This window comes from Brevibacterium sp. 239c, assembly GCF_900169365.1.
GTDB lineage: Bacteria > Actinomycetota > Actinomycetes > Actinomycetales > Brevibacteriaceae > Brevibacterium.
The window spans coordinates 57,672-114,655 of the sequence record NZ_FXZH01000016.1 but is presented as its reverse complement, the minus strand read 5'-3'; the positions used below and the strand labels follow the sequence as shown (position 1 = coordinate 114,655).

Genomic DNA, 56,984 nt, shown 5'->3' with positions numbered 1-56,984 from the left:
CCGAAGTCGAAGTCACCTGGGCGCTCTACCAAGACATCGTGGCTGCTTACCGGGCCGAGGACCGCAGTGAAGGCAAGAGGCTCTTGCAGGCTGTCATCGATGTCTTGTCGGCAGGACTGCCTGCTGGATTGACGGAGTTGAGGCGGTTGGGGAGAACGCTGAAGCGACGCGCAGCGGATGTATTGGCGTTCTTCACGAGGCCCGGAACGTCGAATGGGCCCACCGAATCGATCAATGGTCGGCTCGAGCACCTTCGAGGATCGGCACTCGGGTTTCGCAACCTGACTCATTACATCGCGAGGTGCTTACTTGAATCCGGTGGTTTCAGACCGGTTCTACACTCTCGATTACGATGAGCCATATATCCAGCATGGAGTCGATGCTAGGAAGTATGCTTTGGTTACCCAATCGATCCCTTAGTGAAAGTCGCCCGAAGAAATCGATGCCCTGATCGCTGCTATGTGCAGTCAGCCTAGGGGAGGCGCAACCAAGATGTTCGAGAACGCCCCGGCAGCATGCTTCAAATTCGCGCCATTGGAGATTCTTTAAAAATAGATGATAAGCGTCATAGTTTAGGCGTCTCGTTTTCGCTCTGCGGGTGGCGTCATTGTCACTCTTTTGAATAAAAGAACTACCTTGTATATGATCATTCGAATTTTCGTTGAACGAAAATCTGCAAGGTATTGCTTCATTTTCAGTATGTACCAGTATGCTATTTAATTCTTCTAGCGCACCGTTGCGATCCTCCTCGGAAAATTCTGCAGCTGCGGTTTCGGGCGTGTTGAAATTCTGAGTCGCCAGTTCGTAGAGTACATCCTCTAGCGCTCGAGGTGCGGCATCAAGAGGCCATGATGTTGCAATAAACTCGATAATATTCTTCCGTAGTCGTTTGTTCATTGCGTTTTTGAAGTTGTACCGTCATGAGTTTCAATTATGGAATCTACTAATTGCCTAAGTTCGGTGAGAAGTTTTTTGTCGACAGTAGAGAGGTTTTTTATCTGAATGATTCCGACGTGGCCGAGAGACTTATTTGTCGACTTAACTTTCGCGACCCATTCGCGAGAGGCTTGATCGGCTTTCACTAGTGCGACTGCGTCGCTGAAGGATTTATTTAAGTCTACTAGAGATTCGTAGGCATCTTCGTCGTCAAGAAGAGTTTTCATTTCTCGAACCTGCGAATATTTATCGATTTTAGCCGACCGCATTGTTTGTTGCTCATCTTCATGTGGAGAGATTAGAGAATAGAAGACATCTCGGTGATTTTCATTCTCGGCTCGTCCCTCCTCGTCATTCCACTGCAGCCAGTTTTTGACTTTGGTTGTAGATAGGGCTTCGTGGAAAAGCGGATACAATTCCGTAGTTACATGGTCGCCGTACTCTTCGTTGTTTCGCATTTCTTCTATACCTCGGAATGCTCGGTATCGGCGATTTACCTCGATTGCACTGAGCCCAAGCTTAGAAGCGACATCTGGGGTTGATAGTTTATGTTCAGTTCGTAGTTCGAATACTAGCTTTGCGCTTTGGTACCCACCCCATTCTTTGATTCCGCCGACGTGTCGTACTCCCATGATCGTTAGATAGGCGCTTGGATCTTCAGAATTCAGCAGTATGACGGGGAGGTTGCTTAGAGATTGAAGTAGCTTTTCTGGAACTGGAATTCCCGAATCGGCTTGATTTTTGATTTCGCGTAACGTCGCTACCCTGCGGTTGCCTTCCAAGACTACATATAGGTCTTCGCTATCATTATGTTCGAAGGGTTTGACGACGATTCTCTCTACCGGCAGGAATCCGTTTGTTATGATGGATTTTCGTAGTTCTGAAATTCCGTCGTTCACTAGTCGCTGGTTAATCTTTTTCTGGACCGTTGTATCCTGGAACTTTTTCTCCGGCACCTGCGGCAGGTTCGTTTCACCGGTGAATCTATAGTTGTTGGGGTCGAGGAGCAATTTTTCAAGAGGTACAGTTCTTGCTTCGTAATTTTCCACTGGGCGACTCCGTTGTTGGTCGGTGCGATCTTCTCAATGATATGACTATCGGTTTAGTGTTTGCTAGGCCCACCTTAGGGCGGTGTTTCGTTATTTGCAGGCACTGCCGTATTGGCGCAGGTCGACGCTTGTGCTTTGGCGGGTGAGTTCGCGCGCCGCAAAGTCTATTTCACAGGTGGTCGGGGAGATGCAGAGCGGCTTTGACGTCGCATTGGGTGTGGTTGGGTATGTGCTGGTTTGTGTCTATTGCACAGTTACGTGTCTAGTCCTGTGATACGCCATTCCACTACTGGAGGATAGGGCAGGCGGTACTTAGCGACGTCGTTTAAGGGAGCAAGGGGAATTTCTGTGGTGTCTCATCGGTCAATGATAAGTTGCTATTTCATCATTGTTCATTCTTCGAGGCCGAGGATCCTGGCACCGTTGTGCCACAGCACCGAACGCATCCAATCATCGCCGAGGCCCAGCCCGGCCAGCCCTGAGACCTGATCCGCATAGGGGTAGGGAATGTTCGGGAAGTCCGAGCCGAGGATGATCTTGTCCTGCAGATCAGCCAAGCGTTCACGGTAGCTCGGGTCCACCTCGGCGGGGGAAGAGAAGAACCCGGAGGCATACATCGTCGTATCCAGATGGACTCCGCTGTAGTCCTCGGCGAGCGTGGCGAAGGCGTCGTATTCGGGCATGCCCATGTGGGCGATGACGAACTGCAGGGACGGATAGCGTTCGAGCACATTCGCCACGGCCCGCGGCCCGGTGTAGGTCCCGGGCAACGGCTCGGAGCCGGCGTGGATGACGACGGGCACCTGCGCCTCGGCGAGTGCCGCCCATGCGCGGTCGAGTACGCGGTCATCGGGGGAGAAGCCGCCCACCTGGATGTGGACCTTGAACAGTCGGGCACCGGCCGCCAATGCCTCTGGGACGTAGTCGGCAGACTCCGGCTCGGCGTAGAGGGTTGCGCAGTGGATGACATCATCATGGGCGGCAGCGAAGTCACGGTTCCAGTCGTTGAGCCAAGCGGCCATGCCGGGTTTGTGCGGGTAAGTCAGGGCCGGGATTGCGCGAACGCCCAAGTCACGCACGATCTGCAGACGGGTCTCGGTGTCATAGCGGTAGTGGATGGGCCATGGGTAGCCGTAGCTGGATTCGGCGGCATCGAAGTACGCCCATACCTTGTCGAGGACATTCTGCGGCAGAAAGTGGATGTGGATGTCGGCAAGGCCGGGAATGCCGAGGGCCTCGAGGTAGGCCGGGATGTCGGCATCAGCGCATGGTGGTTCGATCGCGTCGCTGTGATCGACGGCATCATTGCGGTCGTGAGGTGTGAAGTCGTCCATACGCCCCACCCTAGACGGTGGGAGCTGAGCAGAATCAGGGGCATCCAGCGCCCACCCATGCCGCACGTTTAGACTGCCCCCATGAAGTTCACCGATCCCTACGAGATCGACGTCCCACCTGGCACTCGGCACGTGGGCGAAGGCCCATTCTGGAGGCCCGGTGAGACTGTGACCTGGTCATTTCGACGCTTCGACTTCGACCGGGACCACGCCGAGGTGCGCCGTCCGATGCGTGTCATCGAGGACTCCGACGCCGGTGCTGTGCTGTGGATGGCTGGGGGCACGGAGACCGTTGATACGAGGATCGTCGGCTGGGAGGATTCCAATCCTCATGATGTGCCCCTGAAGGCTCGTTTCCGTCCCCTCGCCGAGGCGCCCCGACGCATCAATGCTCCCGGCAGCTGGCGCGGACTCGGAGTGCTCAAAATCGTTCCGCCCCGTGTTCCCTTCTCCGTGTGGGTCCTCCTCAAACCGGTCGTCGATGGCACAGTTCGTGGGGACACGATCTCGGCGCACTGGTACATCAATCTCGAAGCCACCCACCGGCGCACGGATGACGCACTGTATACGAGTGATCACATCCTCGACATCACGTTCCCCGTCGACAGCATGCCGTTGCACAGTCCGGCCGGCCTCAACCCGAACGGGGCGGTGTTCAAAGACGTCGACGAGCTCGCCGCAGCGGCTGACTACGGTGCCTGGCCACGGGAGTGGTCGGACATCATTCGGAGCAATGGTGCGGAGCTGCTTGACCACCTAGGCGAGTTCACCTGGGCATTCGATCCGAAGTGGGAGACGATGGCACGGAAGCTTGTGTCCACGACGAGCTCGGATTCTTCGCGAAATCAGGAACATCAGCGGGTCCGAGGTGGTTGCTACAGCAAGGACTGGATCTAGGCGCGGCCTTGTCGGTCCGCAGACCAGAAGCGACCGTGCGCAGACAGTGCACGGCGTCGATGAAAGGAATCATGTCCATGACGACTAACCACCGGATTCTCCTGAACTCCCGCCCAGTAGGTTCGCCCACAGCCGAGAACTACCAGCTCGACGAAGTGGAGCTGGCGACGCCGCAGGATGGTGAAGTTCTGCTTCGGACCCTGTACCTCTCGCTCGACCCTTATATGCGCGGTCGGATGTCGGATGCGAAGTCCTATGCGAAGCCGGTCGAGGTCGGCGATGTCATGGTCGGCGCCACGGTCTCCGAGGTCGTCGAGTCGAATTCCTCTGACTTCTCCACTGGTGACACCGTCCTCGGCTACGGCGGATGGCAGGAGTACTCCGTCGAGAAGGCCGCACACTTGCGCCGTCTCGACCCTGAGGTCGCTCCGGTCAGCACCGCTCTCGGTGTGTTGGGCATGCCTGGCTTCACCGCATACGCAGGTCTCCTGGAGATCGGCCGCCCGCAGCCCGGTGAGACCGTGGCCGTCGCTGCCGCCACCGGTCCCGTCGGCTCGGTGGTAGGTCAGATCGCGAAGATCAAGGGTGCGAAGGCCGTCGGCATCGCTGGTGGACCCGACAAGGTCGCCCACCTGAACGAGCTCGGTTTCGATGTGGCGCTTGACCACCGGACGGGCAACCTCAAGAACGAACTCAAAGAATCGGTGCCACAGGGCATCGACGTCTACTTCGAGAACGTCGGCGGAGACGTGTTCAAGGCAGTCCTGCCACGTCTGAACACCTACGCACGAGTGCCCGTCTGCGGGCTCGTCGCCAACTACAACCTGACAGAGCTGCCCGAAGGACCGGACCGTTCGGGTGCGCTCATGGGCAACATCCTCACGAAGTCACTCAACGTCCGCGGCTTCATCCAGACAGAGTTCGTCGAGAAGCACCACGAGGCCTTCCTCTCCGACATGAGCGGATGGGTCAAGGAAGGAAAGGTCCGTTACCGCGAGGACATTCGTCCGGGACTCGAGAAGGCTCCCGAGTACTTCAACGATCTGCTCACCGGCGGAAACTTCGGCAAGATGGTCGTAGCCGTCGGCGCCGAGAGCTGAGACAGCCCGCGGCGGTTAGCCTTCGGCGCTGATACAGGCGCAGGTTGAAGCTGCAGATTTCCCTAGCAGCCTGCGTAACACTCCAACGGCCTGCAGATTTCACAAACAGTCGGTAAGCTATGGTCGAATTTCTCAAGTTTTTCGACCGGAACTTGCCGACTGTTTGGTGCCACGGTGATGAGGGGCGCCGTCGGTCGACGAAGGCGGTCTGAAGTTGCTGCTCCCTGTGAACTCCGGGAGGCAGCACTTACGCGAACGCCGCGAACACCTCGGCGGTGTCCAGATCCAGGCTCAGAGTCAAGGTCAGAACGATGCGGGCCTTGCGGGCGTCGAGAATCCCCGCGGGAATGAGGCCGGAGGCGAGCAGCCCGATCTCACCGCCGGGGTAGCCGTAGGTGTTCGCCAGGCTCGCGCCCGAGCCTGGCCGCGACGCAAGGACGACGGGCATGGCTTCGCCGAGGCGGGCCACCGCTGGCAGCAGATGCTCAGGGACGTGTCCGCCGCCGACCCCGGAGATGACGGCGCCGGCGAATCCGGAGTCGATGAGCTGGGTCAGAGTCTCCTCGGGTTCGCCCATCCCCACCTCGGTGAGGGCGACCTCGGCCAGCGTCTCTGGACGGGGACGGCCCGCGAACGGCGAGACGCTTGCGGCAGCAGGCGCGTGGGGGAGCCGGACGATGTCTTCGCTGATCCACCCGATCGCACCGAGGACGGGGCCGGAGGAGAACGCTGCGGTCGAGGTCACATGGGACTTGCGGACGAAGCGCGGGTCGTGGATCTCATCGTTGAAGACCAGGCTTGCGGGCAGATTCTTCGCCAGGGGCGACAGCGCGGTCAGCGCGGCGGAGCGCACGTTTGCCGGTCCGTCGGCGCCGGGCAGGGTCGGATTGCGCATTGCTCCGGTGGCGGCGATGTGGGTGGCCGAATCATTGAGCAGCCAGAGCGCGAAGGCGCTCTCCTCAAGTGTGTCGGTGCCCTGCGTGAGGACTATGCCGTCGACCTCGCTGGTGCGGGCCAACTTCCGGACCTCGAAGAGCATGTCGAGGGTGACATTGGCGCTCGAGACCTGCGACACCTGGGTGAAGTCAGCCTGCAGGTCCGGCCAGATCTGGTCGAGGCCGGCAGCCGCGGCAATCTCCGCGCCGCTCAGTGCGGGGGCCACGCCACCAGACTGGTTCGAAGTCGATGCGATGGTTCCGCCGAGGGCGGCGACAAGGAGTCGCGGAGCGTTTTCTGACATGGGTACGAGTCTATCGGGCGCTGCTCTGGTGGGTCGACGGTGATCAGCGGACCCCGTGTCATGGCCGTTTGCTAGCATCCGAGCATGGATCCAGACACCGTCCTCACCCTCGCTCATGATCAGGCGATTCAGTATCCGTCTGTGGAGATCGAGCAACCGTTCGGACCGGAGTACAACGTGTTCAAGGTGCGCGGGAAGATGTTCATGATGCACTTCGACCTGCGCGGTGTGCCCAGTATCAACCTGAAGATAGACCCGCTCGACGGCGAGGTGCTTTGCGATGCCTATGAGGAGATCACTCCCGGATATCACATGAATAAGAAGCACTGGGTCACCGTGGCTGGTGCTGGCACCGACGATGACGAAAGTGTCGGCATCGGCACTGGGGATAGAGGCGGCGGTTCTGGGAACCTACTCGACTCTGAACTTCTACACGATCTGGTCCTCGAGTCCTACTGCCTCGTCGTCGCGAAACTGCCGAAGAAGGACCGGCCAGTCGACCCGAAGATCTTCGGCGGGAGGGATGGAGGCTGATCGGGCCCTGGCCCCGGCCCCGGCGCCGGTCCTCGGCGCTCAGGCGGTTTCGGCGTGAGCCCGTTCCCCAGCAGGATCAGCAGCCCGGAGTCCATCACGCGGCGTCGCCGATTGGCGTCTGTTTCCGGTGACCCATGCGCCCAGGGACACTGCGGCCCAGCCGATGCCCATGCCCGCGATGTCATCGATGACGTAGTGCCACCCGAAGTAGAGGGTAGCCAGCACTGTGAGTCCGAAGAACACCCATGTCAGAACCTGCGTCAGTCGACGCTGCCGGGTGCGCATCATGAAGAGAGCAGCGGCGAAGGTCACGGAGACATGCAGAGAGGCGAAGGCGGCCACGCCTTGGATCACCCCGCTGCCGGACGGGTCGGAGAGGAAGTCGAGGCGAGTGGTGATCAGTGACTGCTGAAGGTCGCTGACCTCTGTCTGGGCAAGTCCGCTGTAGAGATCAGGACGGGTGAACGCCGGTCCAAGAGCAGGCATGAGGTAGTAGCTGATTGTGCCCAGAACCCAGTTGAGACAGAGCATCGTCGCATACCAGGCGCCGATGGCGAGATTGCGGTTGAGGATGAGTACGATGCCGAGGCTGATGGGGATGAGCGGAAGGTAGGCGAGGTAGACGAGGGAGAGCACCTGGGCCATGACCCCGGTGCCGAACACATCGTGCAGGACGACCGCGGGGTCAATCCCTCCTCCGAACCAGAGGTCGAATCGCAGAAGCTGCTGGTCGTAGAGGACCCCGTGGCGGAAGATCGGAAGGTTGCTTTTGAGGTTCCGATAGCTGAGGTAGCAGATGTAGAAGCTCATCATGCCGGTGGTGATGCACAGCACTCGGCGGAGGTTCCACTCGTTCTGCACGACTTTGATCATCGCCCTCGGCAGCTGTCTCCATCCGTTGGTTCGCAGCGCGTCGACGAAGATTCCTATGCCGAAGATCAGCAGCGCCAGCAACGGCATCCGAACATAGGCGGGGCCGAGGAAGCCGTCTGGATCTTTGAGTGGCTGCCCGAGGTAGATCGAGGAGGAGAGGGCGACCACTGCGACAGCGAGGGAGAGCAGTATGGCGAACGTGTAGGGCCATCGTCGTATCCGAACCATCGGGACACTCTATAACGATTCGGCAACGAGGTGGCGAATTCTGTGTGACCTGTCACTGGCTGAAAAATACTGTGCCGTTGCCTGCGAAAACCATGAATCCCGACGTCCTTGAAATTGGCAACAGGCCTCATCGGCGCAGACAATAGAGGACATGTCTGCCCTCAGCTCAGCACTCGCCTACCGGCGTCTGCTCGACTCCAATGCCACACTGCGCATGCTGCGGGCCGACCATCTCCCCGTCATGGCCGCGACGTTGGGTACTCACCTGGGCAAGCCCGGCACCCGAATCTCCACCGAAGACCTCCACGAGTCCATCGACTCGGACTTCGAAGAACTCCGCGATCACTTCGACTTGTCCACACGGACGGCCAAGGCCTACTGCGACGACTGGCGAAGGGCAGAGATCCTCGTCCGGCGGCCGGCCACAGCGGCGAGAGGTGAGACCTACGAACTCTCGGCGGCGGGATTCGATGCCATCCGCATGCTCGAACAGCTGCGCACCCCGCCCCAGACCGCGACCGAATCACGGCTGGTCAGCCTCGCCCAATCGGTCCGACAGCTGGCCATCGACACCGACCCGGACAGCTCCCGCCGACTGGCATCCCTGCACGCAGAACGCGACCGCATCGACGCTGAGATCGCCCGGGTCCGCCGCGGTGACCCACGCTCGATCGTCCTCGACCGGCGCCGCGCGAATGAACGCGTCGGTGACATCCTCCAACAAGCTGAGGGTCTGCCCGCCGACTTCGCCCGCGTCCGCGCCCGCTTCGAAGAGCTCAACCAGGAGCTGCGGATCTCGATCCTCGCCGCCGAGGACTCTCAATCCAAGGTCCTCGACGAGGTCTTTCGCGGCGTCGACCTCATCGAATCCTCCGATGAGGGCAGAACGTTCTCCGCCTTCTCCGCGCTAGTCCGCGATCCCGAACAAGCCTCGGCCTTCGACGAGGACATCGCTTCCATCCTCGATCGTGACTTCTCGGCCACGCTCTCGGCTGAGACTCGCCGATCACTGCGCACCCTCATGCGGCAGATGAAGGACGGCTCCCGCGAAGTCTCCGACATTCTCTCCGAATTCGCCCGCGGGCTGCGGCGCTATGTCCATTCCCACGAATTCCAACGCGACCGCGTCATGCGCAACCTGATCCAGGACGCCCTGGCAGCGGCGGCACCGGTCTCACAGGTGCGCAAACCTTACGACAACCTCGGCGTGGATCTCGAGCTCTCGAGCGTGGCATTGGGCAGCCTCGGGGAGGTCATCCTCCATGACCCCACCGAATTCGATGCCGGTGCCGAACTGGGTGAGGCGACCGAGACAGAAGTCGACTTCGCTGAACTCATCGCCGTCGCCCGGGAATCCGAGATCGACTTCTCCGAGCTGTCTGACAACGTCAACCGGGCCATCGATGGAGTCGAGCAGGTCTCCGTCGCCGAGGTGCTCGACCATTTCCCAGCCTCACAGGGCCTGGCGAGCGTCGTCGGTCTCCTTTCCCTGGCCAGCACCTATGGACATGTCGACCCCGAGTTGCGGGACCGACTTGAATGGGCCGGGGTCGACGGAATTGTCCGCAGCGCCACGATCCGCCGTCACTACTTCACCGAAGGCGTCACACTATGAGCAACTCCGCAGGCATCCCCACCGACGGCGCGGCACACGAATCTGCGGCGCACGACTCCGGAACTGAAGCATTCGCGCGCAATCCGAGTGCACTCTGGTTCGACGACACGGGCACCCTGGGTGAGCGCACGCGTCGAGTTCTCCTCGAACTGCTCAAGGGCCCCTACGTCTCCGGTGCGCAGAGCCCGCAGCTGTGGTCGGCACTGGTCGCCGATGAGGGAATCGTGCGATCACGGCTGCACGACCTGTTCCTTGAACTCGTCATCGACAAGATCGACGAATTCGCCTTCACCCGCAAGGTCGTCACCGAGGAGGTCGACGTGCCTGCGGCCGTGCGCAGCGAACGGCTGACCTTCCTCGACACCGCCATGCTCCTCGTCCTGCGCCAACTGCTTCTGGCAGCACCAGGCGAGCGGCGGGTGATCGTCGATCGCGAAGAGGTCTACGAACGCCTGGCGATCTATCGCACCGGCGACGAGTCCACGTTCCAACGCAACCTCAACGGTGCGTGGAACCGGATGAGCAACCGTCTGCGTGTCCTCCACAAGGCAGGTGAGGACCGCTTCGAAGTCTCGCCGATGGTGAAGTTCCTCATCGACGAGGACCAGGTGCGCGAGCTCATCGAGGTCTACGAACGCATCGCCGCAGGAGAGGCCAAAGGCTCCGTCGCCGAGGCAGCGTTCAGTTCACACGACACCGACGACACCGACGACAACGACGATTCCGAGACTGACGAACCCGAGACTGAGGAGGAAGAAGCATGACCGAGGCTCTCTTCCCGCTCGATGCCGCACTCATCGCGGATCAGGCCCGCGCCCGCAGCGTCGATCGTCCCGATGTCGGCAGCCAGTGGCGGCTGTCCGAGATTCAGATCGCGAACTGGGGCACCTTCGACGCCGACATCCACCGCATCCCCGTCTCCCACAAGGGCCACCTCATCACCGGACCTTCAGGCTCCGGCAAGTCCTCACTGCTCGACGGCATCGCCGCGGTGCTCACCCCGGACAAGTGGCTGCGCTTCAATGTCGCCGCCCAAACCGCCGGCAGCCGGGTCGACCAGCGCAGCCTTGTCAGCTATGTTCGCGGTGCATGGACCCGCACAGCGGATTCCGATGAGGACCGTGTCGTCAGCAAGTACCTGCGCCCACGCGCCACCTGGAGCGGCATCATTCTCCGCTACGACAATGGCACCGACCGTCCGCTGTCGCTGGCCAGGCTCTTCTTCATCAAGGGTTCGGGCACGAAGATGACCGATCTCTCCGACGTCTGCATTCTCGAACGGGCAGGCCTCGACCTCGCAGACCTGCAACAGTATGCACGAACCGGCCTCGAGACCAGGAAACTGAAAACCGAGCACCCCGAAGCGCTCATCACGTCCAACGGCTCCCATGCCAGGTTCTACGCCCGGATGCGCAAGGTCTTCGGCATGGCCAGCGAATCGGCGCTGCAGCTGCTGCATAAGACTCAGTCAGCCAAGAGCCTCGACAGTCTGGACCGGCTCTTCCGCGACCACATGCTCGAACCGCCGGTCACCTTCGACCTGGCCGAGACCGCGGTCAACCAGTTCGGAGACCTCAAAGACGCTCACGATCATGTCGTCGAACTGCGCCGCCAACGCGACCACCTCCTGGAATTGCGTGAGGCCTCGAACCGCTACGATTCCGCCCATGAGTCCGCGGCGAAGTCGATTGCGCTCAACGATGCCCTGCTGCCGTTCCAGAAACGCCGCGAGCTCGACCTCATGCGCTCGGACCTCTCGGCGCTGCGCCGCGAGCTCGTCGAAATCGAAGTCGCGGCCGACAAGGCCAAGAAGGACTATGACGCCGCGGTCGACGAATACGACCTCGCCCGCCGTGCCACCCTCGACCTCGGCGGTTCGGAGGCCGAACACCTGCAGCAGCGCATCGACACGGCCGAGACCGAACGTCGCGCCATCGCCGATCGGTGGGCCAGTCTTGAGCGACAGCTGAAGCAAGCAGACATCGAACAGGTGCCCACCTCGGCGGCGGAATTCGCCGAACTCCAGACTCAGATCGCGTCCACCCTCGACGAGGAGACTCAGGCCTCAGGGCCCAGCCACGCCGATCACGACCGTTTCTCCAAGGCCCGCGCACAGGTCAGAGAGCTCGAAGCTGAGATCGACTCCCTGCGCCGTTCGGGTTCGACCGTGCCGGGCAATCTGCTCCAGATCCGAGAGGAGCTGGCCGAGGGCACGGGACTCAGTGCGAAGGCACTGCCCTTCGCCGCAGAACTCATCGACGTCGATCCCGACCACGCTGCCTGGACTGGGGCGATCGAACGCGTGCTGCGCCCACTGGCACTCACCGTCCTCGTGCGCAGCGAGAATCTCGGCGCGGTCCGCTCGTGGGTCGACTCCCACCGCGTCAAGGGCCGACTCGTGTTCGAAGAGATTCCCGCCCAAGTGACGAAACCACGACCCGCCAATAGCGCGAAGTCCCTGGTCAACAAGGTCACTATCGCCGAAACTGGGTTCGGGGAGTGGGTGCAGTCCACTCTGTCCGAACGCTTCGACTTCGCCTGCGTCGACAGCCCTGACGAACTCGACGACCACCCCCGTGCCGTCACCATCAAGGGACAGATCAAGACCTCGAGGACTCGCTATGAGAAGGATGACCGGCGGCGCATCGATGACCGCAGCCAATGGGTCCTCGGCGACCGAGAGAACAAGCTCGAAGCCCTCATCTCCGCATTGAAGGAAGCTCAGGCGGAGCTGGCCGAGGCGCAGGCCATCGTCGAAGCCGCGAACGCACAGACCGCACAAGCCCACCGCAGGAAGGGCATCCTCGCCGGTATCCGCGAGCAGTCCTGGCGCGATGTTGACCTGGCCGGGGCGAAGGAGAAGATCGCGGCCCTCGAGAAGGCCCTGCGCGAACTCGAAGACGCCGACGGTGACCTGCAGCAGGCGATCGGAGCCGAACGCGAAGCCCGTGCGGCGAAGGAAACCGCCGAAGTCGCCACCCGTGACAGCGACTACGCCCTGCGTCGGGCGAATGAAGACATCACCAGCCTGCGGACCAGTCTCAACGGTCTCGAAGATGACGTCACTGCCGGGCGCATCCCCGAGGTGGATCCGACGATCGCCGAGCAGCTCGAGGTCCGGTTTAAGCGAATCCAGCGCAGCATTCGACGCGAATCTCTGTCGGAGATCGGACAGCAGGTCTCCCAGACTCTGCAGTCGGAGAAGGACAAGGCCCAAGCCTCGGCGAGCGAAGCCGGTCAGTCCGTGACCAGGTTGGCCGCCGAATTCAAAGCCGCCTGGTCTTCGGTCGCCTCCGATCTCACCGCCGATGTCGCCGACAGGCACGACTACCTGGTGATGCTCGACGAGATCCTGGCCCATGGCCTACCCGATCATGAGAACAGATTCCGGGACCTGCTGCGCCAGCGCTCCCGCGATCTCATCGGCGAACTCCTCAACGAGATCCACGCCGCCCCACGTGAGATCGAAGACCGGGTCGCACCGATCAACTCATCCCTGCTGCGGTCCCAATTCGACGAGGGCCGCTACCTGCGGCTGAAGGTCAAGACCCGACGCAGTGAGACCGTCAACGCCTTCATCGCCGACCTCCGCAAGGTCGCCGGCGGCACCTGGGGCGAGGAGGACATGGCCACAGCGGAGGACAAGTACGACACCCTCGCCGAGGTGATGCGTCGATTCTCCTCAAGCGAGCACGTTGACAAAGTGTGGAAGAACCAATGCCTCGACACTCGACTGCACGTGAGCTTCCTGGCCGAGGAGATCGACGACCACGGTCGCGCCCACGCCACCTACGATTCCGGTGCGGCGATGTCCGGCGGTCAGCAGCAGAAGCTCGTAATCTTCTGCCTTGCAGCAGCACTGCGCTACCAGTTGGCCGATCCGGACGAGGCGATCTCGAAGTACGGCACGATCATCCTGGATGAGGCGTTCGACAAGGCCGACACCAGGTACACGCGCATGGCGCTCAATATCTTCATCGAGTTCGGATTCCACATGGTCCTGGCCACCCCACAGAAGCTGCTGCAGACCATCGAACCCTATGTCGGTGCGGCGACCTCGATCGAGAACCCGAGTCGACAGAAGACCCTCGCAGCGACCATGGTCTGGGAGACCGAGAACAGCGAAGAGCCGAGCGGTGAAGCCCAGGCGGACGAGGCGGCTGCCGTCGCTGACGAAGCGGCTGCCGGCGATGAGGTAGGCGCAGGTGAACCCGACGATGAGAGCTGATCGGGGGAGGCGACGATGACCATGCTCACCGTCGCCGAGGCGCGGGCGAAAGCGCGTACCCGCCTGCGCTCGTCGATGTCGACCTGGGCCACCCAGACGGACTCGAACTGTGTGAGTCCAGACGGCGGCGCAGAGACTGGCCTCGACGTCAGCGTTCCTACCTTCGCAACTGTCGAGATTGCTCTGCATCCGCCCACGGAGAAGCACGTGCTCGAGGATCAGCAGGCCGCAATGGAATGGGCTGCAAGCTGGCGGAAGATCGCTGCACCCGGTGTCAGTGACTCGAGGTTGGAGAACCTCAGCAGTCCGGTCATCGACTGGGCCGAACGCTCCTGGGTGCGGGTCGGGCGCCAACGGATCCCGCTGCGTCTGCGGTTGCGTACACCGGATGCTGTGGCAGACTTCGTCGGTGGCGACGAGGCCAGCCAGTGGCGTCGGCTGCGGGATCGGACCGCGACGATCAGGTCACGATTCGACGATCAGCACAGTGCCGCCTCGGCGATCAAAGCTCATGCGAAACGGATCCTCGGACTTGAACACACCGAGTTCGACACGCTCCTTGACGTCGTCGCCTGGTTGCGCCATCACCCCGTGGGAACCCTGCGGCCCCGACAATTGCCGATCCGCGGGGTCGACTCAAAATGGTTCGAAACACACCGCTCACTGGTCACGGCACTGCTGGAGGCAACTGGGAGACCCGATGCGGTCGACGTTCTCGACGCTGAACCTCGGATTCGGATGCGCATCCTCGACCCGGAACTCACACCGTCAGGACTCAGCGACATCAGCACGCCAGTAACTCAGCTCAGCGATCTGGCGATCGCGCCGCGGCTCGTCTTCGTCTTCGAGAATCTCGAATCGGTGCTCGCGATGCCCGATTGGGCCGATGCTGTGGCTGTGCACGGATCGGGTTACGCGGTGGACAACGTTGCCCGTCTGGCCTGGGTGCACGGAGCGCGAGTCATCTACTGGGGTGACCTTGACTCGCATGGGTTCGCGATCCTCTCTCGGCTGCGCAAACACCTGCCGCACGTGGACTCGACGCTCATGGACGAGGCCACTCTCACCGACCACAAGGATCTGTGGGTCCAGGAGCCGAAACCCCACACAGGAGTGTTCCCGGAGCTGACTGGGACGGAAGCGCGGGCGCTGAACCGCCTGCGTGCCGAGGGCGACGTTCGACTCGAGCAGGAGCGCATCCCGTGGGCCACCGCGCTCGCCGCACTGAAAGCAAAGGCCGCCTCGGCGGGGGAGTCTGCAGACGCGTCGAATAAGTCTTCGGCCTCGCCAGGGGAGCCGACAACCTCGGCGAGTGAACTCGATGCCCCGCGAGGGGCACAGGGATGACCGACCGGCCTCGCGGAGGGCTGGTTGCCCTCTGCATTGCCGAATTGGCCAGCTGGGGTCTGCTCTATTACTCGCTGCCAGTGGCGGTGACTCCGATCTCTGCCGATATGGGCTGGAGCCACACCACTGTGACTGCGGCACTGACCCTCGGGCTCATCGTCTCCGCGCTCGCCGGCGTCCGCGTCGGAAAGCTGCTCGACGCGCACGGGCCCAGAACGCTCATGAGCGTCGGCACGCTCATCGGCATCCTCGCGCTGCTGCTTGTGGCAGCGGCACCGAATCTCTTCGTCTTCTTCCTCGCGTGGGTGCTGGCTGGATTCGCCCAGGCCGCCACCCTCTATCCGCCGGCCTTCGCTGTCGTCACCCGCTGGTACGGAGCCGAGCGAACCAAGCCACTGACAACGATCACGCTGGTCGGCGGCCTCGCCTCGACGGTGTTCGCCCCGATCATCGCTTGGCTTATCGACTCGTGGGGCTGGCGACCGGCCTATGTCATCCTTGCCGGGATCCTGGCCGTGACAGCTTTGCCGATGCACTGGTTCTTCCTCAACCGCGGGTGGACCGATGAGATGTCGCGGAATTCGACGGTGCCGTCGCGCGCGGAGATCCGCAGCATCACCCGATCCCCGACGTTCGTCATCCTCCAGATCGCCGTCGCGCTGGCGACCTTCACCCTCTTCGCCGTCACGATCAACATCATTCCTCTTATCATCGAGCGTGGAGCCGGGTACTCGCTCGCCGCGTTTGCTCTGGCACTCGTCGGCTTCGGGCAGGTTTCCGGACGGTTCTTCTATCCGGCGTTTGCACGGCGCACGAGTTCACGGGCGCGAACGGTGCTGCTGCTCGGCGCTGGAGCTATCGGACTGTGGCTGCTCGCCTTCGTGCCCGGACCTATCTGGCTGCTCATCGGCATTGCGATGATCGCCGGTGGTGTCCGTGGATGCATCACGCTGCTGCAGGCGACTGCCGTGGCCGACCGGTGGGGGACCGCAAACTTCGGGGCGATCAATGGCGTCTTCGTCGCTCCCATCACCGCCGGCACCGCTCTGGCGCCGGTGGCAGGTCCGGCTCTCGCCGGAGTCGTCGGCAGCTATCCGATGATGGCGATCGTCATGGCCGCCCTCCTGACCGGGGCGACGGTGCTGTCGGCAAGGACGTGAATTCGGCACCGGCACCGGAACGGGCCGTGGAACAGCATCCGAAAGATGCGGTGCACGAATTACCACAATACCGAAACGTGTAAAGAATTCGTCGTTTTCCTTACACGTTTCAAGAACGTAGCAAATTACTTGTCATGTCTTCTGTCAGCTCGCGACTTCAGCCGACGGAGGATGTTTACGGAAGCGGACCATCAGCTATTCTGGACGTGTGCCTGATGCGTTGTTTTCAGACCCCCGGCTAGCTGGAGTCTACGATCCGCTTGACCCGGACCGGAGCGACCTCGACATGTATGTCGACGTCGTCAAAAGGTTCGGGGCCAGTAAAGTTCTTGACGTTGGCTGTGGAACAGGAACATTGGCCTCCCTTCTGGCTGAATTGGAGATTTCCGTTCTGGGCCTCGATCCCGCGTCGGCATCTATCGACATCGCACAGTCGAAGGTGGTTTCTGACTTCGCTGAGTTCATCGTCGCCGAGGCTCCTGACATTGCTGTCGATCCTGCTCGGCACCGCGGCTTTGACCTGGCAACTATGACCGCGAATGTTGCGCAAGTCTTTCTCGACGATGATGAATGGCTGGCCACCCTTCGGGCAATACACTCTTGTCTTCGCCCGGCGGGACGCCTGGTTTTCGAAGCCAGACGACCCTCCGATCGTGCCTGGATCCGCTGGACCAAAGAACTGACCTGGCGAGTAGTCGGCGTCGATGGCGAGGGACCGGTCGAGACGTGGGTGCAGGTCACCGAGGTCAATGGCGAGTACGTCTCCTTTGACGCACCGACGATCTTCCACAGTGATGGTGAACGAATCAATTCCACGTCGACCTTGCGCTTCCGAACCGAAGACGCGGTGAAAGGCTCACTGACAGACGCTGGCTTCGGCACCATCGACGTCCACGACCTTCCCTATGCTCCCGGGCGTGGATGGCTGTTCATCGCTTCTGCCTGAGTCGCGCTGGATAACTTGAGTCGGCTTGGACAGATTCTGCCCTTCTTCGCTGTCGATCAAGGGCTCGTCTTAGACTGATTGCCATGTCGATGCCCGAGGTGAAGCCAATGCGAGGTCACCGACCTCCGTTGCGCCGACACCAACGCGAGGCACTTGACGCACTCACGAGTTCAGTCAGCGCCGAATCTCGCCGATCTTGGATCGTCCTGCCGCCGGGTGCAGGGAAGACCCGGGTCGGGCTCGAGCATGCGCAGCATCTGCTCACCAACGGACATGTCTCGAAGATTGTGGCCTTCGGCCCCAACACCGCCATCCAGACTCAGTGGGCGAACGCCTGGAACAGCCACAGTTCCGATCGCCTCGGCGAAGGTGCCGACAACGCCGCTGACGAGCCCGCCGCCGGAGGCACCGACCGCGCCGGACTCGACCGGAGACTCACCACCCAATTCACCGCTCTGACCTACCAATCGCTCGCTGTCTTCGATGACGACCGCGGAAGCACGAAGAACCTCCTCGACGAACTCGCCCCTGGAGGGCGGGAACTCGTCGACCGCCTTCGCGATGTTGGACCTCTGCTGCTCATCCTCGACGAATGCCACCACCTGCTCGACGTGTGGGGCAGCCTGCTGACCGAACTCCTCGACCTGCTCCCTGAAGTCTGGGTGCTCGGACTCACAGCCACTCCTCCCGGAACAATGACGACAGCACAGTCAGAGCTGGTGACCGGACTGTTCTCCGACATTCGCTACTCCGCTTCGATCCCTGCAGTCGTCAGAGAAGGCGATCTGGCTCCATTCGCGGACCTCGTGTGGGTGACGACCCCGACGAACGAGGAGAACAGCTGGCTATCGGGGCAAGCTGTGCGATTCACCGAACTCATCACCGACATCCTCGACCCCACTCAGGGCTCGGTGCCGTTCCTCGAATGGGTCGACAGGCGGTTCCTGGGCACCCGAGAGCACGTTGTCAGTTGGGTGGCCATGAGCCGCTCGACACCGGAACTGTGCTCGGCTGCGCTGCGGCTGCACCACGCGGATCTGCTCCGTTTGCCTCCCGGTGCCAGTCCCGCCGAACAGCATCGCCGCAATCCCGATGCCGAGGACTGGGCGCTGCTCATCGACGATTGGATGCGCCACCACCTGATGGTCTCCGAGGAGGCAGAAGACATCGAACTCGCCGAGGTGATCCGTCGTGACCTGCCCGCAATCGGGTACCGCTGGACCCGGAACGGCATACGGGCGGGACGATCACCCGTCGACCGCGTGATCGCCTACTCGGCGTCGAAGCCACAGGCGACGAGCGAGATCATCTGCGCCGAGGCGGCCAACCTTCAAGAACGCATGCGGATGCTGGTCCTCTGCGACTTCGAATCGCTGACAGCGACGCTGCCGGCCGACGTCAGCGGGGTGATCAGCGAACGCTCCGGTTCGGCCCTGCTCGTTCTCGAAACACTCGTCTCCGATGCCCGCACCTCCGGCCTCCGACCACTGCTCGTCTCCGGCAAGACCGTGGCTGGAGCTCCGGAGGTGCTCGGCGAGCTGCGTGCTCGGATTGCCGTATCCGACGAATCCCTGGCTTCTCGTTTGCAGGTGAGCGAACCGGTATCTGGAATCAGCCGACTCGAGGGTCCGTGGACCAGCCGGACGTGGGTTCCCTATGTGACCGACTTCTTCACCACGGGCAGGACTCAGGTGCTCATCGGCACCCGTGCCCTCCTCGGCGAAGGTTGGGATGCACCGGCCATCACCGGATTGATCGACTTGAGCACCGCGACCACACCGACGGCGGTGACGCAGACCCGCGGTCGTGCGTTGCGGCGAGACCCTGACCAGGCACACAAGGTCGGGCTCAACTGGACCGTCGTCTGCGTCAGCCCCGATCACCCACGCGGTAACCAGGACTGGGGGCGTCTCGTGCGCAAACACGACGGCTTCTTCGGCACGGATTCTGAGGGTGAGGTCGTCGACGGAGTGGCTCATATCGATTCCGCGTTCTCGCCCTACGAGCCTCCCTTGCCCGATATGGCAGACGAGATCAACGCGCGGATGATCGCCCGCTCCCAAGACCGCGGGGAGATCGCCCAGCGGTGGCAGGTCGGCAGTGACTATCAAGACGAGGAGATGCGCTCGGTGCGAATCCTTCAGCGCACCGGCCATCGACGCACCGAACAGTCGAGCCTCACCTCAGCCGACCCCGTTCGCAACGGCGATGTCAGCGTTTTGCCGCGCCACCTCGGCGGGGATCCGGGGCACATCCTGCCATTCCGGGTGAGGACTGCCACTGTCGTGCCCTGGACGGGACTTGGACTGATTCTCCTGCTGCTGGGTGTGGCGATCGACGATGTGGGCGGCGTGGTCCTCACGGTGCTCGGGCTTGTCCTTTGGCTGAGCTTGCCGGTGGTGCTGTCCGTAGCCGGAAAACGACGAACTCGGCTCTATGCTAAGCCGCCGACGGTGGGCCAACTTGCCGGTGCCGTCGCCGATGCCCTGCACAGTGCGGGGTTGAGCAAGACAGGATCGGACTCGGTGCGTGTACGCGTCGACGCGAGTGGGGATCTGCGGTGTCATCTCGATGCGGAAGCCCAGTCCGCGGAGGTCTTCGCGCTCGCCCTCGACGAGGCGGTGTCCCCGATCGCCGACCCGAGGTATCTGGTTCCTCGCTGGTCTCTGCCGCAGTCATCGATTGGAGCGCGCGGACTGTGGGAACGTCTGAAGGTCGGGTGGTCGAATGCGCAGCAGAGCGATCCGGTCTGGCACGCGGTGCCTTCAGCTCTCGGCACGAGAAGAGAATCGGCAATAGCGTATTCGCGAGCGTGGAACCGGTGGATCGGCGGCGGTGAAGCGGTCTACACGAGGAACCCGGAAGGCGCAGGCGTCCTCACCGCATATCGCGGAACGAATCCGATGCAGATGACTTCTGTGCTGCGGACATCCTGGCACTGAGCTTCGGGCCGTGAGCTTCGGGCCGTGTGCATCGGACATTGTCGTATGGTCCGGCGGTGCTGTCTCTGACTTCACATGCCCGACCGCTGACCTCGGGGCTAGACTGAAACCGCGGTACCAGCCTGCGTCGGCACTCTGACTGGGATGCTGACGGGGTCCACCCAGGAGCTGAGAGAGCTCCACGTGTTTCAACGGAAGGAATCCTATGCCCACCGTCGCCAGAAACATCGTCGATACCCTCGTGGCCAGCGGAGTCAAGAGGGTCTACGGGATCCCGGGAGATTCGCTCAATGGTTTCACTGATGCCCTGCGCGTCAACCCCCAGCTCGAATGGGTCCAAGTCCGCCACGAAGAGGCGGCATCCTTCGCCGCCAGTGGCGAGGCCGCACTGACCGGTGAACTCGCCGTCTGCGCAGGCAGCTGCGGGCCGGGTAACCTCCACCTCATCAACGGACTCTACGACGCCCAGCGCTCCCGGGTTCCCGTGCTCGCGATCGCCGCTCACATCCCCAGCGATGAGATCGGCTCGGGCTACTTCCAAGAGACCCATCCAACCGACATCTTCCGCGAGTGCAGTGTCTACCTCGAACACGTGGCCACCGCGGAGCAGATGCCCCGCCTGTTGCGCATCGCCATGCGCGAGGCCATCGAGAAGCGCGGCGTCGCTGTCCTCGTCATCCCTGGCGACATTGCCCTGACGGAGATCAATGCCGCCGCCGAGGTGGTCAATTCTTATCCCTCGCATATGATCCCTGCAGAATCCCAAGTGGAGGCGGCTGCAAAGGCACTGAACAAGGGCAAGAAGACGACGATCCTTGCCGGTGCCGGTACAGAAGGTGCCCACGACGAGCTCATCGCTATCGCGGAGAAGCTGCAGGCGCCGATCGTCCACGCGCTGCGTGGCAAGGAATTCATCGAATACGACAACCCGTATGACGTGGGCATGACCGGACTTCTCGGCTTCTCCTCCGGTTATCACGCACTCAAAGGCTGCGACACTCTGCTTATGCTGGGCACCGGTCTTCCGTACCAGCAGTTCTATCCTGACGATGCGACGGTCATCCAAGTCGACATCCGAGGCTCCCAGATCGGACGGCGGACCCAGGTCGACATCGGACTGGTGGGTACGGTCGCTGATACTGTTGACTCCCTCCTTCCCCTGATCAAACCGAACCGCAGCAGCTCGCATCTCAAAGCGATGACCAAGCACTATGCGAAGACTCGTAAGGAACTCGATGAGCTCGCGACTCCGTCGAAGCGGACGATTCACCCGCAGTACCTGACGCGTCTGATCGACGAGATGGCCGACGAAGATGCTGTGTTCATCCCCGATGTCGGATCCCCCGTGACCTGGGCAGCCAGGTATCTGACCATGAATGGCAAGCGTCGGCTGATCGGTTCCTTCAGCCACGGTTCCATGGCTAATGCCCTCTCGCAGAGCGTCGGTGCGCAGTCGGCCTACCCTGACAGGCAGGTCGTCGCTCTGGCCGGTGACGGCGGGTTGGCCATGCTCCTCGGTGAGTTGCTGACCTTGACTCAGAACAAGCTGCCGGTCAAGACCGTCGTCTACAACAACTCCTCACTGAACTTCGTGGAGCTGGAGATGAAGGCCGCTGGATTCGTCACCTTCGGAACGGAACTGGACAACCCGGATTTCTCCACCATCGCCGAGGCGGTCGGCATCAAGGGCTTCCGTGTCGAGAAGTCCAAGGACCTGCCGAAGGTCGTCAAGGAGTTCCTCGCTTACGACGGCGCTGCGGTTCTCGATGTGGTCACCGAACGGCAGGAGCTGTCGATGCCGCCGACGATCACCGCCGAGCAGGCCAAGGGCTTCGCCCTCTATGCAGTCCGCACGGTGATGTCGGGCAAGGGCGACGAACTCATCGACCTAGCCCAGGCAAACATCCGCCAGCTGTTCTGAGGTTGCGCGTTCGCGGCAGGCGGCGCACCTGAACCTGAGAGCAGCCGCCCTCGCGGGAGGGCAGCCGCGGTCGAACAGCCGCGAACGAGGTAGAACCGCTCTACGGCCAAACGGTTGGTAAGTTCGTCTTGATCCTTGCTTCGGGATCGAGACGAACTTACCAACCGTTTGCTGTTTCGCGAGCTGTAGGTTGCAGAGTCTGCTGTCGCTGGTTGCCGGTTCAGACTGGGTTGTTCAGGTGAGCGGCGAGGAGTTTCCCGAATGTGTTCATATCTGTTCTCTTCGTGACTCGGAGGATGGTCCATCCCTCAGCTTCCAGAAGTTGGTGCCGTTCGATGTCAGTGTTGAACTGACCTGCTGACGACCGATGGTGGTCTCCCTCATATTCGATCGCCAGCTTCAACTCCGGGTACCCCAAATCGGGTTGCAGGATCACATTCTTGAGGTGGCAGCGAACTTGTGGGTGAACAACCGGTTCGGGGAAGCCGTTGCCGATGAGCCACAGCCGCAGCCAGGTCTCTCGAGGCGAGTCAACGGTGAGGCGGATGAGTGAGAACGCCTTTGCTATCTTTCGACGGCTGCGGACCTGTCGCCGAGTGGCGAGTTCTGTCTGGAGCGACGCGAGAGTGGTCTTCGGACCTCCGAATCGCTTCGACACCGCTGCATCGCCGAATTGCACGAGCTCGAGCAGACTGAGGTGAGAGCCGAGTTCGAGGAGAAGGTGTGGAACCGTGACCAATTGCAGGTCGAAGAAGTCGATCTGCTTGAGCTGACGATGTCGATGAAGAACGACCTGCCGCATATTGACTCGGGTGCAGGCCGTGTCTCCGGCAACGTGTAGATCCTGGTCCCGGATTCGATTCGGCACTGGCAAGCCATAGAGGCGAGCCGCGGTCCAGAATGTGCCGGCCACGTCGGGGCGTCGCAGACGAAAGCCTCGTAGCTGCGTCGCAACTCTCTGCCACTCGGCTCCTGCCCAAACCGGTGTGGGAGCCATGATGTCCTCGGTTCTGTCGATCCAAACGCCATGGACCATCTGGATATAGCGCGGATCATGCTGCAGCGCATACGAAGTGATCTTCCGAGCGGCCAGATCGGCGCGGGTGAATGGGGTCGGCATCTGCCTGAACGTCATCGGTTTCGAGTGCCAATACGACATGCTGATCAGTATCGGGCGGCCAGCGGCACACTTTCCAAGTGACTCGGGAGCGTTGGGGATAGCGACCCGGCATCCCCAGGGGAATTACGTCCAAGTCAGGTCCAGCTGTGGACAGATTCGCACTCGGCTCGAGCGGCGATTTCCGCTGACCCTGAGCGGTATTCCCGTGATCGTTTTTGTTGTTCGCGGCCCCAGCGCGAATTTCTTAGTCTCAGAATGTTCCGAAGCTCGGGGCCATCCACACTGCAAAGCGCATGAGTCGACTTTCGCAGTTCCGGCGAAGCGGAATCCCGACATATCTGCGGACTCTTGCTGAAACGGTTGGTAAGTTCGTCGCGATCCCGAGCTTAGGATCGCGACGAACTTACCAACCGTTGGCGCAGGAAGCCCCTGTCACGCCTACTGCGGTCTGACTAGCCGCGCTCACGTTCGCCGTGGCGATCGGCCGCTTCATTGCTCACACGATCGGATACTCCGCGAGGGCCTGCGCGGTGACTAGTGCGGCGGTCATGGCTTCGTGACCCTTGTCTTCCTGCGACCCCTCGAGACCGGCACGGTCGAGTCCCTGTTGCTCGTTGTCGCAGGTCAGCACTCCGAATCCGACCGGTTTGCGGGTGTCGATGGCCACGCGATTGAGGCCATCGGTGGCGGCCTGGCAGACATAGTCGAAGTGCGGGGTGCCGCCACGGACGACGACGCCAAGGGCGACGACCGCGTCGAAGTGTGGTGCCAGGCGTGCCGCAGCGATGGGCAGCTCGAAGCTTCCTGGGACCCGCACCAGGGTGGCCTGGGCGCCGGCTTCGGCGGCCGCCCGCTGGGCTCCGTCGACCAGACCGTCCATGATCTGTGTGTGCCAGGATGCTGCGATGATTGCGACTCGAGTATCGGCCGCAGAGACGGTGAGCTCGGGTGCTCCGGAGTGTGCCATGGGATTGTCCTTTCGTGCCGGCCGTGATGGCCGGAGTAGTCAGTGCTGATGAGTGCGAATCAGTTGAAGTGCCTGATCAGCAGTGGTGCTTCTCAGCGATGGTCGCCGAGGCTGTGGCGCTGCCGACCACCGAGGGCAGGGTCAGCGTGTGGTGCATGCGCTCGCGCTTGGTGTTCAGGTAGTTCGAGTTCTCCGGCCGCGCTGGGATCTCAAGCGAAACGACGGCCTCGATCGTGATTCCCAGTGCTTCGAGCGCCCGGGTCTTGTCCGGGTTGTTCGTCAGCAGACGGATGCGAGTCAGGCCGATCGAGGCCAGGATCTCCGCGGCCGCACGGTAGTCACGGTCATCGTCGTGGAAGCCGAGTTCACGGTTCGCATCGACCGTGTCCAGGCCCTGATCCTGCAGGGCGTAGGCGCGGAGTTTGTTGCTCAGCCCGATTCCGCGGCCCTCGTGACCGGTCAGGTAGATCACGGCACCACCCTCGTCGGAGATTTGGTGCATCGCCAGATCAAGCTGCTCTCCGCAGTCGCAGCGGTGGGATCCGAAGACGTCCCCGGTCAGGCACTCCGAATGTACTCGCACCAGAGGAGCAGGCCCACGCAGTGAAGCCTCCCGACCCACTGGCTCATGAGCAATGGCGGCAGAGTCGACACTGGAGAACACACCGAGGTGGTCGTGTCCGTCGATCGTGAATGCGCGGGCCTTGAAGCTCCCGTGCTTCGTCGGCAGGGGAACCTCCGCCGAGGCTTCGATCGCATGCGGGTTCGCGCCCGACTCTTGCGTCGAGCTGTGGGCCGTCAGTTCGGCATCCGGCCGTTCGGCGGCATCCACAGCGTCTTCGTGATTCGACTCGTTCAGGTAGTCGATGAGCCCTTCGATCGAGACCATCACGAGCTGATGTGCATCGGCGAACTCGCGGAGGGAGTCGAAGCGCATCATCGAACCGTCGTCGTGGACGACCTCGCCGATCATGGCCACAGGAGTGGCACCGGCGAGGCGAGCGAACTCGACTCCGGCCTCCGTGTGCCCGGGGCGCTCGCGGACTCCACCAGACTTAGCGATGAGCGGGAACACGTGTCCAGGGCGCGTGATCGAGGCCGGGTCGGGAACCGCTGCGGCGAGGTGGCGCCCGGTCAGGGCACGTTCGGCGGCACTGATGCCCGTCGTCACGCCGACCGCATCGCAGCTGATTGTGTACGCGGTGCCCTTTGGGTCTTCGTTGGTGGAGACCATGGGCGGCAGCTCGAGCGCGGCGGCACGCTCGGCCTCCATGGGGGCACAGATGACTCCGGAGGTGTAGCGGACGAAGAAGCCCATGGTCGAAGCCTCGGCGAACTCGGCGGCCATGATGAGGTCGCCTTCGTTTTCGCGGTCTTCGTCATCGACGACGACGATGGGTTGGCCCGCAGCGAATGCCGCAATCGCGTCCTCGATCGGATCGAGCCGCGCACTTGCTGCAGTTGAGTCGGAACCGGCAATCGCCTCAGTCGAGTCGAGCCGTGGATCGGTGGGGTTGGTCTCAGGCATTGTCGGCTCCTTGTCGAGTGCTGCTGTCGGTTGAGTTGAAGAGCGTGGTCGTCTCCGCGGAGGTGGCAGGCTCCGCAGCGGTGGTCTCCGCAGGGAAGGAGAGTAGACGGGCGGTGTACTTCGCGAGCACGTCCACCTCGACGTTGACTGGATCGCCGGGGGCCAGCTTGCCGAACGTGGTGTGGCTCAGGGTGGCCGGGATGAGCCCGACCTCGACCCAGGCGCTGGTCTCGGAGGGTTCGGACACAGCGGTCAGCGTCAGGGAAACGCCGTTGAGGGCGATGGAACCCTTGCTGGCGGTGTAGGGGGCCAGCGGATTCGGGATGCCGATGCGCAGGGTCGACCACTGGTCATAGTCGTCTCGGCTCAGCAGCTCACCGCAGCCGTCAACGTGTCCCTGCACCACATGACCATCGAAGCGCCCCGAGGCGGGCGTGCACCGTTCCAGGTTGACCCGGTCCCCGGTGCGCAAGGCTCCCAATCCGGTCAGACGCAGGGTCTCACCCATCACTTCGGCGGTGAAGGGTCCTTGCACCTCGGCGGTGGGGGCACCCGGCGGCGAGGAGGATTCGTCCCTGACCGAAGTCAGGCACACGCCGTTGACTGCAAGCGATCCGCCGAGACCGAGGTCGTGGACGAGGCCCTTGGCGTCGATGGTGATGACGGCCGAGTCGTCCAAATGGTCGATGGCTGCGACAGTGCCGAGCTCTTCGATGATGCCGGTGAACATATGCCCTCCGAGTGGGTATTCGATGGTAAATAGGAGACGAGTCAGATCGTGTAGTTGTCAGTGGGGCCCGAACGTGAACCCGAGCCGGGACTGGGGCCCGAGCCTGTGACGAAGTGCAACAGCACGTCGGGCCCCAGCTGTGTCACGGCGGGTTCGGCAGTTTCGTCACGAATCAGGCCGACTGCCTCGCTCAGCGTGGACGTGCTCAAGCCCGAGAGACTGGACTTCCCCGGCCCAATCAGCAAGGGGGCCTGATAGCAGAAGATTTCGTCAACCGCTCCTGCGGCGAAGAAGGCGCCGAGCACGCTGGGCCCACCCTCGACGAGGATGTGGCGCATGCCGCGGGCATACAGTTCGCCCAGCGCTGCAGTGATGTCGCGAGTGCGCAGGTGAATGGTGTCGGGGTTGAGTGCGAGGAAGGATTCCGGCGGCAGGGAAGTCATCCCGAGCACGATGGGCACCGGCTGTGACTCCAAGGGTTCACCACCGGGGCCTCTGGCATTGAGTCGTGGATCGTCAGTGAGGGCGGTGCCGGTTCCGACGAGGATGCCGTCGACCCGGGACCGGAACTGATGGGCGTGATCTCGTGAGACCGCCGAGGTGATCCATTGGCTGGTCCCGTCTGCGGCGGCGACCTTTCCGTCGAGGCTCTGAGCGATCTTCGCTGTGACGAACGGACGCTCGGCATCCACTGCAATTCGCCACCGCGTATTCAGCGCAAGCGACTCGTCGTGGCCCAGGCCTGAGCGGACCCGGATGCCCGCCTCGGCGAGGGTGGCTTGACCACCGGCTGCGACGCCGTTGGAATCGGGGAGTGCGAAGACGACGTCGGGGATGCCGGCATCGATGATCGCCTGCGTGCACGGACCGGTTCGGCCGAGGTGATTGCACGGTTCCAGGGTCACGAACAGGGCGGAGGCGGTGAGGTCGACGCCGCGGTCGATGGCTGTGGTGATGGCGTCCACCTCGGCGTGGGGACTGCCCGCACCGGCATGATGGCCGACGACGATCTGCGAGTCTTTCGTCAGGATCGCGGCGCCCACCAGCGGATTCGCGCCCCGGTGACCGTTTCGCGCAGCCTGCAGGGCAGCGGACATCGCGGTCATTTCGAGATCGGTGAACCCCGCGTGCATGAAAAAACCTCCCGAGCCGATGCCGGGAGGGAGGATATTGCGGGTGCAACTATCAGGGCGTGCGAACGTGTGCGACAGCGCATTGGGATGCACCGAATCACAGCGACCGCAGTCGCCATGCTCCTCCCATCCAGACTCTGACTGTCGGTCTTGGAATTTCACCAAGTCAACCACCTGCACGAATGCAGTCGGCTCGCGGACTATCACCGCCGGTACGGATTTTCACCGTCCCCGGAACATGTGACCACAGATTAGCACGCCCCTCGCCGAGGCAGCCATGACGTCCATCACATGAGAAGCGCGAGTGCCCTGCCGCAGTCCTGCTGGGCGGGGGTGCGAGTGGGCAGGAGTGCGGGTGGGGGTGATGTTGGCTGCGGCGTCGTTGAAGCGGGGCAGTTCTTGCGATGATGCATAGCTAGGGTATATAACTAAGTTATGGATGATGTTGATTCGGCGGAACTCGTCACTGGCCTTGTCGTCGTCTCCTCGCGCCTGACCAGGGCAATGAGGCGAGTGATCGGCAACGAAAGTGAGCTTGTCACACTGCGCGCTCTTGGCGTGGTTGAGCAGTACCAGCCCGTCCGGGTGGGACATTTCGCGCAGGGGTACCTGTGCTCCCAGCCCGCGGCGACGAAGGTTCTGGCTCGTCTCGAAGAGGCAGGTTACGTTCTGCGCGAAACCAGCCCCAATGACAAGAGGGCATCACAGTTCTCCCTGACCGAGGACGGCCGTGCGAGGTTGGCAGAGAACCGCACCGTTCTGGCCGAACGGATGGAGCCCTACTTCGAGGCGCTGACTCCCGACGATCGGCTCAGCGTCCATCGGGCGTTGGGGCTCGTCTCACAGTACCTGCAGGAACAGCATCCGGTGGATGCCGAGGAGGTCGGGCAGGGCGAGACGCAGGCCGGGTGACGTCGAACCACCTCGGCGGCAATGACGTCGAGCCGACGATCACATCAGGCCGATCGCATCAGACCAACGACAACAGATCACAACAGACCGACGAAAGGATGCGCGGGAAGAGCTATGAGTGTGTCACCAGGTAGCGAAGTACAGAAGAATGACGGGGAGGGTGCGGAAGCATCTATTCTGCGTCAACCGCGAGCAGTGTGGGCGGTCGCGTTCGCTGCGGTCATCGCGTTTATGGGCATCGGTTTGGTTGACCCGATTCTGCCCGCGATCTCCGCCGATCTCCACGCATCTCCGTCGCAGTCGATGCTGCTGTTCACCAGTTACCTGTTCATCACTGGCGGCATGATGTTCTTCACTAGCTTCGTGTCCTCACGGATCGGTGCGAAGACCACGCTGCTCATCGGCCTCATCCTCATCGTTGCATTCTCTGCCCTGGCCGGGTTCTCCAGCAGCGTCGATCAGATCATCGGCTTCCGTGCCGGTTGGGGGCTGGGCAATGCCCTCTTCATCTCCACCGCGCTCTCGACCATCGTCGGTGCAGCTTCCGGCGGTGCCGACAAAGCGATCATCCTCTACGAGGCGGCCCTGGGCATCGGAATCGCGACCGGCCCGCTGTTGGGCGGCCTGCTGGGCGGAATCTCCTGGCGCGGACCGTTCTTCGGCACCGCGGTCCTTATGGCCATCGGCTTCATCGCGATTGTGATCCTGTTGCCCGGCGGGAAGTCGGGCAGTGGCAGCGTGAAGACCTCGCCCGAGCCGATCAAGCTCAGCGCCACCTTCCGTGCCTTAGCTCGCCCCGGTGTTCTCGTGCTCGGAATTGCCGCGCTGCTGTACAACTTCGGCTTCTTCATTCTGCTGGCCTACAGCCCCTTCCCAGTTGAAGCAGCCGCAGCGAAGGCCGGCATCGAAGACTTCGGGGCCATGGGCCTCGGCTACGTGTTCTTCGGTTGGGGAATGTGCGTGGCCATCACCTCGGTCTTCGGGGCACCGCTTCTGACCAAGCGACTGGGACGTCGTCGCAGCCTCGTCGTCTCCCTCATAGCACTCGCGGTGCTGCTGGCCGTGATGGGCTTCCTCGTCGAGTCGTTCACCGGCATCATCGTCAGCGTCATCGTGGCCGGACTGATCCTGGGCGTGCTCAACACCGTCTTCACCGAATCGGCGATGGAGGTCAGCGACCTGCCTCGCCCTGTGGCCTCAGGGACATACTCCGGAGTGCGCTTCATCGGCGGTGCCGTGGCCCCGATTGTGGCCGGTGTCGTCTCGGAGTCGATCGGTACCGGCGCACCGTACTTCTTCGGCACCGCCGTAGTGATCCTGTCTGTGGTCGTCATCGCGATCGGCTGGAAAGCTCTTCGACGGGTCGACGGTCACATCGACGAAGCTCCGGTTGATGAGGCCTATGCCCTGACCGGCGGCGACGCTTGACGTGATCGCGCCGATGGCGCCCGAGAAGCTGATGCTTCTCGGGCGCTTTTCGCGTGGGGTCCCATCGGCGGGGTTGTAGTCGCGAGTCACGTCATCTTGTTTGTTTCACGTTCCAGATCTGAAACACCGTGAATGCGGGGATCGGCGCCAGTCTGTAGCACAATTGATATCGCACTTCCTGTGCAAAGACGATATTTTTCCTAACACGAAGGTCACCATGTCCTACGACGCGAACAACGCATATCCCGCAGGCCCCGGTGCCACAGGTCCAGGCGCAATGGGCCCAGGTGGCCAGATCCGCGGAGCCGCTAGCCCCGAAGATCTGTCCCTCCCTCTCTACGGTGCATCATTCGGCCAGGCCGTCAAGCGCTTCTTCAAGAAGTACGCCACGTTCTCCGGACGTGCTTCGCGCAGCGAGTTCTGGTGGGTGGCGCTGTTCACCTTCCTGGTGCAGCTCATCCCGATGGTGCTGGTCATTGTCGGTGCGGTTATGGCAGCAAGTTCTGCGGCAATGGTCGATCCATACGACCCGAGCGCTGCACAGGCTGCAATGTCGGGCCCGGGCGTGATTATCGCCGGGATCGGCTATGTTATCGGTGGTCTCATCGCTCTCGCCATGATCATCCCGCAACTGGCGATCATCTGGCGTCGTCTGCACGATGCGAACTTCGCTGGACCATTCTTCTTCCTCACATTCATACCCGGAATCGGCGGACTCATTCTGTTCGTCCTTGAGCTCCTGCCTTCCAAGCCTGAGGGCCAGCGCTTCGACGTATGATCATCTGAGCGTTCTCGCTTAAGACGGGTTCTTATCTCTGAGCCCGCACCGCGAACAAACTGAAGCTGTCGCATGCACACGCTGCATGCGGCAGCTTTTTCATTGCGTGGAGTCTGGCCCGTAATTAGCTGTCCGCGGACCGCCGTCTGTCGTTGGGGCGCCAACTCATACACTCCGTGATGCCCTACCCGTGCCCGCGGCCGTAGCCGTACTCGACTCCCCGCGGCTCTCAGCCCGCCGCAGCGTCCGAGGATACCTGCGCTCTCGTCGAGCGCACGAATGACCACACCATTGCGCAGAAGACGATCGCCCATACACCCAGGGCGATCCAATACCACTGATCGCCGATCCACGAGATGATCGGCACCCCGTCGACCTTGCCCACATTCATGCTCGCCACGGAGTACATTCCCAGCGGGAAGACCATGCTCCACAGTCCCGCCGAGTATCCCAAAGGGATGCGGTGTCGGAAGTGCCGCCACAGTCCGGCGATGACAAGTGCCGGGATGAGCCAGGTCGAGATGGCCCACAGGATCGCCGAGGCGCCGGCGATGATGACCGTCGTCGCCGCGAAGATGGGTGCTGTTCCGCCCTCGAGGATCTTTGAGCCTGCGACCACGGAGATGGCCAGCGCGCCCATCATCACCCAGTACGGGGCGTCGAGGTCCTCGGGACCGATGCGGTGGAGCAGCGCCCTGATCCCGACGAAGACGGCGCAGACGAGATAGAGCCCAATGCCGAGGCTCCAGGCGATGACAGCGATGACCGCAAGAACCGACCCGAAACTGACTCCAGACGCGGGTGCCTCGTCCGGCAGGTTCGCCATCAGCCCGGATGCGGCGACAGCAACGGACTGCGCAGCGACCACGCAGACGAACCAGGTTCCATTGACCTGTGTGAGGATGGGCGACTTCGCGGAGCCGAGCACAGCGGAGAAGGGAATGAGATAGCCCAGGACCAGCCAGGCGAGGAGGCCGATGCTGAAGGCGGCGAGGGCGATGCGGAAGTGAGATTGCCCCTCGAGGCCAGTCGCGAGGACATTGGTCGCTGCGACGAAGGTGAAGAATCCAAAGGCCTTCGACGGGTTGTGGAGGTCGGCGCGCAGGTCCTCGTTGTGCGAGCAGGCGCGCCAGATGATCAGTGTCAGGAAGAAGGCGTAGAGGATCACGGCCAGCCAGAACAGTATGGTCGAGAGCAGGGTCAGTCCCTTGAGGTGTGCACCGACGGCCATAATTCCGGTGGCCATGACGGAAGCGAAGCATCCGGGTGTGACCGTGCCCGGACTCAGCCCCCATCTGCTCTGCAGGTATGTCAGGTTCGTCTGTCCATCGCTCATTCCTCCATTATCGGCATTGTGTGGGCTTGAAGACATTCGCGGTGTTTTCAAGAAAATGTTCAGCTTCGACCATTATAGTTACCTATGAGTAACTTGACCTGCGTCAGACGGAACGGCACTGTAAGGGCCCATGTGGCGTAATGTGCTTGGCAGTGGTGCGTGCGTGACCCGCGTACCCGGCGTCAGCGGCCAGCGCGAACGGTCGACATAGTCGCACACATTGGGGGCATCAGAAATGCAGAGCAACTCAGAGGCACTCGTCGATGAGACAGAACAGGCGATAAGCCAAGTCAGTCTCCGCGGGTGGGGAATATCGGGAAAGAACGGAGACGTGTTCTCCGGCGTCGAACTCGACGTCCCCCGAGGTGCGGTCGCCATCATCCAGGGCCCAGCCGGATCCGGAAAAACATCCCTCCTGCTCTCGATCGCCGGGCGCATGCGTGTGACCTCCGGCGAGGGGCATGTGGGCGACCTCGACATTCGCAAGAAGCCCCGCCACGTCCGCGAGCAGGTCACGGTTGGGCATATTGCTGGGCTCACCGACCTTGAGAACGACTTCACCCTCGCTCAGCACATCGCCGAACGGCTCATCATGCTTCAACCCTGGTACAAACCTTGGGTGTCGAAGTCCTCCCTGCGCGAGGTCACCGACGTCATCCGCGAGACCTTCGACTCCGCCACCGAGGTGATCGATCGTCTGCCCGTCGGGACGTTCTCTGCTGCGGATGCCAAGGATGCCGACTTCCTCATCGACAACGAGGGGAAGGCCTTCGTCTCCGAGCTCAGCGAGCTCCAGAAATTCCTCCTCGAGCTGGGCCTCGCCAGCCTCGCCCAGGCACCAGTCGTCGTCCTCGATAACATCGACTATCTGCGCGAGCGCCAAGATCGCGCCCGCGCCTGGGCGGCCATCCTCATCTATCAGGATCTGCGCCGCAAACGTGACCCCGAGCGTCCACTGACGGTGATCGCCTCCTGCGAAGACTCCACCGATGTCGACCTCGCCCTCGACGCATTGCACACGGAGGTATCGCCCACCTCAGTGAGCACACTGCAACTGACCCAGCATCCCCGACACTGAGTCAACCGACTCAGTCACCGAGGCGGGCGACTCAGATGACGTCCCGCTTCCACCAGCTTTTCGAATCTGTCGACAACAATAAGGTGCTTCTTCGATGTTCTCTCTGCCATGGCTCGAACTCAGCCGTTTCAAACGGCACACCATCACTCGGTTGGCGATCATCGTCGTGGCCATCATCCCCGCGATCTACGGTGGACTGTATCTGGCGTCGAACTGGGCGCCGACCGACAATCTGGACAAGCTCCAGGCGGCCGTGGTCAATACGGACGAGGGCGCCGAGAAACCCGACTCCGATGGTGAGAAGCTCCAGGCAGGCGATGAGCTCGTAGACAAGATCACGCCCAAAGGTGAAGGTGGCTTCGACTGGCAGGAGACATCGCTGAAGGAGGCCAACGACGGTCTCGCCGAAGGCAAATATTTCGCCGTCCTGGAGATCCCTTCTAACTTCTCCGAGCGACTCGTCTCGACTGGAGGGGACGATCCCGAGCAGGCAGGACTGAACCTGCGCACCGACGATGCGCACAACTTCATCGTGGGACAGATGGCGGGAACGATCCTCAACGAGATCAAATCAGGACTGAACGAGACCACGACGGCCGAATACGTCACCGAGGTCTATCTCGGCTTCAATGACATCCACTCCTCGACAAAGGAGGCGGTCAAGGGCGCGTCGAAGCTCAACGATGGTGCGGTTGACCTCCACGACGGAACTGGTGAACTCTCCGACGGTGCACATAAGTTGGACAAGGGAGTAGGGACGCTGCAGACCGGCATCGGTGACCTCGACGAGGGAGCTGGAAAGCTGAAGAAGGGCAGCGGCGACCTGAAGACCGGTGCAGATACGTTGGCCAAGAGCACCACCGAGGCTAAGAACGGCTCGAAGAAGCTTTCAACCGGAGCCGGACAGGTCGCTGATGGAACATCGCAGCTGCGTGACACCGCCGATGAGACCACGGACAAGGCCGAAGATCTGCGCAAACGCGCCGACGACCTCGTCGAGGGCACACGACCGAAGCTGGACAATGCGGAAGATGACTTCGAGTCGGCGCGGAAGACCGTGAACGGTGATGTGGATGATCGGGTCGCTCAGCTGCGCGAAGACTATCCCGATGATCCTAACGTGGCGAAGCTTGCCGACGACATGGACCGCCTCGGCGGGGATCTGGACAAGGCTCACGGTCGGGCCTCGAAGGCCGCCGATGAGGCTAAGGACCTCGAAGGCCCGGTGAAGAAGGCCGTCGATGACGTCATGGGTAAGATCAGGGACGCCGACAGGAAGATCGGCAAGCTCGACGACGGTGCGCAGAAGGTGGCCACTGGGGCCGATGACCTGCATTCAGGGCTCATCAAACTCGACGCCGGTGCAGGCAAGCTGGCCAAGGGCGCCGGAGACCTCAACGACGGTGTCATCCAGCTCAAGGACGGCACAGAGAAGGCCAAGACCGGTGCAGCCGACCTCAAGGACGGATCCTCAAAGCTGGCTGACGGCTCCGATGAACTCGACAAGGGCGCGAAGAAGCTCGTCGACGGATCGGGAGAACTCGCCGACAAGCTTGCCGACGGCCTCAAACAGATTCCGACCTATGACAAATCCGACCGCGAGAATCGCTCGGATGTCGTGGCGGTGCCCGTCGATGCCGAGAAGCTCAAGGACAACGCCGTGGACGCCTACGGTGAAGGTCTGGCCGCATTCTTCGTGTCCCTCGCCCTGTGGATCGGCGGAATGATCACCTACATGGTCATCAATGCGATTCCGTATCGTGCGCTGATGTCATCGGCGAAATCCTCTCGTATCGCTTGGGCCGGTTATGTGCCCGGCATTATGTTCGGGGTGGCTCAAGTGGCGGTGCTCTATGGGGTGCTCACCTTCGCCCTCGATTTCTCCGCCGGCAGTTGGGTGTGGACCCTGCTGTTCTCGATCCTTGTCGCCGCCAGCTTCCATGCGGTCCATCAACTTTGCGTCGCGGCCTTGGGTGGTGTCGGCAGGCTGGTCGCCTTGGTCCTGCTCATGGTCCAGATCGCCTCGGCGGGAGGTACCTACCCGGTGCAGACGGCTCCGAGCATCTTCCAGATCATCTCGCCCTTCCTGCCGATGACACACGCGGTCAACGGCCTGCGGACCCTGATCGCTGGCGGAGACATGTTCATCGCCGCACAGTCAGCGGTCGTCTTGCTGCTCATGACCGCTATCTGTCTGGTGGCCACCATGTTCGTCTGTGGCCGGAAGCGAATGGTTACGCTGACCCAGCTGCACCCGAGCCTGTCGCTCTAAACCTCAGCCGTTGCCGAGGTGGCGGTGCGTCGGCGCGCACAGCCACCTCGGCGAGGGGCGACGGTCAGTCGTCATCGAAATATCGCAGGTACCGCTGGGGATCATCGAGGAAGCGTCTCCAATGGTCGACCATGTCGAGGCGATCCCAGGTGGATTCGCGCAATCCCCATTCGCCTACCTCAACGATTTTGGCACCCTCTGCATGTGCGAGGACGGGGGAGTGGGTGGCCATGATGGTCTGCAGCCCCGCGCGATCTCGCTGCCGGATGAGATGCAGCAAAGTCAGCGAGGCGGTGAAGGACAACGCGCTCTCCGGTTCGTCGAGGACCCACAGTCCCAGGCCCATGAACTTCCCCGTCAGCATCTCGATGAACATCTCACCATGCGACTGCTGTGAATAGTGATGCCCCCGAAAGGAGCCGATCTCCATCAGATAGGCCATGTTCTCGTGCATGGTCTCGGCGCGAAGGAAGAACGCGCCGCGCTTGGAAGCGGCTCCACGCACAATCTGCACATGTTCGCTCAGTTCAGGAACCTCCTCGGCGTGGTCGCGCACCTCCCATCCTGTGCCGCCACCGTGAGGGAGATCCAGGGCCGTGGCAAGTGCCTCGATGAGCGTTGATTTGCCCGAACCGTTTTCCCCGACGAAGACGGTCGTGCGCTCGAATTCGAACCCTTCCAGGAGATCCTCGACAGCAGGAAGCTCACGCAGCCATGGGCTGAGTTCTGGCGGCGAGTGCGCATGTTTGGTCACCGACCGCAACGGCAGATCTACCCGAGAATCCATGTCACCGACTGTAGCCCTCGGCACGGACATGGCACGCTGGACGCGACGCGGGGGAGGCAATTGCCAAGCCCCTCGGCACTTAGCCTCTACCCGAATGCAAGCCGAGCGGCCAGGGCCACCAGAACTACGGCGATGACGATGTCGAGGATCTGCCACACCCGCGGCCTGGCGAGGTAGCGCGAGAGACCACGGGCGCCGTAGCCGATGCCGAGGAACCATGTGAGAGACCCGAACATCGCCCCGATGGTGAACGGCAAGACACCGCCAGGTCCCTGTTGGTTCGCCAGGTTGCCGAGCATGACGACAGTATCGAGGTATACCCCGGGGTTCAGGAAGGTCAGCGCCAAAGTGGTGGCGATGATGGATTTCAGGCTGCGCTGATGTGTATCTGCGGTCAGCCCCGAAGCCTCGCGCGCTGACTTAAGGCTGCCCCACGCGTACCAGAGCAGATAGGCCACCCCTAGCCACCGCAGAATCTCCAGCGCCCACGGAGCCAGGAGAACGATCGCACCGATGCCTATAGTGCCCGATCCGATGAGTACGACGTCCGCGAGGATGCAGATGGTGAGCACCGCACCGAGGTGCTCACGCCGAATCCCCTGACGCAGGACGAGGGCGTTCTGTGGTCCGACGGCGATGATGAGCGACCAGCCCGCGAGGGTTCCGCTGATGAGATGAGTGAGCACTCGAAAAGACTATGACGCGCACAATGATAAGAAAAACAACAGAATCTTCATCTGATGCACAATTGCTTAATGAACATCGATCATGTCAAAACCCTGGCCGCCGTCGTCGACGAGGGCACGGTCGAAGGCGGAGCGTTCGTCCTCGGCGTCACGCCATCGGCGACGAGTCAGCGCATCCGCACTCTCGAGTCCCGCATCGGGCAGGTCCTCATCCGTCGCACGAACCCTATCACCGTCACCGAGGCTGGGGAGGCGGTGCTGAAATATGCGCGGGAGATTGAGCTCCTCGAGTCCGAAACCATGGATCGACTCCACGGTATCGACATCGACGCTCCCGACGGCATCGGTGCCGACGGGACCGTATCCAAGGGTGGACGACGCAGAGAACCGACGGTGCTGCGAATCGGAGTCAACGCCGATTCGCTCTCGACCTGGTTCCGACCGATCTTCGCCGAGGTGGCGAAATGGGATGACATCGTCATCCGAATCGAGGTCGCTGACCAGGGCAATGCCCTGCCGCTGCTGACGTCGGGGGAAGTGCTGGGCACCATCACCTCGGCAGCAGCAGGCGGCTACGGCACCCAGGTGCAGAAGCTCGGATCGATGCGCTATGTGGCAGTGGCCACGAAAGGGCTGCTCGCGAAGTACGGAGCCGACGTTGGCGCGGGATCATTCGCCGAGGTGGGTCTGGGATCCCTGCCCATGGTGAACTTCGGCAAGGACGATGACCTCCAATTCGACTTCCTCCGCCGGGCCGGAGTGACGACGATTCCGCCGATGTCGGTTGTACCCAGCTCCTGGGAATTCGCGGCCGCCGTCGAAGCCGGGGTCGGCTGGGGCCTGATCCCCAGCATGCAGCTGGGAGGTCTCAGTCGGGACCTAGTGCAGATCACCGCGCAGCCGAACATCGATGTGCCGTTGTACTGGCACCACTGGAACCTCGCCTCGGAGAAGCTCGGACGACTCACGCAGGCTCTCCAGCAGGCGGCGGCCCAGATGCGCTGAGCTACGGGCTGGGCAGTGCGCCTATCTTCGCGGATCGGGAGCGGGCGCGAGCACCTTTGAGATCAGCCACCTGAGGTGATCGAGCGCGGCATCGACGGTGACCCGTTCGGGGGTGACGATTGAGTGAAGGGCCAGCCCGTCGAGCATGGTGAACAAAGCAGTCGCCGATGGTGCCACCTCGGCGGGGTCGAGGTGACCTTCGCCGGCCAGGATCTCAAGCCAGCGATGCAGGCATGTGTAGGTGAAGTCGTGGCCGTACTCGAGCAGCCGTCGGGTCACCGCACGGCGTTCGGGGCCAAGCGCGCTGATGTGCATCGTGAGCCACAGTTCAAGCTGCATCTCACGGTGTTCGTGGTTAGGAAGGAACTGCGCGCAGCACTCAAAGAGCCGCTCGCCCGGATCCCGACTGGAATCGGTGATCGAGAAGTCCTTGACTGCCATGTCCATGGAGCCGCGAGTAATCGCCTCATGCAGATCAGCCTGGGTGGGGAAATAGTGGCGCAGCGTCGAGGCACCGATTCCGGCTTCCTTGGCGACCGCCCGCACGCTGAGGCTGGCCTGCCCAGGTGGAGCCTGCTCAGCCAGTCGGATCGCTGCAGAGATGATGTCATCGCGTTTGGACATTCGTACTCTCCTCAGTCTCGCAATCCGAATTCAGTCTCGCGCATCATTGTCGTCTTCTGTATAGTACAGCGTACTAGTACACTGTACTGCGTCGCCGAGTTCGTGTGTCGAGAATGACCAGGAGGCTCATGTGCAACGCGTCGACCGTGACTCCGTACCAATGAAAATGGAGCCTCAGAATGATCGAAAGCATCCAGAACTTCGCCGGGTCGATTCCGGACTGGCTGCAATGGGCGGGCATCATCCTCGTCTCTGCCGTCCCCTTCGTCGAATCCTATTTCGGCTCCGTCATCGGCGTCGCGATCGGTCTGCACCCGGTCGTCGCCATCCTCATGGCGATCATCGGCAATGTGGCCTCGATGCTCGCATTCGTCTACGGCGCCGGAGCGATCCGAGACAAGGCGACGAAGAACCGCGAGAAGGACGCCGAGCCCTCGCAGAAGCGCCAGCGACTCAAGCGCATGTTCGACAAGTTCGGGGTCCCCGGCGTTTCGCTCCTGGGACAGACCCTGTTGCCGTCGCAGATCACCTCGTCGGCCATGGTGGGCTTCGGCGCGAACCGCAACGCCGTAGCGTTCTGGCAGATCATCTCGATCGTCCTGTGGGGAGTGCTCTTCGGCGTGCTCGCCACCTTGGGAGTCAACCTCGCACTGAGGTGACGAGTCAGAGGTTGAAGGCGCGGTCGCGCGTACTCGATGGGCCCGCGTCAGTGGTGACACCTAGACTGGGCCCATGACCGAATCCACCCCGACCGCAACGACCATCGACGCCGACGAATTCGCCGTTCAGGCTCAACGTATCCTGGCCGAGCTCACCGCGAATCCCAACGCTGAGTTCCGAGATGGTCAGCTCGAATCGATTCGCGATCTCGTCGTGGAGAAGAAGCGAGTCCTCGTGGTCCAGCGCACCGGTTGGGGCAAGTCGGCCGTGTACTTCGTGGCAACCAGGATGCTTCGAACAGCAGGCACCGGTCCTAGCCTCATCATCTCGCCGCTGCTGGCTCTTATGCGCGACCAGATCGCCGCTGCCGAACGCGCCGGAGTTCGCGCAGCCAGCCTCAACTCTTCCAACGTCACCGAGTGGGACGCCGTCCTCGATGACCTCAGAGCCGGCAACCTCGACGTTCTGCTCGTCTCGCCCGAACGGCTGAATAACCCCCAGTTCCGCGACGAAGTCCTGCCACAGCTTCTCGCGTTCCTCGGCCTCATCGTCGTCGACGAGGCGCACTGCATCTCCGACTGGGGCCACGACTTCCGCCCCGACTACCGGCGCATCGGCCACATCCTGTCCGAACTGCCTGGCAACACCCCCGTCTTGGCCACGACAGCCACCGCCAACTCCCGCGTCGTCACCGATGTTGCCGAACAGCTCGGCCAAGACACCACAGTCGTCCGCGGCGAGCTTGCCCGTGACTCCCTGAGGTTGGGCGTCCTGCCGGGCCTCGACGCGAGTGGGCGTATCGCCTGGCTGACCTCCCACCTCGGCGATTTCACCGGCTCGGGAATCATCTACACGCTCACGGTCAGCGCCGCCGAGGACATCACAAGGATCCTGCGCGATCAAGGCCATGAGGTCCGTGCCTACACCGGCCGCACCGACTCGGAAGAGCGAGCCGAACTCGAACAGCGCCTCAAAGACAACCAGATCAAGGCACTCGTGGCCACCTCGGCGCTGGGAATGGGCTTCGACAAACCCGACCTCGGATTCGTCATCCACATCGGGGCTCCATCGTCTGCCGTCGCCTACTACCAGCAGGTTGGTCGCGCCGGCCGAGCAACGGACTCCGCCGATGTCCTGCTCCTGCCCGGTGCTGAAGACCAGGAGATCTGGAACTACTTCGCCACCGCATCGATGCCCAGCCAGTCCGATGCCAACGCCGTGCTTCAGGCCCTTGCCGAGGCGGACGGCCCCCTGTCCGTGGCCCGCTTGGAGACCCTTGTCGGCACCAAGCGAACCCGTCTTCAGCTGCTGCTGAAGACGCTGGAAGTCGAAGACGCCGTAACCAAGATCAAGGGCGGATACGTCTCGACAGGTCAAGGCTGGACCTACGACCAAGAGAGATACGAGAAGGTCGCGGCCGTGCGGGCGGCAGAAGCACAGGCGATGCTGGACTACGAGTCGACTCGTGAGTGCCGGATGGAGTTCCTCATTCGGCAGCTCGATGATCCGGAGCCCAAACCCTGTGGGCGCTGCGACAACTGTGCCGGAGTCTGGTGGTCGGCCGAGATTTCGGACGAGAGCAGACAGACCACGGCAGGGACTCTGCATCGCATTGGTCTGCCCGTCGATCCGCGCAGCACTTGGCCCAGTGGAATGGCCAATATCGGGGTTCCGCTCAAGGGCCGCATCCCAGCCGGAGAGCTGGCTGCCGAAGGACGGGCCATCGCACGACTCAGCGACCTGGGACAGGGGCAGACTCTGCGGTCGTTCCTTGCACCGGATGCTCCCGATGCCGAGGTCCCTGTGCAGATCGGCAAATGGTGCCTCGAGGTCCTGAGCCAGTGGGACTGGGACATCAGGCCCGAGGTTGTTGTGTCGGTACCGAGCGCGCGGAGGCCGACGACCGTGAGGTCGCTGGCGGCGAACCTGGCGTCTGCCGGCCGGCTCATCGACGGCGGTGAGCTGTTGCAGGTCCATGATCACGGTAGCCCGGAGGTCAACAGCGCCTTCCGGGTGAAGGATCTCTACGATGCATTCGTCGTTCCGCCCGAGGTCGAGGAATCGGTGGCCGGGAAGGCAGTGCTGCTCGTCGACGACGAGGTGGTCTCCCGCTGGACGATGGCGATCGGAGCACGACTGCTCAGGCAGGCGGGAGCCACCGCGGTGCTGCCGTTTGCTTTGGCGCTGCGCGGCTGACTCTGCGCGGCTGACTCTGCGCGGCTAACGCTGCGCGGCTGACACTGAGCAGCTGACGCCAAACAGGCAGTATCGGCATCAGCGTGCCGCATGCATGTCCTTGACCAGCCTCGGCGTCCGCCGACGACCGACCTCGGAGGCCCACTGTGTCCACGGATACGAGAGCCGCACGACAAAGTAGTTGATGTACTCGGCGACTCCGAACGCCCAGATGAGGATCACGATGACGGCTGCCAGTGGGGTTGCAGGAAAATTCGCAACCACTCCGATCAAGCCAGCGAGCAGAATGATCGGGTTGATGAATTTCAGCCCGCGGAACATCCTCGCCATCATGAATGGCATTCGACCTGGTGCGCTTCGTCCCTGATCGGAACCGTGCCACGACCGGGCCAGCAGCCAGTAGACACCTGCCTGAAGAAGAACGAACTCCAGCGGCACGAGTGCAAACCGCAATGCGGCGACTGCGCCAGCCGATGTGAGCTGCTCCTGCCAGGCGAAGGCGGCAGCCGCAAACACTGCGACCGCCGCCAGTTCGCCAAGGCCCAAACTCAGATACTGCTTGCGTATCCGAGAGAAGCGATCACTCACGGGTTCTGCTGGAGCTGGAAGGTCGCTCCTTCCGGATCGGTGACGGTGACGATGCGGCCATACGGTGAGTCTTCCGGATCGGCGAGCACCTTCCCGCCGAGCTCAGCCACTCGCGTTGCAGTAGCGTCGGCGTCTTCGACGTTGATGTAGTCACGCCAGAAGGACACCTGAGTCCATTCGCTGGCGTCGCAGATGCCGGCCACAGCATTGTCACCGGCTCCATGAGTCGAATACGGGAAGCCCTCCATCGCCACCAGCTCGAAGGAGAAGACGTTCCGGTAGAACTCGGTGGCGACTGGATAGTTCAGCGTCATGAGCTCGAACCACACCGGAGTCCCTGGTGTGAACGGAGCGTCGAAGCCGGTGAAGTCGCCCGGCTGCCACATGCCCACGCCGGCGCCGGTGGGATCGGTGATGACAGCCATTTGTCCCAGGGGTCCGACGGACATCGGCTCTGCGATGGGAGCTGCGCCTGCCGTAAGCGCCGCTGCGTAGGTGTTCGCGATGTCGTTGGTATGCAGATAGGTCGTCCACATCGCCGGGATCATCGGGTTCGGTGTGCCGTCCATGTTCATGGCGCGCATGGCTCCGCCGACCGTGGCACCGTCCTTCGTGATCATGTTGTAGTGGCCGAAGTCTGGTCCCTGATCTTCGAACTTCCACCCGAAGATCTCGGAGTAGAACTTCGTCGTGGACTCGAAATCGTGACAGGTGTAATCGATCCAGACAGGTTGTCCTTCGCGAAGATCCTCAGGCATTGCGTCTCCTCATCATTGCGGTTGGCATAGCTGTCAGTGCCAGTTTCGGGTGAACTTGGCGAAATAGTCGTACATTGCGGACTGCAGCAGGGGCCCGAAAGTCACACGCTTCACCCCGAACTCCTGCAGCTGCGAGAGATCGAGTTCGTCGGGCACGGCGCCTTTGACCGGATGAGCGGTGACATTGAGCGGCAGCCTCACCTGGGACAATATGGACTTGAGTGTGTCGGTGTTCGGCAACCTGACGGGATAGACGGAATCCGCACCCGACTCGGCGCACAGATTGAGGCGACGGATCGCCTCGGCGGTGGGATCCTCGAAATCATTGGGATTCTTGAAGACATCGGTGCGGGCGTTGATGACCACATGCACCCGTTGCGCGTCTGCGGCGCGACGCAGATCTCCGATGTACTCGGCATGTTCCTCAGCGCTGCGCATTCGTCCCTCGCTGTGGACGGTGTCCTCAATGTTGACACCCACCGCGCCGGCTTCGAGGAGTCCGGCGATGAGATCCGGTGCCGGGGTGTCGTAGCCGGATTCCAGATCGGCGCTGACCGGTACATCGACAGAGCCGCACACGCGGGCGATTCCCGCCAGCGCCTGGCTGAGGCTCATGGTCTCGCCGTCCGCGGAGCCCACGGAGTCGGCGAGAGGATGGGAGCCGATGCTCAGAGCCTCGAATCCGGCATTGACCATGGCCTGGGCTGACCAGGCATCCCACACTGTCGGCAGGACGATCGGGCGATCCTGATGATGGGCTTCGAGTAGAGCGGACGCGCGTTCAGCAAGAACAGAGAAATCGGTCATGTCCAACACTGTTCCACCGATTGCTGGCTACGATCCAGTAATCTGGCGATTTCACCCGAAGGTTTCAGACTTATTCATACAGTGATCGAGGCTCTGATATTCTTTAGTGAACAATGTACACAAAATAAGACTCCGGCGCGCGGACCGGTTGAGGAGGGTCATGAAGGTGCTCATTCTGGCCCCGGGTTCCTGGGGTGACGTTTCACCGGCGATCAGAATCGCTGTGGACCTCATTGCCGACGGGCACACGGTCACCATGGTCGTCCATGCCGACTATGCGGCGGCTGTGGAACGATCTGGGTGCGCCGCAGCACGATACACGGCTGCCCTCACGCCTCCTCCGTCCGCGGATGGAGACGCTGGCCCAGGTGTGCGGGGGTACCTCGATCATCTGCGCGGCTACATGATGGATCACGCTGAAGCCGCCCTCATGGCAGTACGCGCAGGTGCCATCGACGTAGTGCTCACCAATCCCATCTCGCCCTACGGCCACGACATCGCCGAAGCTCTCGGCATCCCATCGGCCGAAGCACTGCTCCAGCCCTCGACGCCGAGTCGAGCTTATCCGCCGATGATCGCTTCGGCGATCGACTTCGGGCCCCTTCTCAACCGTCCGATCGGACGGTTGGTGCAGAGATTACCCGCGCCCTACGTCCCTGCAGTGGCATGGGTTCGGGAACAGCTGGGCTTGCCTGCGAAGAAGTTCACCACAACCCTGAACGAACGAGCACGAGCCGCGGTGCCCGTCCACCATGGCATCAGCCCCGTCATTTTCTCGCGCCCGAGCGATTGGCCTCAGCACCTGAGCCTCGACGGCTTCTGGTGGCCGGTCGACGATGAAGAGTGGACCGCACCGACCGAGCTCGCAGACTTTCTCGCCAGCGGGGCCCCTCCCGTGCTCGTGACCATGGGCAGCGTTCCAGAGGGAAGCCGAGCCGCGGATGCGCTGTCAGAGTTCGTGTCGTCGACCCGCCATCGTGTCATCGTCCAGGGTGCGGCCGGGCCCATTCTCGCCGAGGCGGCTCCCGGCCGGGTTGTCACTGCGGGCCCGGTGCCCCACTCCTGGCTGCTGCCGCAGGTTGCGACCGCGATCCACCAAGCCGGTGCGGGAATCACCGCGGCCTGCCTGCGTGCCGGAATTCCGAGCGTCCCATTCCCTCAGCACACGGATCAGTTCTTCTGGGCGCGGACCGCCGCACGGCTCGGAGTCGCAACACCGGCATTGAGCAATCGCAGAGTGACTCCCAGCGGACTGCGCTCCAGCGTGGAGTCGGTGACCGGGTCGGGAAAGATGCTCCGAGCCGCGACTACGATTGCGAAGTCGCTGGAGCGATCCGAGCACGACCAGGGCGAGAGCACTCTGTCACTGCGACGCTGGATCGCCGAGCCTTTCACACCAAGGGCATGAGGGTGGCAGTGACTGAGGGAAAGGTCGGTAGGCCCGCTCGCCTGGACCGGGTGGGCATCGCACGAGCGGCCATCGCCTTGGCTGACCGGACGAGTCTGCCGCAGGTAACGATGCGGGCCCTGGCTGCAGAGATCGGGAGTGCGCCGGCCGCCCTCTATCGGCATGTCGACGACAGGAACGGACTCGTCGCTCTCATGATCGACGAGGTGCTGGCAGAACGGACCGCAGTTGAGGCAAAGGGTTCTTGGCGGGCCGATCTCTCCATATTCGCCGCCGGAATATTCGCTCTCCACCGCGCGCACCCCTGGCTGTCGACAGGGGCGCTGCCGGGGACGATGGGACCCGGCATCGCCGAGGTGATGGACGAGACCATCGGTCTGCTGGCCTCTCATCCGGCCCCGGCAGGACGAAAATACTCCGCCATCGCGGTGCTGCTCGAACTCGTCGCCGGCCATGCCCGAACAGCGGCACGACTCGAAGAGTCGGCAGCCGTCATCGTCGAAGATGCTGGCCGGTCAGGCTCGGTCTACGAGGCGGGCCACGGTGCTGACGAAGACTATGCGACTGCGGTGATCATCGCGGCAGTGGGCGGGATTCTCAACTCCGAGGACCTCTGAGCACTCACTCACAGCCTCGGCGTGCGCGGAGGCTCCTCGCGTCGACTACCGGTGGCTTCGAAGGCTGCGGCGAGTTCGATGAGCAACGTATCGTCCCAGCCGCGGCCTGAGATCGTGAGCCCGATGGGGATGCCGGTGTCAGACATCGTGCCCATGGGCACAGTTACCGAGGGGATGCCCAGATGCCGTGGCACCAGATTGCCGTTGGCAACCCAGGTGCCGTTGCGCCACCCAAGATCCGCTGAAGCCTCGTTGACATCCATATCGGCCGGGCCCACATCGGCCATTGCCGGGTAGACCACGGCGTCGAAGCCGTTGGCGTCCATCCATTCTTCAAGGTCGATACGGCGAGTCACCTCGAGGCCTCGAATGCCGTCTTCGAGATCGGGGATCTCCGTCACAGAGCCGTAGCCGTCCTCGCGCACCAGTCGCGGGTATTCGGCGATATCGTCGTCGAACCCTGTGAACCGATCGGGGAGGGCGCCGTCCGGGTGCGGGAAGATCTTCGTCCCGTCCACCTCGGCGAGGGTGGGCAGATTCGGATCACCGTTGGCAGCCAGGAAATCGTCCCAGGCCCAAGCGGAGAGGTCGTTGATCTCCCGATCGAGGAAGTCGGTGCTCACGATGCCGCGGGTCTTGATCGTCGGAGCACCGGGACGATCGCCCTCGTAGTTGCTCACCACTGGAAAGTCGGTTTCGATGACCTCAGCTCCGGCGGCCTCGAGGTCGCGACGGGCCTGTTCCCACGCTGAGATCACCGAGGCTCGAGTCTCGATCCGCTGTCCGGTGGGCCCGCCGATGCCGCCCTCGGGATTCGTGCCCGCCTCGGGGTCGGCGTTGATGTACATCTTCGGGATGCCGAAGCGCTTGCCTGCCAGTGTGGAGTGTGCCGAAGCGGCATCGCCGGGCAGCAGCGAGGCGTAGGAAGCGGGGCGAACCGTGGACGCGGCCGGGATCTCGACCCAAGGTTGGACCCGCCAGAAGTCACCGCGAGTCTCGGCGTCGTCGGCGACGATGACGTCGAGGACCTCGCACAGGTCGGCCATCGACCGGGTGTGGGGGACGACGACGTCCATCGTGGGCACGAGCGGCCAGTTGCCGCGCACCGAGATGACTCCGCGAGAAGGAGTGTAGGCGATGAGCGCGTTGTGTGAGGCCGGAGCCCGACCCGAGGACCACGTCTCCTCGCCGAGACCGAAGGCGGCGAAGCTCGCGGTTGTCGCGGTACCAGAGCCGTTGGAGGAACCCGAGCCGAAGGCGCTGGTCAGCCACTGCGCGCTATAGGGGCTTTCGGCTCGGCCGTAGAGTCCGCGCTGCATGCCGCCGTTGGCCATCGGGGGCATGTTGGTCAGACCGAGGCAGATGGCCCCGGCATCGCGGAGGCGCTCGATGGTGAAGGCGTCCTTCTGTGCGATGAGTTCGGCGAAGGCGGGGGAGCCCGCGGCCACGGTCAGTCCGGTGACCATGTAGCTGTCCTTCGCGGTGTACGGGATTCCGTCGAGAGGGCCCAGCGTCCGACCCCGGGCTCGTCGCTCATCGGAGGTGGCCGCCTCGGCGAGGGCATCCGGGTTGGATACGATCACGGAGTTGAGCCGGGTCTCAGTATCGGGGCCGTCGAATGCGGCGATGCGAGCCAGGTAGTCCTCGACCAGCCCCACCGAGGTGGTTGTCCCATCCTCGAGGGCCGCTCGCAGTGAGGCGATGGATGCTTCGACGACATCGAACTGTGGCATCTGTGTTCCTTCAGGCTGAGTCTGATCGGGAGTGGCAGAGATGATTCTACGTCACAGTTCAAGGCGGCTGGGGTCAGCGATGAAGGGCACCGTCTCACGATGCAAACGCTAGGTCTCAGCGTGGTCGTGTTCTCGGACGCTCTGTCCTACAACTCGTAGAATGGGGCCACAGTGGTTCTCACCTTGATCGATGGCGAGGAAGTGACGACATGCCCAGACGAGTGAACGATTATCGAGGCCTTGCCGAGGTCAGCAGGGTCCTGCTGTTGGGAGCTGTTCAGGAGCACCCGGGCAGCAGACTCAAGGAGCTGGCCGAGCATGTGCGTCTGCACAGCAACACAGCGAGAGACCACCTGCGAATTCTCGTCGAGGAAGGCCTCGTGAGTCTCGAACCGGAATCGACCGGAAGCCGGGGCAGACCGCCGATGGTTTACCGGCCCGTCGCTGATCCACAGACCAGCGCGGTCGCACGAGACCGGATCGAGCGTGCTCGGCAGCACCGTCGGATCCTGCACCGACTCGCCGGCGGTGTCGAGGCCCAGGAGCAGGCGAGCACGCAGTTCGACATTCTCTACGAGCATCTCGACGATTCTGGCATGGAACCGGTTGCCGATGCCGAAGAGAAGCAGATCTCGCTCGTGCCCTGTCCCCACTACCGGATGGTGGGCGAGGATCGGAAGGTGGCCTGCGGCATCCATGCCCGGCTGGTGCGCGATATCCTCGCCCAAGTGCCGGGACCGCTCGAGCTCGACGTCCTCATCCCGTACACCACGAAGGCCAGCTGCCAGATTCGTCTGCGTGAAGGGCGATGCGCGCCGACCGCTCCCGATGGCGCCCCAGGGACGGGTCAGTAGTCGATCTGCTCCCAGCCTCTCTGTGCAGGCTGCCTCTGCGCATCCTTCGACCGGTAGATGATGTATGGCCTGGTGATGTAGCCCAGCGGTGCGGCGAAGACATGGACCAGTCGGGTGAAGGGCCACAGAGCGAAGATGAGGATCGCTGAGAGCACGTGGACCTGGAAGCCGATCGGAGCCGCTGCCATGAGCGCGATGTCGGGCTGGAACATCCAGAACTGACGGAACCACACGGACACGCCCTCGCGATAGTCGTAGCCGCCGAGAGCTGAGTCGAAGATCGTCGAGTACACGCCGGCGAGGATGACGACGGCGAGCATGAGATACATGAGTTTGTCGAGGCGGGTCGTGGCTCCGAACACACGCCGGTTCGTCCGCCGGCGGTAGATGAGAAGCGCCAAGCCGCCGACGGTGGCGGCAGCGGCGCCGAGACCCACGGAGATCGCCATGAAATGGTACATGTGGTCGGTGACGCCGACCGCGGCAGTCCAGGACTTCGGAATCCCGAGACCGATGACATGTCCGAGGAAGACGAAGATGATCCCGTAGTGGAAGAGCGGGGAGCCGACCTTGAGCAGCTTCGACTCGTAGATCTGACTCGAGCGCGTCGTCCATCCGAAACGGTCCCGGCGGAAGCGCCAGATGTGTCCGAGCACGAACACCGCGAGCGCCATATAGGGGACTATCACCCACAGAAAAGTGTCGAGGACGGAAGGGGTGGTCATGATTGCACTCCTGTTACATCTGTGAGCGGGATGAACGTGGTCCCCGCCGGAGCGGCAGGAGGGGACGGAGCCATGGGCGCTGCGGGTGTTGAGCCCGGGAACGAGCTGCAGCCGGCTCCCACCGCCGCGGATCCCGGAGTCGCCATTGGCGGCGGTGGGGCAGCTGGCGGCGCGTCGTCACCGTATCCGCCGAGACCGTCAAGACCCACAGTCTCCTCCTCCGGGCCATCGGCGGCGAGGCGTCGGACAGCGTGGATGTCATCACCGTCCAAGGGAGGCAGGGTCGCACAGAGGGCGCGCAGCGCTCCGGCCCAGGGTGAATCGATCTCGCCCAGGTGCAGCCGCAGGAGCTCGACACCGGCTCGGTTGGCCAGGAGGATCTGCACGCCGGCGCGCAGATCGTGACCGGCGGCGAATTCGAGGACGCAGGTGAGATGATCAGGCAGCTGAGAATCATCCATGTCGAGACCGGCCTGACGATAGATGTCCTTGATCTCCAGCAGTGCGCGACCTCGCTTACGCGTGTCCCCATTCGTGAAATAGGTGAGGAACAGGCAGCCGCGACGTCTCGTATCGAAGGTCTCGACGTAGTCCGAACGCAGGTGGAAGACATCGGCGGCGCCGAGGTGGCCCGTCGTGGCCAGCAGCTCCCCGCGAATGCTGGTCGGCAGGTCCGCCTGGGCCAAGAGGACGTGGATCTGCGGGAGACGGGCCAGGAGCTCCTCGTCAGGGTAGTCGATGAGCCAGGAGACGATCGCGTAGATCGTGCGCAGTGCCTCCTCGTCGAGCCCGGGTGCGGTTTCGGCCCCGCCCTCGGCGTGGGCATGTGCCCGCTTCGTCCATTTTCGCAGGAACTGCAGTGGTCGATACATCTCAGGCTCCCTGTGGACTTCCGGAGGTGGGGAACATGCCGTCGGGGCGCCCGCGTCCGTTCCAGTTGAGGAGATTGAGCCGACCGGTCAGGCGGGCCCGGTCAGGACCCTCGGCGCTGCGTTCGGCCAGCGGATCGAGATCCCCGGAGGTGCCTGCGAACCCTGGATCCCCGGCGACATCGGGCATGTCCGACATTCCGGGGCCGCCTTCACTGTTGAGAGGGCATTCGGTGCCGATCCCCTCGAGGCTGTGCGCCCGCTCTGAGTGACCGGCCGGGATGACATAGCGTTCCTCATACTTCGCGATTGCGAGCAGGCGGTACATCTCCTCCATCGACTCCGGGGTCATGCCCACCGAGTGGGGGATGCGCACATCGGGTTCGACTCCCATATTGATGTCACGCATGAAGGCGCGCATCGCCGCCATCCGCCGCAGGACATCGGCGACGACATCGGTGTCTCCGGCGGTGAACAGGTTCGCAAGGTACTCGATCGGGATCCGCAGCTCGTCGATCGCGGCGAAGAGGTTGACCGCGTCCTCCCCGTCGTAGCCGGTGTCCTTGACGACGTCGACGACGGGTGAGAGCGGCGGAATGTACCAGACCATCGGCATCGTCCGGTATTCCGGATGCAGCGGCAGCGCCAGATCGTATTCCTTGATGAGTTTATACACCGGGGAGCGCTGGCCTGCCATGATCCAGTCATGGGGGATGCCTGCCCGCTCGGCGGCATCCATGACATTTGGATCGTTGGGGTCGAGGATGAGGTCCTTCTGCGCCGCGAACAGGTCCTTCTCATCGGGCACCGAAGCCGCCTCGGTGACTTTGTCCGCATCGTAGAAGACGAGGCCGATGTAGCGCAGTCGCCCCACGCAGGTCTCCGCGCACACGGTCGGTTCGCCGTTCTCGATGCGGGGGTAGCAGAACGTGCACTTCTCGGCCTTGCCGGTGACATGGTTGAAGTAGATCTTCTTATACGGGCAGCCCGAGATGCACATGCGCCAGCCGCGGCAGGAGTCCTGATCGACGAGGACGATGCCGTCCTCCTCGCGCTTGTAGATCGCACCGGACGGGCAGGAGGCGACGCAGGAAGGGTTGAGGCAGTGCTCACAGATCCGCGGGAGGTAGAACATGAAGGTCTCTTCGAACTCGAGTTTGACCTTGTCGGAGATGGACCTGAGCATCGGATCGAGATCCGGATTGGCGTAGGTCCCACCGAGATCGTCATCCCAGTTGCCTGACCACTTGATGTCGAGGCGCTCCCCGGTGAGCAGAGACTTCGGGGGAGCCGTGGGGATGTTCTTCTGCTCAGGGGAGGAGAGCAGATTGTCGTATTCGTAACTCCACGGTTCGTAGTAGTCCTCGATGCCCGGCAGCTTAGGGTTCGAGAAGATGCTGGCGAGCTTCTTGAGCTTGCCACCTGCCTTGAGCTTGAGCCGACCGTTCTTACTCAGGGCCCACCCGCCCTGCCACTTCTCCTGATCTTCGTAGCCGCGAGGATAGCCCTGCCCGGGCCGGGTCTCGACATTGTTGAACCACACGTATTCCGTGCCCTTGCGGTTCGTCCATGCCTGCTTGCACGTGACAGAGCACGTGTGGCAGCCGATGCACTTGTCAAGGTTCATCACCATCGCCATCTGCGCCATGACTCTCATCGCTCATGCCTCCTGTTTCGTGGTTCTGCTCAGTATTCGACGGTCTGATTGGTCCGGCGCCTGATCACGGTCACCTCATCGCGTTGGTTTCCGGTCGGACCGTAGTAGTTGAAGGCGAATGACAGCTGCCCATAGCCACCGACGAGGTGGGTCGGCTTGATCATGATCCGCGTCAGCGAGTTGTGGATGCCACCGCGCTGACCCGTCGTCTCTGTCAGGGGGACATTGACGGTCCGCTCCTGCGCGTGGTGCATGAACGCCGTTCCCTTCGGCATCCGGTGTGAGACCACGGCCCGGGCGGCGACGACGCCGTTGCGGTTGATCGCCTCGATCCAGTCATTGTCGGCAATACCCACGGCCTCGGCGTCCTCAACGCTCATCCAGATCGTCTGCCCGCCGCGACCCAGGCTCATCATGAAGAAGTTCTCCTGGTACATCGAGTGGATCGCCCACTTGTTGTGCGGGGTCAGATAGCGAACTGAGATCGACGTGCCGTCGGACTCTCCGACCTGCGGTTCCCCGAACAATGCGTTCATGTCCAGAGGAGGACGGAAGGCCGGCAGAGAATCTCCCATCTCGATGAACCAGTCGTGGTCGATGTAGAACTGGTAGCGCCCGGTCAGAGTGTGCCAGGGTTTGAGCCGCTCGACGTTGATCGTAAACGGCGAGTACCGCCGACCCCCGGATTCCGAACCGGACCACTCGGGAGAGGTGATGACCGGTACCGGTGCAGCCTTGGCATCGTCGAAGGAGACTTGCTTGCCCTCGTGCTCGGCGGCCAGGTCCGCGAGCTCCATACCCGTGCGTCTCTCCAGGGTGGTGAATCCCTCGGTGGCCATCACGCCGTTCGTCGTCCCGGACAGCCCGAGGATGAAGTCCGCGGCCTGCCGGTCGGTGACCAGCAGGGGCTGCCCCTTGCCCACGCCCTTCTTCGCCACACCGTTGAGCCGGCGCAGCCGCTCGACGTGGTGGTCGACGTCGTAGCGGATGCCGCGGGAGTTCATCCCCTGAGATTCGAGGAGGGGACCGATCGTCGTGTATTGGTCATAGATGGCCGTGTAGTCGCGTTCGACCTCGACGAGTTTGGGCATCGTCACCCCGGGGACCGGCTCGCATTCGCCGAATTTCCAGTCTTTGACGCGCCCATGCGGGGTGTTGAGCGCATCGGGGCTGTCGTGTTGGAGGGGAACGGCGACAACGTCCTTGCAGGTGCCCAGGTGGGTGCGTGCGAGTTCAGAGAACTTCTCCGCGATCGCCGCCCAGGTATCCCAGTCGTTGCGCGATTGCCAGGGGGTGGAGATCGCCGGGTTGAACGTGTTCACGAACGGGTGCATATCGGTCGTCGACAGGTCGTGCTTCTCATACCAGGTTGCGGCCGGGAAGATGACATCGGAATGCAGAGTCGTCGTCGTCATCCTGAAGTCGAGCGTGAGCAGCAGGTCGATCTTGCCTTCTGGAGCCTCCTCCCGCCACGTCACGTCCCGGGGACGCAGGTGCTCCGGCGTCTCTTCGGCGCTGGCCGAATTGTCCACGCCGAGGAGGTGCTTGAGGAAGTACTGATCCCCCTTCGCCGAGGAACCGAGGGTGTTCGCACGCCACATCGACCAGATTCGCGGGTAGTTGTTCTGCGCATCGGGATCCTCGGCAGCGAATTTGAGACTGCCGTCTTTGAGCCGGTCGACGATGTGATCAGCGCTCGATTGACCAGCCGCCGCAGCCGCCTCGGCGAGGTCCAGGGGATTGGCGTCGAAGGTCGGGTAGTAGGGCTGCCAGCCGAGCCGGGCGGACTGGGCCACCGCATCGGCGGTGGACATACCCGAGAACTTGCCCTGTCCGGCCCGGGCCGAGAGCATGTCGGCGCCGAACTGATCGTAGCGCCACTGGTCGGAGTGCATGTACCAGTACGTCGTCTGCGTCATCTGCCGCGGCGGACGCACCCAGTCGAGCGCATTCGCCAGGTGCAGCCAACCGGTGAAGGGTCGGATCTTCTCCTGCCCGACGTAGTGGGCCCATCCGCCGCCGTTGACACCCTGAGTTCCGCAGAGGGTGGTCAGGGTGAGAAACGTGCGGTACGTCTGGTCCGAGTGGAACCAATGGTTCGTGCCCGCCCCCATGATGATCATCGAACGACCCTTGGAGTCGCGGGCATTGGCCGCGAACTCGCGGGCGATCCGGGCCGCCGCCTGCCAGGGGACACCCGTGATGGCCTCTTGCCAAGCCGGGGTGTGCGGGCTGGACGCGTCCTCATAGCTCTCAGGCCACTGTCCCGGCAGGCCCTCACGGGCAACACCGTATTCGGCCAGCAGCAGGTCGAAGACCGTCGTCACGACGCGCTCGCCGAGGCGACGGACCGGGACACCACGGACCACATCGTCGATCTGACCTTGAGTGGCGGTGTCGAAACGGGGGAGGGTGATCTCAACTGCCTCGGCGGCGGTGCTGTGCGGGGTCGAAATGTCGCCGGCATCGTTCGTCGTCGCACCGGCCTCGCGGATCGACAAGGCCGGGTCGATCTCGCCGAGATCGAGGTTCCACTTGCCCTCACCATCGGCCGCGAAGCGGTGCCCCAGCGTCCCATTGGGGATGGCGGGAGCATTGGTGCGCAGGTCCCAGACGGCGGGTTTGAAATCGGCGTTCTCCGTGTCTGCTTCGGCGGTGAAACTCGAACCGAGGTCCGTAGCGGTGACGAAACGTCCGGGGCGGTAGGTCCCGTCTGCGGCCGCTTCGAGTTCGACGATGAAGGGCAGATCTGTGTATCTGCGCACGTAGGAGTCGAAGTACTCGGTCGTGGCGTCGACGAAGAACTCCTTGAGGATGACGTGACCCATCGACATGGCCAGAGCGCCGTCGGTGCCGGTGGCAGGGGCGAGCCACTCGTCGGCGAACTTCACATTCTCCGCGTAGTCGGGGGCGATCGAGATGACCTTCTGCCCGTGATAGCGCGCCTCGGCCATCCAGTGGGCATCCGGGGTCCGGGTCAGGGGTACGTTCGAACCCCACATCATGAGGTACGAGGAGTTCCACCAATCACCGGATTCGGGGACATCGGTCTGGTCGCCGAAGACCTGTGGTGAGGCGGGCGGCAGGTCGGCGTACCAGTCGTAGAAGGAGAGCATGGAACCGCCGATGAGCTGGTGGAAGCGGGCGCCGGAGGAGAACGACACCGGGCTCATCGCGGGGATCGGGGAGAAGCCTGTGGTGCGGTCGGGGCCGAGGTATTTCACGGTGTAGACGTAGGCGGCGGCGGCGATCTCCACGGCCTCGGTCCAGGTGGCGCGCACCAGTCCGCCCTTGCCGCGCACCGACTTGTACCGGCGGGCCTTGACTGGGTCTTCGACGATCGACTTCCAGGCCATCGCCGGGTCATGGCCGTTGGCGGCCTTGGCCTCACGGAACAGGCGCAGCAGGGCACCGCGGACGTAGGGGTAGCGCACACGTGTGGGGGAGTAGGTGTACCAGGAGAATGAGGCTCCCCGTGGGCAGCCACGGGGCTCGTATTCGGGCATGTCCGGGCCTGCACTCGGATAGTCGGTGGCTTGGGACTCCCAGGTGATCAGTCCGTCCTTGACGTAGACGTGCCAGGAGCACGAACCCGTGCAGTTGACGCCGTGGGTCGAACGGACGACTTTGTCATGCGACCAGCGGTTGCGATAGAAGGAGTCGCCCTGACGCCCGCCTTCGAGGTGGAGCTCGCGTTTGTCCTCGGAGACCTTTGCTCGTGGGGTGAAGAACTTGCGGCTGCCGATGAGCGCGTCCATGAGCGAATTATGCGTGCCGGGAGTGGAGCTGCCGGGGAGTGGGGACGAGGGTTCGGATGATTGGGTCGTCATTGTGCTGCCTCCGTGTCTGTGATGCGCTGCTTCGCTTCGCGGCCCACCCAGAGTGTGATGAGCAGAGCGATGATTGTGGTTCCTCCGAGGAGGATGAGTCCGATGGAATAGCTGCCCAGGGCCGACCACAGCGAGCCGAGCAGCAGGGGCGGGACGAATCCGCCGAGGCCGCCGGCGGCACCGACGAAACCGGTGATCGAGCCGATCTTCGCAGGGTCGGAATGCTGTGCGATGAGGGCGAAGGTCGCTCCGGCACCCATGCCCAATGCCGCGGACATGAGAATGAAGGCTGAGGTATAGACGATGAAGTGCTCGGGGTCGAAGGCCAAGACCAAGGCGCAGATGAGAATGAGCACATAGCTGATGCTGAGGATGGCGATGGCGCCGAATTTGTCGGACAGCCCGCCTCCGATGGGACGGAGCACGACCGCGACGAGGACGAATCCGGCCATGCGCAGCGAGGCATCAGCGGGGTCCAGTCCGTAGCTGTTGTGGAGCATCGTGGGCAGGTAGACGGAGAACGCGACGTAGCCGCCGAAGGTCAGGGCGTAGAGATAGCAGGCCTGCCAGGTGAGGCGGATCCGCATGGTCTGGGCCGTCGTTTCCGCGAGGCTCTGGCGCGACGGCGTCCAATCGGGAGGGTTGCGCATGATGGTGTAGGCGACGACGGCGTAGATGAGCAGGACTCCGGCGGCGAGCACGAATGGCAGTTTGGGCCAGATGTCATGGAGCGGCACCGTGGCGAAAGCGGCGATGGCGGTGCCGCCCATGCCGATCCCGTAGACGCCGATTGCGAATCCGCGGCGCTGCGGGGGGAACCAGCGATTGACGTAGGGGACGCCGACGGCGAAGCTCGTACCCGCCACGCCCAGGAACAGGCCCCCGACGAGGAGGGCCGGGTAGGTGTACTGACCGATGAACCCGACGAACAGCACTGGGATCACGGTCACGATGGCGATGAACGGCATCATGAATCGCCCGCCGAGGCGGTCGGTGAGCGAGCCGACTATGATCCGTCCAAGCGATCCCACGAGGACCGGCACAGCCACGAGGAGAGCGGAGTTGTCAGTGAAGCCCTCCTCGACGAAATGCGGCCCGAGCGGGCTGATCAGCGACCAGGCCCAGAAAGTGACCATGAAGCCGAGTGTCGCGAAGATCAGTGCCTTCGTCCTCTGACCACCCGAAACAACATGAGACGCGGTACTGGGACGCGCGGCATCGGGCATCTGCGTTGGTGACATCCCCGGCCTCCTGAGTGAACTGATCTGATTGTTAGTCTCGATATGACCAGAGTTCGCAGGAATAGGGAACAGTTTCGACCGTGTTTAATCCGAACCCTGTCAAAGAGCGTGGTGGCACGATGGTTCGGAGAGTCGGTGAGAACCGCAGATATGGTCACAATCCGATATACGGAAAAGAATCATGCTCGATTCTACGAATCGTAGAAAAGCGTATGATCGGACCATGGCGAACACGGTTATAGTTCTCAGTGGTGGCCGATCCCGTCGCTTCGGCGGGGTCCATAAGCCTGGCGTCCTCCTCGGCGAG

47 protein-coding genes and 1 riboswitch (1 of these 48 only partly in view) are annotated in these 56,984 nt (G+C 62.6%); of the genes, 24 read left to right on the top strand and 23 right to left on the bottom strand.

Annotation, left to right across the window (positions count from 1 at the left end):
- On the top strand, positions 1–356 hold a 356-nt coding region (locus tag BSP239C_RS14715; protein WP_145997403.1), incomplete at its 5' end, for a transposase.
- On the opposite strand, the gene BSP239C_RS14710 is transcribed toward BSP239C_RS14715, so the two are convergent.
- The 3 genes from BSP239C_RS14710 to BSP239C_RS14700 form a co-directional block, all read right to left on the bottom strand.
- Positions 325–897 (bottom strand): restriction endonuclease, encoded by a 573-nt coding sequence (locus BSP239C_RS14710; RefSeq protein ID WP_101574105.1) that lies wholly within the window; start codon positions 895–897, stop codon positions 325–327. The two genes, BSP239C_RS14715 and BSP239C_RS14710, sit on opposite strands and share 32 nt — an antisense overlap.
- Positions 894–1,985: a hypothetical protein gene (locus BSP239C_RS14705; RefSeq protein WP_101574104.1), complete on the bottom strand. Its 1,092-nt coding sequence runs from the start codon at positions 1,983–1,985 to the stop codon at positions 894–896. The genes BSP239C_RS14710 and BSP239C_RS14705 overlap by 4 nt, the downstream gene beginning before the upstream one ends.
- 392 nt (positions 1,986–2,377) lie before the next feature.
- Complete coding sequence (locus BSP239C_RS14700; protein ID WP_101574103.1) at positions 2,378–3,319, bottom strand: amidohydrolase family protein; 942 nt, start codon at positions 3,317–3,319, stop codon at positions 2,378–2,380.
- 81 nt (positions 3,320–3,400) lie between these two features.
- On the opposite strand from BSP239C_RS14700, the gene BSP239C_RS14695 reads away from it, so the two are divergent.
- On the top strand, positions 3,401–4,216 hold the full coding sequence (locus BSP239C_RS14695; protein WP_101574102.1) for a DUF402 domain-containing protein: 816 nt from the start codon (positions 3,401–3,403) through the stop codon (positions 4,214–4,216).
- Positions 4,217–4,293: 77 nt separating this feature from the next.
- Complete coding sequence (locus tag BSP239C_RS14690; protein ID WP_101574116.1) at positions 4,294–5,316, top strand: NADP-dependent oxidoreductase; 1,023 nt, start codon at positions 4,294–4,296, stop codon at positions 5,314–5,316.
- A gap of 247 nt (positions 5,317–5,563) precedes the next feature.
- Here BSP239C_RS14690 and BSP239C_RS14685 read toward each other — a convergent pair whose 3' ends face one another.
- Entirely contained in the window at positions 5,564–6,556 is a 993-nt protein-coding gene (locus tag BSP239C_RS14685) for an asparaginase (protein ID WP_101574101.1), read from the bottom strand.
- A gap of 84 nt (positions 6,557–6,640) precedes the next feature.
- Here BSP239C_RS14685 and BSP239C_RS14680 point away from each other — a divergent pair, with 84 nt between their 5' ends.
- On the top strand, positions 6,641–7,090 hold the full coding sequence (locus BSP239C_RS14680; protein WP_101574100.1) for an MmcQ/YjbR family DNA-binding protein: 450 nt from the start codon (positions 6,641–6,643) through the stop codon (positions 7,088–7,090).
- A gap of 39 nt (positions 7,091–7,129) precedes the next feature.
- Here BSP239C_RS14680 and BSP239C_RS14675 read toward each other — a convergent pair whose 3' ends face one another.
- The gene (locus BSP239C_RS14675) at positions 7,130–8,191 is read right to left on the bottom strand and encodes a phosphatase PAP2 family protein (protein ID WP_180959049.1); all 1,062 of its coding nucleotides are present in this window, start codon (positions 8,189–8,191) and stop codon (positions 7,130–7,132) included.
- Positions 8,192–8,342: 151 nt separating this feature from the next.
- On the opposite strand from BSP239C_RS14675, the gene BSP239C_RS14670 reads away from it, so the two are divergent.
- The 8 genes from BSP239C_RS14670 (at position 8,343) to poxB (ending at position 22,350) form a co-directional block, all read left to right on the top strand.
- Positions 8,343–9,806 carry a DUF3375 domain-containing protein gene (locus tag BSP239C_RS14670; RefSeq protein ID WP_101574099.1) on the top strand — a complete coding sequence of 488 codons (1,464 nt, stop codon included), beginning with the start codon at positions 8,343–8,345 and terminating at the stop codon, positions 9,804–9,806.
- Positions 9,803–10,570 carry a DUF4194 domain-containing protein gene (locus BSP239C_RS14665; protein ID WP_257930230.1) on the top strand — a complete coding sequence of 256 codons (768 nt, stop codon included), beginning with the start codon at positions 9,803–9,805 and terminating at the stop codon, positions 10,568–10,570. The genes BSP239C_RS14670 and BSP239C_RS14665 overlap by 4 nt, the downstream gene beginning before the upstream one ends.
- A complete protein-coding gene (locus tag BSP239C_RS14660; protein ID WP_257930229.1) occupies positions 10,567–14,034 on the top strand; it encodes an ATP-binding protein in 3,468 nt (1,155 codons plus the stop codon). The genes BSP239C_RS14665 and BSP239C_RS14660 overlap by 4 nt, the downstream gene beginning before the upstream one ends.
- 15 nt (positions 14,035–14,049) lie before the next feature.
- Positions 14,050–15,381, top strand: a complete 1,332-nt coding sequence (locus BSP239C_RS14655) for a Wadjet anti-phage system protein JetD domain-containing protein (RefSeq protein ID WP_101574098.1) — start codon at positions 14,050–14,052, stop codon at positions 15,379–15,381.
- Positions 15,378–16,541, top strand: a complete 1,164-nt coding sequence (locus BSP239C_RS14650; RefSeq protein ID WP_101574097.1) for an MFS transporter — start codon at positions 15,378–15,380, stop codon at positions 16,539–16,541. The genes BSP239C_RS14655 and BSP239C_RS14650 overlap by 4 nt, the downstream gene beginning before the upstream one ends.
- Before the next feature lie 208 nt (positions 16,542–16,749).
- A complete protein-coding gene (locus BSP239C_RS14645; RefSeq protein ID WP_101574096.1) occupies positions 16,750–17,487 on the top strand; it encodes a bifunctional 2-polyprenyl-6-hydroxyphenol methylase/3-demethylubiquinol 3-O-methyltransferase UbiG in 738 nt (245 codons plus the stop codon).
- An 83-nt stretch (positions 17,488–17,570) separates the two neighbouring features.
- Positions 17,571–20,429 carry a DEAD/DEAH box helicase family protein gene (locus BSP239C_RS14640; protein WP_101574095.1) on the top strand — a complete coding sequence of 953 codons (2,859 nt, stop codon included), beginning with the start codon at positions 17,571–17,573 and terminating at the stop codon, positions 20,427–20,429.
- Positions 20,430–20,634: 205 nt separating this feature from the next.
- Entirely contained in the window at positions 20,635–22,350 is a 1,716-nt protein-coding gene (gene poxB / locus BSP239C_RS14635) for a ubiquinone-dependent pyruvate dehydrogenase (protein ID WP_101574094.1), read from the top strand.
- Positions 22,351–22,570: 220 nt separating this feature from the next.
- On the opposite strand, the gene BSP239C_RS14630 is transcribed toward poxB, so the two are convergent.
- The 5 genes from BSP239C_RS14630 to ribD form a co-directional block, all read right to left on the bottom strand.
- Positions 22,571–23,509: an endonuclease domain-containing protein gene (locus BSP239C_RS14630; protein WP_101574093.1), complete on the bottom strand. Its 939-nt coding sequence runs from the start codon at positions 23,507–23,509 to the stop codon at positions 22,571–22,573.
- A 457-nt stretch (positions 23,510–23,966) separates the two neighbouring features.
- Entirely contained in the window at positions 23,967–24,437 is a 471-nt protein-coding gene (gene ribH, locus BSP239C_RS14625; protein WP_101574092.1) for a 6,7-dimethyl-8-ribityllumazine synthase, read from the bottom strand.
- Positions 24,438–24,513: 76 nt separating this feature from the next.
- A complete protein-coding gene (gene ribB / locus BSP239C_RS14620) occupies positions 24,514–25,965 on the bottom strand; it encodes a 3,4-dihydroxy-2-butanone-4-phosphate synthase (RefSeq protein ID WP_101574091.1) in 1,452 nt (483 codons plus the stop codon).
- Positions 25,958–26,695 carry a riboflavin synthase gene (locus BSP239C_RS14615; protein WP_101574090.1) on the bottom strand — a complete coding sequence of 246 codons (738 nt, stop codon included), beginning with the start codon at positions 26,693–26,695 and terminating at the stop codon, positions 25,958–25,960. Before BSP239C_RS14615 ends, ribB begins: the two co-directional genes overlap by 8 nt.
- Before the next feature lie 41 nt (positions 26,696–26,736).
- Positions 26,737–27,828, bottom strand: coding sequence for a bifunctional diaminohydroxyphosphoribosylaminopyrimidine deaminase/5-amino-6-(5-phosphoribosylamino)uracil reductase RibD (ribD, locus tag BSP239C_RS14610; protein WP_101574089.1), 1,092 nt, complete (start codon positions 27,826–27,828; stop codon positions 26,737–26,739).
- A 114-nt stretch (positions 27,829–27,942) separates the two neighbouring features.
- Positions 27,943–28,071: riboswitch (FMN riboswitch) on the bottom strand.
- Positions 28,072–28,263: 192 nt separating this feature from the next.
- Between ribD and BSP239C_RS14605 the strand changes: the two genes are divergently transcribed.
- The 3 genes from BSP239C_RS14605 (at position 28,264) to BSP239C_RS14595 (ending at position 30,946) form a co-directional block, all read left to right on the top strand.
- Positions 28,264–28,740 carry a MarR family winged helix-turn-helix transcriptional regulator gene (locus tag BSP239C_RS14605; RefSeq protein WP_101574088.1) on the top strand — a complete coding sequence of 159 codons (477 nt, stop codon included), beginning with the start codon at positions 28,264–28,266 and terminating at the stop codon, positions 28,738–28,740.
- Positions 28,741–28,854: 114 nt separating this feature from the next.
- Positions 28,855–30,168 (top strand): MFS transporter, encoded by a 1,314-nt coding sequence (locus BSP239C_RS14600; protein ID WP_101574087.1) that lies wholly within the window; start codon positions 28,855–28,857, stop codon positions 30,166–30,168.
- 217 nt (positions 30,169–30,385) lie between these two features.
- Positions 30,386–30,946 carry a DUF805 domain-containing protein gene (locus tag BSP239C_RS14595; protein WP_226829846.1) on the top strand — a complete coding sequence of 187 codons (561 nt, stop codon included), beginning with the start codon at positions 30,386–30,388 and terminating at the stop codon, positions 30,944–30,946.
- 229 nt (positions 30,947–31,175) lie between these two features.
- On the opposite strand, the gene BSP239C_RS14590 is transcribed toward BSP239C_RS14595, so the two are convergent.
- On the bottom strand, positions 31,176–32,282 hold the full coding sequence (locus BSP239C_RS14590) for a tellurite resistance/C4-dicarboxylate transporter family protein (RefSeq protein WP_180959048.1): 1,107 nt from the start codon (positions 32,280–32,282) through the stop codon (positions 31,176–31,178).
- A 235-nt stretch (positions 32,283–32,517) separates the two neighbouring features.
- Here BSP239C_RS14590 and BSP239C_RS14585 point away from each other — a divergent pair, with 235 nt between their 5' ends.
- Together BSP239C_RS14585 and BSP239C_RS14580 are read left to right on the top strand one after the other, a co-directional pair.
- Positions 32,518–33,360 (top strand): ATP-binding cassette domain-containing protein, encoded by an 843-nt coding sequence (locus tag BSP239C_RS14585; protein ID WP_101574085.1) that lies wholly within the window; start codon positions 32,518–32,520, stop codon positions 33,358–33,360.
- Positions 33,361–33,454: 94 nt separating this feature from the next.
- Complete coding sequence (locus BSP239C_RS14580; RefSeq protein ID WP_101574084.1) at positions 33,455–35,632, top strand: YhgE/Pip domain-containing protein; 2,178 nt, start codon at positions 33,455–33,457, stop codon at positions 35,630–35,632.
- Between the two features lie 64 nt (positions 35,633–35,696).
- Here BSP239C_RS14580 and BSP239C_RS14575 read toward each other — a convergent pair whose 3' ends face one another.
- Positions 35,697–36,419 carry an AAA family ATPase gene (locus tag BSP239C_RS14575; protein ID WP_101574083.1) on the bottom strand — a complete coding sequence of 241 codons (723 nt, stop codon included), beginning with the start codon at positions 36,417–36,419 and terminating at the stop codon, positions 35,697–35,699.
- Between the two features lie 86 nt (positions 36,420–36,505).
- Entirely contained in the window at positions 36,506–37,105 is a 600-nt protein-coding gene (locus BSP239C_RS14570; RefSeq protein ID WP_101574082.1) for a LysE/ArgO family amino acid transporter, read from the bottom strand.
- Between the two features lie 69 nt (positions 37,106–37,174).
- Here BSP239C_RS14570 and BSP239C_RS14565 point away from each other — a divergent pair, with 69 nt between their 5' ends.
- On the top strand, positions 37,175–38,110 hold the full coding sequence (locus BSP239C_RS14565; protein WP_226831027.1) for an ArgP/LysG family DNA-binding transcriptional regulator: 936 nt from the start codon (positions 37,175–37,177) through the stop codon (positions 38,108–38,110).
- Between the two features lie 21 nt (positions 38,111–38,131).
- On the opposite strand, the gene BSP239C_RS14560 is transcribed toward BSP239C_RS14565, so the two are convergent.
- Complete coding sequence (locus BSP239C_RS14560; protein ID WP_101574080.1) at positions 38,132–38,734, bottom strand: TetR/AcrR family transcriptional regulator; 603 nt, start codon at positions 38,732–38,734, stop codon at positions 38,132–38,134.
- 179 nt (positions 38,735–38,913) lie between these two features.
- On the opposite strand from BSP239C_RS14560, the gene BSP239C_RS14555 reads away from it, so the two are divergent.
- Both BSP239C_RS14555 and BSP239C_RS14550 read left to right on the top strand, forming a co-directional pair.
- A complete protein-coding gene (locus BSP239C_RS14555; RefSeq protein WP_101574079.1) occupies positions 38,914–39,393 on the top strand; it encodes a hypothetical protein in 480 nt (159 codons plus the stop codon).
- A gap of 73 nt (positions 39,394–39,466) precedes the next feature.
- Entirely contained in the window at positions 39,467–41,590 is a 2,124-nt protein-coding gene (locus tag BSP239C_RS14550; protein ID WP_101574078.1) for a RecQ family ATP-dependent DNA helicase, read from the top strand.
- Positions 41,591–41,668: 78 nt separating this feature from the next.
- Here the strand turns inward: BSP239C_RS14550 and BSP239C_RS14545 are convergent, their stop codons facing one another.
- From BSP239C_RS14545 to BSP239C_RS14535, 3 genes are read right to left on the bottom strand one after another with little or no spacing between them, the layout of a single operon-like run.
- On the bottom strand, positions 41,669–42,178 hold the full coding sequence (locus tag BSP239C_RS14545) for a hypothetical protein (RefSeq protein WP_219618912.1): 510 nt from the start codon (positions 42,176–42,178) through the stop codon (positions 41,669–41,671).
- On the bottom strand, positions 42,175–42,936 hold the full coding sequence (locus BSP239C_RS14540; RefSeq protein ID WP_101574077.1) for a VOC family protein: 762 nt from the start codon (positions 42,934–42,936) through the stop codon (positions 42,175–42,177). The genes BSP239C_RS14545 and BSP239C_RS14540 overlap by 4 nt, the downstream gene beginning before the upstream one ends.
- Positions 42,937–42,969: 33 nt before the next feature.
- A complete protein-coding gene (locus BSP239C_RS14535) occupies positions 42,970–43,743 on the bottom strand; it encodes an isocitrate lyase/phosphoenolpyruvate mutase family protein (protein ID WP_101574076.1) in 774 nt (257 codons plus the stop codon).
- Positions 43,744–43,903: 160 nt separating this feature from the next.
- On the opposite strand from BSP239C_RS14535, the gene BSP239C_RS14530 reads away from it, so the two are divergent.
- Both BSP239C_RS14530 and BSP239C_RS14525 read left to right on the top strand, forming a co-directional pair.
- A complete protein-coding gene (locus tag BSP239C_RS14530) occupies positions 43,904–45,151 on the top strand; it encodes a glycosyltransferase (protein WP_101574075.1) in 1,248 nt (415 codons plus the stop codon).
- Positions 45,152–45,159: 8 nt separating this feature from the next.
- Positions 45,160–45,768, top strand: coding sequence for a TetR/AcrR family transcriptional regulator (locus tag BSP239C_RS14525; RefSeq protein ID WP_145997461.1), 609 nt, complete (start codon positions 45,160–45,162; stop codon positions 45,766–45,768).
- Positions 45,769–45,776: 8 nt separating this feature from the next.
- On the opposite strand, the gene BSP239C_RS14520 is transcribed toward BSP239C_RS14525, so the two are convergent.
- Positions 45,777–47,501 (bottom strand): amidase, encoded by a 1,725-nt coding sequence (locus BSP239C_RS14520; protein WP_101574073.1) that lies wholly within the window; start codon positions 47,499–47,501, stop codon positions 45,777–45,779.
- A gap of 209 nt (positions 47,502–47,710) precedes the next feature.
- Here BSP239C_RS14520 and BSP239C_RS14515 point away from each other — a divergent pair, with 209 nt between their 5' ends.
- Positions 47,711–48,355, top strand: a complete 645-nt coding sequence (locus BSP239C_RS14515; protein WP_101574072.1) for a helix-turn-helix domain-containing protein — start codon at positions 47,711–47,713, stop codon at positions 48,353–48,355.
- On the opposite strand, the gene narI is transcribed toward BSP239C_RS14515, so the two are convergent.
- Genes narI through BSP239C_RS14490 form a run of 5 tightly spaced genes read right to left on the bottom strand, consistent with a single transcriptional unit; the run spans position 48,349 to position 56,677 of the window.
- Positions 48,349–49,080: a respiratory nitrate reductase subunit gamma gene (gene narI, locus BSP239C_RS14510; protein ID WP_101574071.1), complete on the bottom strand. Its 732-nt coding sequence runs from the start codon at positions 49,078–49,080 to the stop codon at positions 48,349–48,351. The two genes, BSP239C_RS14515 and narI, sit on opposite strands and share 7 nt — an antisense overlap.
- Complete coding sequence (narJ, locus tag BSP239C_RS14505) at positions 49,077–49,952, bottom strand: nitrate reductase molybdenum cofactor assembly chaperone (RefSeq protein ID WP_101574070.1); 876 nt, start codon at positions 49,950–49,952, stop codon at positions 49,077–49,079. The genes narI and narJ overlap by 4 nt, the downstream gene beginning before the upstream one ends.
- Position 49,953: 1 nt before the next feature.
- The gene (gene narH / locus BSP239C_RS14500) at positions 49,954–51,606 is read right to left on the bottom strand and encodes a nitrate reductase subunit beta (RefSeq protein WP_101574069.1); all 1,653 of its coding nucleotides are present in this window, start codon (positions 51,604–51,606) and stop codon (positions 49,954–49,956) included.
- Positions 51,607–51,635: 29 nt separating this feature from the next.
- A complete protein-coding gene (locus tag BSP239C_RS14495; RefSeq protein WP_101574068.1) occupies positions 51,636–55,436 on the bottom strand; it encodes a nitrate reductase subunit alpha in 3,801 nt (1,266 codons plus the stop codon).
- A complete protein-coding gene (locus BSP239C_RS14490) occupies positions 55,433–56,677 on the bottom strand; it encodes a nitrate/nitrite transporter (RefSeq protein WP_101574067.1) in 1,245 nt (414 codons plus the stop codon). Before BSP239C_RS14490 ends, BSP239C_RS14495 begins: the two co-directional genes overlap by 4 nt.
- 223 nt (positions 56,678–56,900) lie before the next feature.
- Here BSP239C_RS14490 and BSP239C_RS14485 point away from each other — a divergent pair, with 223 nt between their 5' ends.
- A protein-coding gene (locus BSP239C_RS14485) for a molybdenum cofactor guanylyltransferase (protein WP_101574066.1) crosses the window boundary here: on the top strand, positions 56,901–56,984 show its start. It continues 840 nt past the right edge of the window; the window shows 84 of its 924 coding nt (coding positions 1–84); it begins with the start codon at positions 56,901–56,903; the stop codon falls past the right edge of the window.

Coding starts and splice junctions, on each gene's coding strand:
- BSP239C_RS14600 (WP_101574087.1), top strand. CDS start 28,855: ATGAGTGTGTCACCAGGTAGCGAAGTACAGAAGAATGACGGGGAGGGT.
- BSP239C_RS14615 (WP_101574090.1), bottom strand. CDS start 26,695: ATGTTCACCGGCATCATCGAAGAGCTCGGCACTGTCGCAGCCATCGAC.
- ribH (WP_101574092.1), bottom strand. CDS start 24,437: ATGGCACACTCCGGAGCACCCGAGCTCACCGTCTCTGCGGCCGATACT.
- ribB (WP_101574091.1), bottom strand. CDS start 25,965: ATGCCTGAGACCAACCCCACCGATCCACGGCTCGACTCGACTGAGGCG.
- BSP239C_RS14520 (WP_101574073.1), bottom strand. CDS start 47,501: ATGCCACAGTTCGATGTCGTCGAAGCATCCATCGCCTCACTGCGAGCG.
- BSP239C_RS14655 (WP_101574098.1), top strand. CDS start 14,050: ATGACCATGCTCACCGTCGCCGAGGCGCGGGCGAAAGCGCGTACCCGC.
- BSP239C_RS14650 (WP_101574097.1), top strand. CDS start 15,378: ATGACCGACCGGCCTCGCGGAGGGCTGGTTGCCCTCTGCATTGCCGAA.
- BSP239C_RS14605 (WP_101574088.1), top strand. CDS start 28,264: ATGGATGATGTTGATTCGGCGGAACTCGTCACTGGCCTTGTCGTCGTC.
- BSP239C_RS14585 (WP_101574085.1), top strand. CDS start 32,518: ATGCAGAGCAACTCAGAGGCACTCGTCGATGAGACAGAACAGGCGATA.
- BSP239C_RS14670 (WP_101574099.1), top strand. CDS start 8,343: ATGTCTGCCCTCAGCTCAGCACTCGCCTACCGGCGTCTGCTCGACTCC.
- BSP239C_RS14560 (WP_101574080.1), bottom strand. CDS start 38,734: ATGTCCAAACGCGATGACATCATCTCTGCAGCGATCCGACTGGCTGAG.
- BSP239C_RS14580 (WP_101574084.1), top strand. CDS start 33,455: ATGTTCTCTCTGCCATGGCTCGAACTCAGCCGTTTCAAACGGCACACC.
- BSP239C_RS14710 (WP_101574105.1), bottom strand. CDS start 897: ATGAACAAACGACTACGGAAGAATATTATCGAGTTTATTGCAACATCA.
- BSP239C_RS14690 (WP_101574116.1), top strand. CDS start 4,294: ATGACGACTAACCACCGGATTCTCCTGAACTCCCGCCCAGTAGGTTCG.
- BSP239C_RS14590 (WP_180959048.1), bottom strand. CDS start 32,282: ATGAGCGATGGACAGACGAACCTGACATACCTGCAGAGCAGATGGGGG.
- poxB (WP_101574094.1), top strand. CDS start 20,635: ATGCCCACCGTCGCCAGAAACATCGTCGATACCCTCGTGGCCAGCGGA.
- BSP239C_RS14550 (WP_101574078.1), top strand. CDS start 39,467: ATGACCGAATCCACCCCGACCGCAACGACCATCGACGCCGACGAATTC.
- BSP239C_RS14700 (WP_101574103.1), bottom strand. CDS start 3,319: ATGGACGACTTCACACCTCACGACCGCAATGATGCCGTCGATCACAGC.
- BSP239C_RS14540 (WP_101574077.1), bottom strand. CDS start 42,936: ATGCCTGAGGATCTTCGCGAAGGACAACCTGTCTGGATCGATTACACC.
- BSP239C_RS14565 (WP_226831027.1), top strand. CDS start 37,175: ATGAACATCGATCATGTCAAAACCCTGGCCGCCGTCGTCGACGAGGGC.
- BSP239C_RS14680 (WP_101574100.1), top strand. CDS start 6,641: ATGGATCCAGACACCGTCCTCACCCTCGCTCATGATCAGGCGATTCAG.
- BSP239C_RS14535 (WP_101574076.1), bottom strand. CDS start 43,743: ATGACCGATTTCTCTGTTCTTGCTGAACGCGCGTCCGCTCTACTCGAA.
- BSP239C_RS14660 (WP_257930229.1), top strand. CDS start 10,567: ATGACCGAGGCTCTCTTCCCGCTCGATGCCGCACTCATCGCGGATCAG.
- ribD (WP_101574089.1), bottom strand. CDS start 27,828: ATGCACGCGGGGTTCACCGATCTCGAAATGACCGCGATGTCCGCTGCC.
- BSP239C_RS14675 (WP_180959049.1), bottom strand. CDS start 8,191: ATGGTTCGGATACGACGATGGCCCTACACGTTCGCCATACTGCTCTCC.
- BSP239C_RS14665 (WP_257930230.1), top strand. CDS start 9,803: ATGAGCAACTCCGCAGGCATCCCCACCGACGGCGCGGCACACGAATCT.
- BSP239C_RS14495 (WP_101574068.1), bottom strand. CDS start 55,436: ATGACGACCCAATCATCCGAACCCTCGTCCCCACTCCCCGGCAGCTCC.
- BSP239C_RS14595 (WP_226829846.1), top strand. CDS start 30,386: ATGTCCTACGACGCGAACAACGCATATCCCGCAGGCCCCGGTGCCACA.
- BSP239C_RS14530 (WP_101574075.1), top strand. CDS start 43,904: ATGAAGGTGCTCATTCTGGCCCCGGGTTCCTGGGGTGACGTTTCACCG.
- BSP239C_RS14515 (WP_101574072.1), top strand. CDS start 47,711: ATGCCCAGACGAGTGAACGATTATCGAGGCCTTGCCGAGGTCAGCAGG.
- BSP239C_RS14695 (WP_101574102.1), top strand. CDS start 3,401: ATGAAGTTCACCGATCCCTACGAGATCGACGTCCCACCTGGCACTCGG.
- BSP239C_RS14575 (WP_101574083.1), bottom strand. CDS start 36,419: ATGGATTCTCGGGTAGATCTGCCGTTGCGGTCGGTGACCAAACATGCG.
- BSP239C_RS14555 (WP_101574079.1), top strand. CDS start 38,914: ATGATCGAAAGCATCCAGAACTTCGCCGGGTCGATTCCGGACTGGCTG.
- narI (WP_101574071.1), bottom strand. CDS start 49,080: ATGACCACCCCTTCCGTCCTCGACACTTTTCTGTGGGTGATAGTCCCC.
- narJ (WP_101574070.1), bottom strand. CDS start 49,952: ATGTATCGACCACTGCAGTTCCTGCGAAAATGGACGAAGCGGGCACAT.
- narH (WP_101574069.1), bottom strand. CDS start 51,606: ATGAGAGTCATGGCGCAGATGGCGATGGTGATGAACCTTGACAAGTGC.
- BSP239C_RS14630 (WP_101574093.1), bottom strand. CDS start 23,509: ATGTCGTATTGGCACTCGAAACCGATGACGTTCAGGCAGATGCCGACC.
- BSP239C_RS14640 (WP_101574095.1), top strand. CDS start 17,571: ATGTCGATGCCCGAGGTGAAGCCAATGCGAGGTCACCGACCTCCGTTG.
- BSP239C_RS14490 (WP_101574067.1), bottom strand. CDS start 56,677: ATGTCACCAACGCAGATGCCCGATGCCGCGCGTCCCAGTACCGCGTCT.
- BSP239C_RS14685 (WP_101574101.1), bottom strand. CDS start 6,556: ATGTCAGAAAACGCTCCGCGACTCCTTGTCGCCGCCCTCGGCGGAACC.